Below are 41,978 nucleotides of genomic sequence, written 5' to 3'. Positions count from 1 at the left end.
CTGGCAGCGGTTCTCCCATACGCCTATCCTACCTCTCCTTTTTTCCTCGTCTATTCTTCGTCTGTCAGTGCTGGTGAGGTAAGGGGGATACTTTCAGCAAGCTGCAGACAGCTAATGTTTCCGCAGTATTTACGGTCAGTCTACCAAGGGCAGACACTGAAACGCGGGGCAGGGAGGGTTCGCCGCCCTCCGCATTCAGAACGTGGGTAGGAGGGAATACGGTCGGTCTACCGTTTACCAGCCATGACAGCACGAGCTCCTTAAGCATCCGGGTCTACGGTCAGTCTACCAAGAGCAGACACTGAAACGCGGGGCAGGGAGGGTTCCCCGCCCTCCACATTCAGAACGTGGGTAGGAAGGAATACGGTCGGTCTACCGTTTACCAGCCATGACAGCACGAGCTCCTTAAGCATCCGGGTCTACGGTCAGTCTACCAAGGGCAGACACTGAAACGCGGGGCAGGGAGGGTTCCCCGCCCTCCACATTCAGAACGTGGGTAGGAAGGAATACGGTCGGTCTACCGTTTACCAGCCATGACAGCACGAGCTCCTTAAGCATCCGGGTCTACGGTCAGTCTACCAAGGGCAGACACTGAAACGCGGGGGCAGGGAGGGTTCGCCGCCCTCCGCATTCAGAACGTGGGTAGGAGGGAATACGGTCGGTCTACCGTTTACCAGCCATGACAGCACGAGCTCCTTAAGCATCCGGGTCTACGGTCAGTCTACCAAGGGCAGACACTGAAACGCGGGGCAGGGAGGGTTCCCCGCCCTCCACATTCAGAACGTGGGTAGGAAGGAATACGGTCGGTCTACCGTTTACCAGCCATGACAGCACGAGCTCCTTAAGCATCCGGGTCTACGGTCAGTCTACCAAGGGCAGACACTGAAACGCGGGGCAGGGAGGGTTCGCCGCCCTCCGCATTCAGAACGTGGGTAGGAGGGAATACGGTCGGTCTACCGTTTACCAGCCATGACAGCACGAGCTCCTTAAGCATCCGGGTCTACGGTCAGTCTACCAAGGGCAGGCACTGAAACGCGGGGCAGGGAGGGTTCGCCGCCCTCCGCATTCAGAACGTGGGTAGGAGGGAATACGGTCGGTCTACCGTTTACCAGCCATGACAGCACGAGCTCCTTAAGCATCCGGGTCTACGGTCAGTCTACCAAGGGCAGGCACTGAAACGCGGGGCAGGGAGTGTTCCCCACCATCCACATTCAGGACGTCGGTAGAAAGGAATACGGTCGGTCTACCGTTTCATAGGGTAGGAAAAGGGAACTTCCCTATTTGAACAAGAATCCCTCGTTACGGGCATTCTCATTTGATCATGGACGATTGTCACGCTCCAGTGCCGCTATAGCTAACTCAAACGTCTCCGCAACTTTTAAACCTAATTTGTCTGCGAGCTCATAAAACCGTTCTGCGTGTTCATTTGTAGTCTTCACACTCACTACGCGATGTCGTCCAGTTCGATACGCTCTTGGTTTCCTCATGCCTTGATTAGATTGAGCCTTGCCTGCGGTGTTTTCGGGCTCGGATACACTTTCTCTACTGACAAATCGGGATCCTTCCGAGATCCGGTCAATCTCCTCAGGCGCGGGCCTTGTATCTTTGTTTTTCGGTGCGGGCTTGAATTTGGAAAGATCCATAGCTCCACCCTTTTGCGGATCCGAAAAGATGCTTGTGCGTGATTTCATCGATCTATGTCCTGTCCGCTGGATAGTAATTCTATCACTTCCCTAGCAAGGGCTTCGATATTCGCTGCGGCACTTGGGAGATTGCGCGCATTTTTGGGATCGAGAGTACGAATAGTACCTCCGAAAGAAAAAATCGCCCTGTATGCATCACGCTCATGAACTTGAACCGAGAACACAGGTACGCCGTTCTCCCGGAATTCCGCTTCAATAGCAGATAAAGTCCTCGGTCGTATTGCTGCGCTTGTGCAGGTAAATAAGATGGCACAGGGAATGTTGATTCTAAATGCCTCTTCCTGCTGCCTGACCTCTCTAACAGCAGAAACAGCTTCAACAGCGTCGAGGGCTGAACCTCTCGTAGGGATGATTACAAGATCCGCACGGCTCATTGCATAAGGTACCATTCTTGACGCGGTACCTTCGAGATCTACTATTACAAACGAACTTTCCTCTGCCTCGTGGTCAATCGTCTTTATAATAGTCCGTTCGGTGACGTCTTCAATCACCTTTAACGTCTCCGGTTTTCCAGGAAGTGATGCCCAACGAGCAACCGGCTTATTTGGATCAGCGTCAATTAGAGTTACGGAGGCACCGTTATGTGCGAACTCCGATGCCAAGAGAATAGCTGTCGTAGATTTCCCTGCTCCACCTTTCGGAGAAGCGAAGACGATAGTTGGCATTAAGGTTCTCCAAAATAGTATACTGCATGGAAACGGAAGACCTTCGGTATACCTATCATTCCGCTTGCAGACGAACATTACGCCTCCTCTTAGCTGCCTTGCTCGGGTAGGTCAACGGTATACCAATGGTAATTCCGTCTTTATGAGAGTGTTTTTGGCTTAACTGGGGGAGGGGAGGGAAACAAGGTTGCGCCTGTTCGGTCGACATCAACTTTCGCAGCAGGATAAACTGCTAATGCTAGTCCCAAATTATCTAAAAAGCCTGTGCGGAAATGGTCCATACGGGCAACGCCTGGTCCAAATTGTAATTTTAAGGCCGCCCAAGTAACGGGTGTCGGTTTTTTTAAGACGTGTAAGCGATACGCTAGCCAGCAATAAATATCCAAAGCTTGGGAATGACCATTTAGATGCCTAATGGCGGCCTCTTCTATCGGAACAGGGTGGCGTTTTAATTGCTGAAAAAAATTCTCGGACAATTTTACTGCGTCAAGGAATGACGTTGGTTTCCCTGTCGCATCGTCGTACTCAGTGATCATTCCTGAGTCGATGATATTTTGATTTAGGAATCCTGTGCTATCGGCAGTTTTTATATGAAAGCTTAGACGACAACGCGCAATCCGCTCGGCTTGATCACGAACGTCTGCCACTGCCTTTCCTCCGATGGGAATGCCCATGCGATTCAACCATGATCGGAGACTTTTCCCTATCTCGATTTCCCGGCTATTTGTCTTAAGTGCCTCGGTCTGAAGATAAAGCATAATCAAACGGGCTTTACTTCCATAGGGAACTCCTACGTATTCAGGCTCGGCATCTTTCCCGGGTCTCCGTCCCGGTTCAACGAGCAGCGTTACGTGATCGCTCTTTACTTGCCACGCAGCGCTCGACTTAAGTCTTCTATGCGGCAATGCAGCCTGGGCCCAACCAGAATACAAGAAGCCAATGCCAAGTTCTTCGCTCGACATATACCCACTCGCGATGTCGATCACGCGTCGATCTATATCGAGCTGAAGCGCGCCTTGGCGCCCTATCTGCTCTATAATTCGATGAACTTCAGCCATGCCTATCTCTCCGACGTGGAGAGTATGACTAAAGCTAGTTAATCTGTCTCCGTGAACTTTACCGGGGAACGGAAATGCTTTGGCGCGGCTGTGCACTTTAGAGGGAAAAAGCTTAGTAGAAGATATTAGTTTATATATTAGTTTGTCCCGTTAAAGTGCACAGGACAACACGGAAGAGTGCCGCTTTTAGCGTATCGCTCTCCGGAAAAGTGCACACTTCCGACGCTAAAGTGCACACCTTGCCCGCAAAAGTGCACGGGATAGCCAAGATATCTTACCAGTTCCGAGCGATTCTTCTGCCCTCGCGGACGACCCCGCTAAAGTTCACACTTGCGCGGCTTAAAAGAGGATCGAAAAGATCGGGGATCTCATCGCAAATCCCGGTAAAGTGCACATTTGGATTCATCCTTGGCCCAATCAGAACCGACTGCGCCCTGGATGCTTGGTCATGGCGTCCTCTACCTCGATATATTTTTCCACCACGCCGAAGGTCTGGTGCCTAGAGAAACGCTTGAGCGACACAAGATCGGTGCCATCCCGCGCTCCTGTGGTGATTGCTCCGCGTCGCAGGCTGTGCCCGCTGAAATCGCCTGTCAGTCCTGCATCCAGGCAGCGCTTCTGAATGATGCGAGCCACAGACCTGTCAGACAGCGCCTCTGAACCCATGGCGGGCAGGGCAGGGGGCTGACCGGCCTCGGCGGCAGGCGGAAGCCACACGCGTCGAAAAACCGGTCCCTTGGCCTCTTTCAGTCTGGCCGCGCGTAGCCAGGCCTCGTAAGCCCGGACCGGGCAGAGACCGGTAATCCCCCTCGGGATCGCCACCTCGACACCCTGACTGGTGCGATCGCCTTTGGACCGGTCCAGCCGGATACGCATCCCGTCATCATCGAGCGCCACATTCTCCAGGCACAGCGCCGCCACTTCGGACCGTCGGAGGGCGCCGGCAAAGCCGAGCAGAAGAATGGCCCTGTCGCGGACGCCCACGAGCTCGGTGCTATCGATCTGCTCAATGACCTCACTCAACAGATCCCAGGTCAGTCCCTTGACCTGACGGGACGCACTTCCCGTCGACGTCCTGCGAATACCCGCAACAGTTTCGGACACAAGGGCATGGGAAGTCGGGACGGGGACCTGAGCGATATGATGCAGATAGCGCAGTGCGGCACGGTGCAGATCCACCGTGGCGGGTCGCTTCTTCTGGAGCGCAAGATCAGCCAGATAGGAGGCGACGTCCTCGCTACGGGCGGGCAGGGCAGGGAGCCCATGTCCTGCCGCCCATGCGCACCAGGAGCGCACGGCCGAACGGTAGGTCCGCCGTGTGTTTACCGCCTTCGCGGCGCGGGAATAGGTCTTCGAGGCGCGCTCCGCCGTCACCAGCGTCCCATCATAGTCGGGCAGAGCCTCATCGGTCAGAGCATCGAACCACTGCAGGACCGCCGCAGACTGCTGACCCAGAGGAGAAGCCAGAGGGGCTAGTGTGATCTCCTGCGATCCTGCCTTGCGCCGCTTGATCGCTTTCGGTTTGAACCAGGCGACGAAGACGGGATCGGGTTCGAGATCCAGAGCGATTGCAAGGTCGTGCCCGGAGGGCAGGGTGGTTAGGTGGGCACTGGCGATGGCCAATGCCTCCTCGGCCGTCTCAATATTGGTGGACAGGACCGTGTCTTCTGCAAATTGGTTATGCCGGTATTCGATGCCGCGAATGACCAGAGACAGGTGAGGGGAGAAGCGACCGGTCGACAGGAGCGCGACAGAGTTTTCCAGACTGCCGGCAGGAAGCTGCTGTCGGGTCTTCTGGTCCAGCCGGTCCAGGAGGGCCTCACGGGCAGCCTTTGCCGAGCCTGCAATGTGAATATGGCTGAGCATAAAAACCTCCGTGAAACCTGAACCTACTCCTTCTGATAGCACAAAGCCCGGGTCAGAGCAGGGCGCCCGAAACGGCTTAGCGTGCGGGGGTGGACTTTTGCTGCAATGCGTATGCAAGCCGGTGAGGGAGCGCACCGCTGTCACCGAGGAAGAGAAAGTCTGCGCTGACGCCATGCGCCAATTTCAGACGATACAGCGCATAAGGCGAGGGGTAGCTGTCTCCTGCCATCCAGTTCCGAAGCACCTGCTTTGAAACCCCCATAGCGGTGGCGGCATCAACATAGGGCAGGGGAAGGGCATCAAGGACCTGCCGCAGACGCTGACCGACATGTCGTTGATGATCGGACTGAGGTTCCAGAGACGAGTTCATGGCCGCCAGCTTATGCTGTTCCGCCACTGCCAGCCAGTGGACACAGGAACAAACCCTGTCTAACGCAGACCGGAAATGTGTTAACGAAGACTGAATGCCGATCCGACCGGAACTGAAGCCACTTTACCCCTCAAACTGGCCCGAACTGAGCCGACAGGTGCGGTTCGAGCGGGCAGGAGGGATCTGTCAGCGCTGTGGTCGGCCGCATGGACATCGCCTTCAGGTGCTACCGGGTGGCCGATGGAAGCATCCGGACACGGGGCATTGGTTCAATGGTCGGGGCAGGCGGGTCTCACCTCCGGACCTGATCGAGCATCTGCAAATACGACAGACGAAAGTGGTTCTGGCGGCGGCTCATCTGAATCATGATCCCACCAGCAACCGGCTGCGCAATCTGCGCGCGCTCTGTCAGCGCTGCCACCTGCTGCACGACCGGATGTATCATCTGGCCCAACGACGCCTGACCTTGCGACGGCGCCTGGCGCTCGGGGATCTGTTCGAGGGGCTGTATCGGGCCGGGATCACACGCCTGGGGCTATAGAAACCCTGATCGGCGTATGATCCGGCGTTCTGAGCGTCAGATCAGGCAGCTGCCTCGAACGTGACGTTCGCGCTCGCGAGGCGAGGGTAGCGGCGGATCACGCCTTCTGGGCTTTCTGCATGCACCAGGATCGTGTCCCGTCCTTCCTGGAGGAACGTCTCCAGAGACGCGTCGTCACGAACACAGTGAACGAAACCCTGGTCTTCGGCACGGGCGAGGGCGCGGCTGTCACCATAAAGAACTCTGGTCATGTCTGCTTCTCCAGTCTGAGACCTTGATGATGCAGCGGAAGAAACCCGCTGCCAGACAACGATATCGCGGATGGTTGTGAGTGCAGTATGGGTGCTGCTCTCGCGCAAGACGCCGCATAAAGCCAATAAACGTCAAAAGCGGTTAGAAGACGACTGCAGCTTGTTCGCTTAATAGGCCTAAGAAAACTGGCAGCTTTGGGGGGATTGTGTTGAAAAAGTCATGTTGAGGTGTCTGCTCAGGATTTTGTATGCAATTGCGAATGAAAATTCTCCATGATTACAGTGCTCTATACGTTATGACATCGAACCTAAATGTCGAGTGCAAACTCCAGTGGGACTTTTTCAACACAATCGGGGGATAGTGTTGAAAAACTCATGGTGAAGAGTGGAAGTGTTGCCAAGCCACTTCGACATAAGTGCAGCTTTCTTGCCTCAGGTGGATAAGGCAGGCGCTCCGGGAGGTATCAGTTTCGCCATTTTGCGGAGATTTTGAGCAGCTGCGGCGAGATGGAACTCATCACGGGCACCGTTTGGTCCTCTGAGCCTCAACCGATCGATCTTCAAAATGCGCTTGAGGTGAGCAAACAGCATTTCGACCTTCTTTCGTTCTCGTCTGGAGATAATATAGGCGTCGGTTAAAGCAATGTCGCGGGCCAGATCACGAGCGCCTTCATGAATAGAGCGCAGAACCTTACGATTGGGCTGATTGGGGCAGCATTTTGGTTTGAGAGTGCATACGTCGCACGCCAGTTTCGACGAACGGTATCGAAGTAGGTTGTCGGGAGGGGCATTTGGTTGATCCGAGTTGATCTTGCGCCACTGCTGCTTCAGTTGCTGTCCTCCAGGACAGATGTAAAGATCGTGCACGTGGTCATATGTGAAATCTCGCCGTTCGAAAGTCCCGTCCTGCCGGGCAGATTTGTCGAAGACCGGAATGTGAGGTTCGATGCCACGCTCATGAACCAGCCACGCAAGATTTTCAGCGGATCCATAAGCTGTATCCGCAGCAAGCCTTTCGGGCCATATTCCAAATATTTCCTGCGTACGCTCTATCATTCTGCGTTGCGCCGTAACCTCGGCCTGTCGGATGGCTGTCGTGGTTTCTACATCCATGATGACAGCCGATTTAAGGTCGATCAGGTAATTTGTGCAGTAGGCATAATAAGCAAGGCCACCGCTTGCAGCGTTCCAACGTGCCGCAGGATCGACCGGAGAGATATATTTTGGTTGCACGGGCGTAGCAGACCCAAATGCAGCATCGTCCAGCACCGAGAAATACTCCCGCACAGCACGTTGGGCTGCCTCGATCGGCAGTTTATCTGGGCTCGGAACACTGCGCTGCCGATTAGCGTCGGCCTTGATCGTGCTGGCATCGACCGCAAAGCCTTCACCGCCCACCAGCCCCTTGGCGAAGCAGATCACTCTCCCGGAAGCGTCCGTGCCGGTTTTTCGAGAATGTCGAATGATCAGGCACAGGGCCGTTGAGACCAAGGCCACAGAACCACCGGTAGGCCAGGTTAAGATGGACTTCTTCACATAGCCGCCGCTCGGACCGAATACCCATCACGTAGCCAACGATTAACATCCTGATGATCAGCTCGGGATCGATTGAAGGCCGCCCCGTGCCGCTGTAAAATGGGCGAAGATGCTCACGCAGGCCGTTCAGATCGACAAAGCGATCAATTGAACGCAAAAGGTGGCCAGCTGGCACATGATCTTCAAGACGGAACTCGTAGAACAGTGCCTCCTGTATTTTCGTTCGATCACCCATCATTTGCAGGTTCCTCCTGCGAAGAGTGAATCAGTGCTTCACTCTCAAAGCAAGCGCGACTTTTTCAACACTATCCCCCCTGAACTGCCTGTCCGCTCACGGAATGTGAAGTGGACAGGCGGCAGACGCCCTCATGTCAGACAGGTCATCGGCGTGACAATGTCTTTCATAACAGACGCGGCTGATGGAATTAATCGGATGGCTTTAAAGGCCTCCGCAAGTCAACGGTGTAACATATTAGTTCGAGAAACTCGTGATGGTTTAGTGAGTTGCTTGACCAACCGTCTTAATCATAGTTATTCATCAAAGAGCTTGGGAGGCGTTGAGCCATAGTGGGTCAACTCTATTTGATTATTCACTGTCTGGGTACATGAATTGGAAACGTCGGCTCTTACAGTGGAGGAAGTTCGCATCATACAGGCGAAGGCTGACTTCCAAATGGCCCTCAGCGCGTTCGATTTTATTTCAGAGGTTGGTCCCGAAGAACCGATTTCGCGGATCGAACGTCGGCGCCTACGATGCTTTGAGGACGCGGCTGTCATCGCATACTGGCGACCATTCTCCGCCTCAAAAGGGCTGCCAACGATCAGCTTAAAGCGGCTGGGCATCACGGCTACCATTGAGCAGTTGGCCCTTCACGAGCGACTGAAGGAAAGGCGCAACAAGGTCATTGCTCACACGGATGTTGATCGTATGCGTCTTGCGTTCAGCACATTCAAAGTGTTTGAAGATTCGGAAATCATGCTGCCTCAATATGATTTCGACGATGCGTTAGAATTCTACCCGGACCTGGATGCATTAATCCTCTGGCTGCGTACCCTGCGTCAGGCCGCTGGGAGAGCGATTTTCAAGCGAGTGCAAGGGCGGCAAGAAATTCGTTTCAAGTATGACTATACCGACCAAGGTTAGGCGAAGGCCCCTCATTAGCCGCTTTTGCAGAGCGGCGGCTTTCCCGTAGCCGACCTTCCACTCCCCCTATAACCGCCGTCAGCTCTCCGGAATGTCCAACTGGAATGTTGGGAATTCCAGAGCCTCGATAACATTTTTCAGGTTCTGCACGTCGATGGAACTCGTGTAGTTCATGGTTCCTTGGCTGCGGTGTGAGGCTTCGTGTCCCAGCACCCGGTCAATCTAGAGCTCGCGGAAGCTGGCGTTCTGATTGCGCAGCTTCGTTGAGACGGTGTGCCGGAAGCTGTGGAACGTAATTTCCGCCGGAAGGTCGAGCTTCGTCTTCAGTTTTGAGAACGCCTGCCCAAACGCAGCACCCCTGACGCCTTCACTTGATGTAGGAAGGTCGGGAAACAGGAAATGTTGCTCCGGTTTCAAAAAGCTCATGATGCCCGCTTTGATAAGCTGGGAGTGGATGGGAACGAGCCTCGTGCCTGCAACAGACTTTGGAGACCATCCATCTTCCGGATGTGGGCGAACATGGAAGCACGCCATGCCTTGGATATTCTCAATGTCTTGGCTGCGCAGATTACAAATTTCTCCCAATCGTAAGCCTGTATAGAGAGCGACGTTGACCATCCCCGCATAAGTCCTGCGGGAGATGCCGCGATGCTCCCATTGTGCCTGTGTCAGCAATGACAGCTCTTCATCGGTCCAGCAGCGTCGTTCTGTCTTTTTGCTCGTATTGAAAGACCATTGCGACCACGGGTTCCTAGCAACGATTTCGCGTTGAACGAGTACGGACCAGAGAGACGATAGCCGAGAGAAGTGGTTCTTCACGGTCTTACCGCTGACCGTTTCAAGCCCTTGCTCTTTGGCCGCTTCAACTGCTTTTCGAATGGGTAAACGGTTTTTGGATTTCCCATGTGTCGTAGGGAGCCCAAGGAGCAAATCGTGAAAATCTCCTGCGGTCGTTCCCGTCACCTGATTAACGGGCAGGTCGCCAAAAGCCTCGATGAACAGGTCGAGCGTTGTTTTCGTTCCCTTTATCGTGTCTGCGCTTTTACTGGCATCACTGAGGACAAAGCGTTGAGCCATCGCGCTAATGGTCTGGGCTTTGGCCTTTTTACGGCTTTCTTTAGTCGGAGACGGCAAGGCTTGAAGCGGTTCGCTTTCCGGCCCCTCTTCGTCAGAGAGGGCTGGCACTGTCGTTAAAGCGCTGCCTGAAGCTTTGATATCGACGACCAGTTTGCGAAGCCCCGCAATTTCATCACGCAGCATCGCCTCACGAGTTTTGGTCACGGCTATATTCACAGCCTGTGTTTGCCTCAGGGCAGCGAGGAAGGTGTGGGTCTGTTCGAAATGCCCTGCAATGACGTCCAGAAAACTATCGACTTGCTGCGTGTAGGCTTTTGTCCGGAGCGCCTGTTGAGCCATTTCGACCTCATGTTTGGCCTCTTCTTCTTTCAGCCGGACGTTGTGATAGTTTTCCCAATCCTTCACGAATTGCTCGTAAAAACGGATGATATCGACAGCGGTCAGGGCTTTTTGTGTTGGCTCTGTCGTCATGCGCCGAATCTCCTGAAAACACTGGCCCGTTTTGGCGTACAGCAGAGCCGCTTTTTGCCGTGCGACAAGCTTACTGGAGGTTTTCAGGGGATGCGAGACTTCGCCTCGTCCCAGCCAAGAACGCAGGTCCAGAGGGACAGAACGCCTAAAATAGTATTGCGATCCGACGATTCGCAGCATGCGCCTACCTTTCCCATTCTGGGAAAGACTGTGGGATAAACGCCCACTTTAACGCCGAGGCGCGTTTTTCTCTGTATTTTCAATAAGTTAGTGGTGCGAGCTGCGGGACTCGAACCTGCTCCCCAAGATTTTTGGGGTGTTGGGAGGCTCTCAATTTCAGCAGAAAACTGCGGATATGACGCTCTTCTCAGTAAACATTATGGAGAACAAGTTTGGAGAAAAACTGAGGTCCGTCAAGGGTTCTGTTGTGATGGTCATACTGGCGTGAAGAGAGGCGCGTCTCATTTTGAAATCATTCCGGGGAGCTGCGGGTCGCTTCGGGTTTGTGTGCGGGATAATCCGTCATGTCGGGTGATGGATAGATTGTGCTTCTATCAATCATATTTTGTAGTTAAAGTGATTGATAGAAGGTTGGGGTATCGATCATGCGTTGGAATTGGCAGCGTCCGGACTGGCCGCAGTTTCAGTTTGAGACAGGTCTCTTGCGTGAGGCTGAAACGCAGTTCCTGAAAGGTTCGGGCGTTGTCGTGGGCGCGATGCAACATCTGGACAAAGATGCCAGTCAGCAGCTCATTGTTCAGCTGATCTCAAAAGAAATGGTCGAAAGCTCTGCCATTGAGGGTGAGGTTCTTGATCGGGCGAGTGTGCAATCTTCGATTGCCCGCCAGCTGGGCTTTGCTCCAGACAAGCGGCGCTCCACGCCAGCGGAGGCTGGGGCTGCGGAATTGATGGTCGATCTCTATCGACATTATGCGGCTCCTTTAACCGACCAAATTCTGTTCGACTGGCATGCCATGCTGATGAATGGTCGCCGTGATCTGGACGTCATCGGTGGATATCGGACGCATGCAGAAGCCATGCAGATTATCTCAGGCCCTCTCCACGCCCCACATATTCATTTTGAAGCGCCGCCGTCGAAAAATGTGCATTCTGAGATGGCGGGGTTTATTGAGTGGTTTAACAGAACGGCCCCAGCCGGAGCGGAGCCTCTCCCTGCTATCGAACGGGCGGCGGTTGCACATTTGTGGTTTGAGACCATCCATCCCTTCGAAGATGGGAATGGCCGTATCGGACGGGCTCTTGCTGAGAAAGCATTAGCGCAAAGCCTTGAGGCCCCGACTCTTACGGCACTGGCTGCAACCATCAATGCACACAAGAAAGCCTATTATCTCGAATTGCATCGTGCCAGCGAAACCAATCACATTGATGCGTGGATGGGGTGGTTTGGAAATGTCGTTCTGGAAGCCCAGTCTCGGACGCTTCAGAATATTCGTTTTTTAATTGAGAAAACGCGGTTTCTGGATCGCCTCCGTGACAAGCTGAACACGCGTCAGGAAAAGGCTCTGCTTCGGATGCTGGCAGAAGGGCCGGACGGCTTTCAAGGCGGTCTAAGCGCCCAGAACTATCGTTCGATCACAGGCGCCACATCTGCCACGGCAACGCGTGATCTGGCCGATCTGGTGTTTCTCGGGGCCCTTAATCGGACGGGAGAAAACCGCTATGCACGATATTCTCTTTGTCTCGGGTAAACAGGGTGTTTGCCGTTCCGCCGTAGAACAATAGTGGAGGTCATCGCATTTATGGACGCTGACAATCTGACAGGGCTTATCGGATATCTGAAGCAGGATCAGTGGCAATCCTGTTTTGAAGAAGTGTTGGGTGAGCATCTGGGACCGGCTTTAGAGGCGGCGGATATCAGCTTCGAAGACCTGGGAGATATCTTAGGGCAGGGTGCGGCAATGTCACTCTGGGGCTGTGCCTTCGAAGATTTCTTGGGACAGGACTGGGATAATGAAAATTTCGTTGAGGTCTATCTGAAACGCCGGGGCTGGAAAGAAGGTCCACGTAAAAGCGCTTATATGCGGGGCCTCAAAGAGGCCGTCATGAGCCTGTATGAGGTTTCGCAGATCGTGCCTGGTCAAAGCATGATGGTGCGTGACCTGTTGCGGGGTGGTGATCCTGTTCTGGTTCATGAACGCTCAGCCACACAGTCCTTGAAGCCTTGGGAGCGCATCGCGGCACGCCTTGTTCCCGAAGACGGTAAAATGGTTTTGGCAGGGAGTCTGTTGGCATATTCGCCGCAGGCCTGCGAAGATCTGGCTGAGAATTTGCGCGATGTTCTCAAGCGTAAGCGAGGTCAGGCTGAGTTTCCAAAGATCAAAACAGAGGTGCTCCGTGATCTGGCTCCGGTCTTTACGTTGACCTGGCTCTTTAGAACCATGGAAAACATGGTGAGCGCCTCCGAGCCACCCGTTCTGTTTAACGGCGATGGCGAAGACCTGGTCTTTCATGACGTATGTTTTCCTCTCAGCAAGGGAAGCACTCAGAAGAGCATTGCCGAGGTTTTGAATACGATCTCCTGTTTGCAACATGCGGGGCGCATGATCTGGAATTGGACGCGTCAGGCGGGTGACCATGTTCCTGAGGCCCATTCTAAGGCAGGAGACAGCAAAGCTCAGTTTTTGAGTACGACGTTGGATGATGGTGGTCTTGTTCTGGGGAGCTTGGAACTGAAAGGCCGTCAGCTGAGATTGCAGGTCAACTCAGAAACGCGGGCTGAGCAAGGCACGGCTTTACTCCGCAACGCCTTGGGCAGTCTGATTGGATCTCCTCTGACACAGATTATGACCGCTGAGCAGGCTTTAGAAGAGCAGCGGACCTCTGGCCGAGGGGACGTGCTTGAAGACGAGATCCCGCTTGAAGAAGAGGCGGAAGTTTTGGCTGCTGTTCTGGAGCAGCATTATCGCCGTGTTCTGGATGAGGTTGTTCCGGGGCTTGGGCATGTCACGCCGAGGCAGGCTGTTAAAACAGCGGCGGGGAAGAAGAAAGTCGCGGCATGGTTGAAGCAGATTGAAGCCACGACAGCAGGCTTGGGGCGTGAGGGGGCAGGAGCCTCTTTCAGCTTTGACTGGATGTGGGAAGAGCTGGGTATCAAGGGGCTGCGGAAGTGATAGGCGTTGCTAACATCGACGATTGTTTCAGATTATGGCACGTCTGGAGCCTCTATCGTTGACGTGCCTCACGTCGCTGCGTTCTTACATCTTTTCTACCCCGCGTGTTTACAGGCCCTGACTCATGAACCACCAAGAGCTTTCCTCATTTATTTGGTCCGTCGCAGACCTGCTCCGTGGGGATTACAAGCAGTCTGAATACGGGCGGGTTATTTTGCCCTTCACAGTGCTGCGCCGTTTGGATTGTGTCTTAGAGAAGACCAAGTCAGCTGTTGTCGATGAGTTCAAACTCCGAACCGCTGCTGGCATGAGCGATCCTTCACCCTTTTTGCTGCGCAAGTCAGGTCAGTCTTTCTACAATACCTCTCCGCTCGATCTTGAAAAACTGGTGGGCGACCAGGACCACATTCGGCAAAATCTGCTTGCTTACATTGAAGCTTTTTCACCAGAAGCGAACGATATTTTTGCACGGTTTGATTTTGCCAGTCAGATTGAACGCTTGGCCAAAGCGGACCTCCTGTATCTAGTAACGGAGAAGTTCACCGAAATCGATCTGCATCCTAATGTCGTTGATAACGCTCAGATGGGACTGGTCTTTGAGGAACTCATCCGAAAATTTGCGGAAATCTCAAACGAAACCGCTGGTGAGCACTTCACTCCGCGTGAGGTCATTCGCCTCATGGTCAACCTGATCTTCATTGAAGATGATGACGTTCTGACATCTGGAAAGGCTGTCGTCCGCACGGTTTACGATCCTACCGCAGGTACCGGTGGCATGCTGTCGGAAGCGGGGGAATTTCTCCATGAACATAACCCGGCTGCCCGTCTTACAATGTATGGGCAAGAGTTAAACGATGAGTCCTACGCCATCTGTAAGGCGGATATGCTCATTAAGGGCCAGAACGTCACCAATATCGTGGCAGGGAATACCCTGTCTGAAGATGGGCATGGCGGGCAGAAGTTTGACTACATGCTCTCCAACCCACCTTTTGGTGTGGAATGGAAGAAGGTCCAGAAGATCGTCACCACGGAGCATTTGGATAAAGGCTTTGATGGTCGCTTTGGACCGGGTCTTCCGCGTGTGTCTGATGGGTCTATGCTGTTTCTCATGCATCTCCTCAGCAAAATGCGACCGGCACAGGACGGCGGAAGCCGCTTCGGGATTGTTCTGAACGGTTCGCCCTTGTTCACAGGTGGGGCTGGCTCTGGGGAGTCAGAGATCCGTCGCTATGTTCTGGAGAATGATCTGGTCGAGGCGATTATCGGCCTCCCAACAGATATGTTCTACAATACTGGCATTGCGACCTATGTGTGGGTTCTTTCCAATAAGAAACCGGCACAACGCAAAGGATTTGTGCAACTCATCGACGCTTCCAGCTTCTGGCAGAAGATGCGCAAGAGCCTTGGCAGCAAACGCAAGGAAATGGGTGACGACCATATTGCGACTGTTACCAATTTGTTCGGGCATTTTGTTGAGGCCCAGCAGGCGACGGTTCTGGATGCTGCGGGCAAAGAGGTCAGCCGTTCCATCTTGCGTGATGGCGAGATTGCACCGGAGGCGCCAACGGGAGGCAAGGTAAAGCTGGCCCCTATTTCTCGTATCTTCCGCAACGAGGATTTTGGCTACACGACAATCACAGTTGAGCGGCCGCTTCGTGATGAGCAGGGCAAGATCGTGCTCGGTGTCAAAGGAAAACAGAAAGGCAAGAAGCAGCCTGATAGTGCCTTGCGTGATACGGAGAACGTCTCGCTCTCGGACGATATTGGGGCGTATTTCACCCGTGAAGTTCTGCCTCATGCGCCAGATGCGTGGATTGATGATGCGAAAAGCAAAATCGGCTATGAAATCCCATTCAACCGACATTTTTATGTGTTTGAACCGCCGCGTGATCTGCGTGAGATTGATGCGGACCTGAAGGCTGTTTCTGCCAATATTATGAAGATGCTTGGGGAGTTGGCAGAATGAGTTTTCCTGCTTATTCCGAATATAAAAATATTGGCATTGAGTGGCTTGGACGTGTGCCTAAGCATTGGCAGGTTGCTCCGTTGAAACGTGGCTATAACGTACGCCTTGGTAAAATGCTTCAGACAGAACTAAAAGGCGTAGATGACGTTCAAGGCAATTATCTTCGGGCCGCAAATATTCAATGGTCTGGGGTTGATATATCCGACATTAGATCTATGTGGCTTTCTCCTTGGGAGCGAAATCAACTTCGTCTTCAAAAAGGAGACTTATTGGTCAGTGAAGGTGGCGACGTTGGACGCTCTGCAATTTGGGAAGATGAGTTACACGAGTGTTATTTTCAAAATTCAATTAATAGAGTTAGATCAAAAGAGAATAACTATACAAGATTTTTATACTACTGCATTTTAACAATAAAATCAAAAGGCTATATAGATATTATATGCAATAAATCGACCATTTCTCATTTTACGGCAGAAAAATTAGCCGAAATTCCCGTAGTATTCCCCCCCCTCGAAGAACAAACCGCCATCGCGGCGTTTCTTGACCGCGAGACTGGGAAGATTGATGCGCTGATTGGGGAGCAGGAAAAGCTTCTCACGTTGCTGGCGGAGAAGCGTCAGGCCACCATCTCACACGCCGTCACCCGTGGCCTCAACCCCAACGCCCCAATGAAAGATTCCGGTGTGGCATGGCTCGGCGAAGTACCGGAGCATTGGGATATCCAAAGAATAAAAGATCTTACATCAGTAATTTCTAAAGGAACCACCCCCACAACTATTGGACGATCATTTTCTGAGAGTGGAGTACGATTTCTAAAAGCTGAAAATATTTTCGATTCAAAAATTCAAACAACCCCTGAAAACTTTATCGACGAAGACACGCACCTGCTGTTGAGTAGAAGTAATCTGTTATCTGGCGACGTTCTGATTGTAATTGCAGGTGCAACAACGGGAAAGTCGGCCATTGTCAATGATAGTATAGTCCCATGCAATACAAATCAGGCAATCTGTTTTATTAGGCCTAAAAAAAATAAATATACTGAAGTAATGCAATATTGGATTCAATCTAGAGGAGTGCAAAATTTTATAAAAGATATGGCGGTTCAATCCGCTCAGCCAAATCTTTCTATGGAAGATTTGGGTAACATTCATATTGCATTTAGCTCGGACTCCAAGGAGCGATTAAACATCAAAAAATATATTGAAAATCATGATATTCACATATCAAAAATTTCTAAATTAATAGAACAATCTATTGCTCTTCTCAAAGAACGCCGCAGCGCGCTCATAGCCGCAGCCGTTACGGGTAAAATTGACGTCCGCAATGCAGTTCCTCAAGGAGAAGCTGCATGACCGGTATTCAGCTTTTTCGCCTCTCCAACGGCACGGCAACCGAATTATCCAGTCAGGCTGTCAAACTGGAACGAGACCTCCAAACCCTCATCGAAGCCAATATGGCGACCTGCCTTGGCGTGCGTTTTCTCGCTAGTGAATACAAAACCGGAAAGACCCATCGGGGGCGTATCGACTCTCTTGGTCTGGATGAAAATGGCTGCCCGGTTATTATTGAATACAAACGGCACAGCAATGAGAATGTCATCAATCAAGGGCTCTTCTATTTAGACTGGCTTCTGGACCATCAGGCTGAGTTTCGCTGGCTGGTGATGGAGACACTCGGCAAAGACGCTGCCGATCAGATTGAATGGACTGGCACACGTTTGCTCTGTATCGCCGCTGATTTCACGCGATATGACGAATATGCGGTCCAGCAAATCCCAAGAAATATCGAATTGCTGCGCTACAAGCTGTTTGGAGATGATCTGCTGCTTCTGGAACTCGTCAACTCCCAGAGCGTGCCAGATGCAACGGCGGTAAAAGTTGTAACGTCTGATGTTGTGACGGCTACGCCGCAGCCGAGGTCTGCGAATGGTAAAGACAAGTCTGTCACAGAATGGCTCGATATGGGCTCCGAGGACTTCCGGGCGCTTTACGACCAAACCGTGAGTTATTTGAACAGTCTCGGCGACGACGTTCAGGAAAAACGCCTTAAGCTCTATACGGCGTTTAGACGTTTGAAGAATTTTGCCTGTATTGTCGTGCAGGCTAATCGTCTTTTGGTAACGCTCGCGATTGATCCAGCAACCGTCACGCTGGAAGAAGGCTTTAGCCGCGACATGACGAGTGTCGGTCATTGGGGCACTGGCGATTTAGAGCTTGCCATCCGTACGCTGGAAGATCTGGAACGGGCCAAACCCCTCCTCGAGCGTAGTTACCGCGAGAGCTAAGTATTTCCAATTTTTCCGGGCTTTATTGAACGAACAGGGCGATTGATGAGCACGCTGCATCAGGAACATCACTTCGAGACCGAAATCTGCCAGAGCCTTGTCAAGAAAGGCTGGCTCTACGCCGAGGGAGATGCTGCGCAGTATGACCGGAAAAATGCCCTGTTCATGCCTGACCTCCTGGCATGGATTGAAGATACTCAACCCGAGAACTGGGAACGCTTAAATAAAACGCATGGTGCTTTGCTGAAGGAGCGTTTGGCAGAACGCGTCAGAAAAAGCCTCAACGAACGTGGAACGCTCGATGTGTTGCGGCGGGGCGTGGAAATGCTCGGCCTTAAAGAGCCGTTGATGCTGGTGCAGTTCAAACCTGCTTTGGCGATCAATCCCACAACCCAAAAGCATTATGAGGCTAATCGCCTGCGTGTTGTTCGGCAGGTGCGTCATTCAGTGAATAACCCGCAAGACGCGGTCGATTTGGTTTTGTTCGTCAACGGCATCCCTGTCTCAACAGCAGAACTGAAATCCGACTTCACGCAAAGCGTTGGGGATGCGGTAGACCAGTATCGCTTTGATCGTAACCCATATCCCAAGGGTAAGCAGAGCGAACCGCTCCTGAGTTTTCCGGGTGGGGCATTGGTCCACTTTGCCGTCAGTCAGACCGAAGTCATGATGACCACCCGCTTGGCGGGGCCTGCAACATATTTCCTGCCATTCAATCGGGGCAATCATGGGGGAGCAGGGAATGAACCTAACCCCGAGGGTTTTGCGACCTCATATTTGTGGGAAGATGTCTGGGCACGGGAAAGCTGGCTCGACATCTTGCACCGTTATCTCATCGGCAAGCGTAATGAGAAAAAACAGCTCAAAAGTGTGATTTTCCCTCGATATCATCAGCTTGATGCCACGCGCAAACTTGTGGCCGATGTGTTGGAAAAAGGCGCTGGCGAGCGCTATCTCATTCAGCATTCTGCTGGGTCGGGTAAGACCAACTCGATCGCGTGGACGGCCCATTTTCTAGCAGATTTGCATAACGCAGATCACAAGAAGATTTTCGATAGCGTGTTGGTCGTCTCAGATCGCACCGTGCTGGACGCCCAGCTTCAGGAAGCCATTTTCGACTTTGAACGCACGCATGGTGTTGTAGAAAGCATTACTAATGAGCAGGGCAGCAAAAGTACCCAGCTGGGACAGGCGCTTAAAAGCGGCAAAAAAATCATCGTCTGCACGATCCAGACTTTTCCCTTCGCCTTGAAAGCCGTGCAGGAACTCGCTGCGACCGAAGGCAAGCGCTTCGCTGTGATCGCGGATGAAGCCCATAGTTCGCAAACCGGCGAAGCTGCTTCCAAGCTCAAACAGCTTCTCTCCGCCGAGAAGTGGGCGGAATATCAAGATGGTGGCGAGGTTGATACGGAAGCCCTTCTGGCTGCCCAGATGAAATCACGCACAGACTCAAGCGGGCTGACCTATATCGCGTTTACAGCCACTCCGAAGCAGAAGACGCTGGAGTTGTTCGGTCGCCCTGGCCCGGACGGAAAGCCTTTACCATTCCATGTGTATTCGATGCGACAGGCAATCGAGGAAGGCTTCATTCTTGATGTTCTGAAGAACTACACGACCTATAAAATGGCCTTCAAACTGGCGCATAACGGGCAAGAGTTTGATCAAGTCGAGGTCGAACAAAGTGCGGCGGTGAAAGGGCTGATGCAGTGGGTTCGCCTGCATCCCTATAATATCAGCCAGAAAGTTCAGGTGGTGGTTGAACATTACCGAGAAAATGTTCAGCCCCTTCTTGATGGCAAAGCCAAAGCTATGGTGGTGGTTGCCAGCCGAAAAGAGGCCGTACGCTGGCAGAAGGCTATTCGGGCTTACATCACCAAGCAGAATTATCCGCTTGGGGTGTTGGTGGCGTTTTCTGGTGAGGTTGCAGACCCAGACAGCTATCCCGATCCAGTGACGGAGAACAGCAAAGACCTTAATCCGGGCCTCAAGGGACGAAATATTCGGGATGCCTTTGCAGAACCGAATTATCATCTCCTGCTCGTTGCCAATAAATTTCAGACGGGCTTTGATCAGCCTCTTCTGTGCGGCATGTATGTTGATAAAAAGCTTGGTGGCATTCAGGCGGTTCAGACGCTTTCCCGCCTGAACCGTTCTTATCCGGGTAAGGATACAACGTATATTCTGGATTTCGTGAATGAGGCTGGGGACATCCTCAATGCGTTCAAGACCTACTACGAAACAGCCGAACTTGAGGCCACGACAAACCCTGATTTGGTCTTCGACCTACGCTCGAAACGACCTACGCTCGAAACTGGATGCCGCCGGATGCTATGATGATTTTGAGGTCGAACGCGTTACGAATGTAGAACTCGACCCGAAAGGAACCCAGGCCCAACTTCAAGCGGCCATAGCCCCCGTCGCTGATCGCCTGTTAAAACGCTACAAAGCAGCGCAGACTGCGAAATTAGAGGCCAGCGCACAAAAAGATGCCGTTGCGATTCAAGCAGCACAGGACACTTTAGACGCGCTTATTCTCTTCAAAGGGGATATGGGAGCGTTCATTCGACTGTATGCGTTCTTGTCGCAAATTTTCGATTATCAAAATACCGATATTGAGAAACGCTTCATTTTCTATAAGCGCCTCATTCCTCTTTTGGATTTTGGGCGTGAGCGTGAACAGGTCGATCTTTCCAAGGTGACACTCACGCACCACAGTTTGCGCAATACAGGGACGCAGCCGCTCAATCTCAATCATGGGGACACGCCTAAACTCCCTCCAATGGACGGCGTTGGTAGCGGTTCCGTTCAAGACAAACAGAAGGCGCTCTTGGAGGAGATCATCCAAAATGTGAACGGCCTCTTTGACGGCGAACTCACAGATAATGATCAGCTTGTTTATGTGAATGGCGTTATCAAAGGAAAGTTGCTCGAAAATACGATGCTCATGGAGCAGGCTATGAATAATAGCAAAGAGCAGTTTGCCAATTCACCAGATCTAAAAATGGCCCTTTTAGACGCTATCATGGATGCGCTAGACGCTCATCAAGTCATGAGCAATCAGGCCCTTGAATCTGAAAGGGTGCGCGATGGCCTCAAAGACGTTCTGCTTGGTCCTGCACAGTTGTATGAGGCATTGCGGGAGCGTTCCGATGCACAGCGGGCGAGCTTCCATCCGTAGAATAGCTCTGCCTATGGGGAGAGCGAACCAGAGAGCCTTTGAGAGTATGGCAGCGGATGGGGCACCATCTCCTGTCGGCTTCGATCCTGCTCCAGCGCTTTGAGTGCTGCTGGCAAGTCGCCTCTCCGTTTATACGCTGTGATGGAGGCTTTGGTCGCCTTTGATACTGAAGCAGGTGGTTGCCACACATCGCGCAGTCTCTCCATCCGCTGCTCTGCCTCCTGTCGTACGGGTTGATGGTCTGCAACCAGTCCAAGATAATTTTACGCCGCTTTTGTTCTGCTTCTCGTGCGTATTTCTTCAGAAGATCCCGACATTTGTGCTTATCGACCAAGATAGCCAGCATGTCATGACGGGCATGAAGAACAGCACGTTTTGCCTGCTCCCGCTCATCGGGAACAGGCAGCTCCAGTGCAGCTGGTGGGTGCGTCGTTAAGCCAAGACGGTAGAGAATATATTCGAAGAGATAGCGCAGGATTTCCCCCAGATTAGCTGCGGCCTGCCGTAGTCGTTCTTCATCTTGTGAGAGACGTTTTCTCTGGAAGACCTGCCATCGCAGGGCGCGTGCCTCATTCAGGCGTTCTCGGGCTGCTACAAATTCTTGGCCTGCTGCATTTAGTTTGCGCCGTAACGTGGCGATATCTTGCATCAAAAGATCGGCCTGCTCGTCGACCGATAGAAACCTCTTGTCTTCCAGCGGATGCTTTTTCTTCAAGATTGCCTGAGAAGCTCTGAAGTCTTTCTGCCACGCCTCGAGATAACGACAGAAGCCGTCGGGCAAACGATCCGGCTCAGCCCAGGACAAAATTTTAGGCGTGTGACCTTTACGCTTCAGCGGGACGATCTGTGCATCCCCTGGGGGAGAGGAGGGTTCAGGCGTTTTTGCCGCTTTGGATGGAGACGAGAGCTTTAAGAGTTTTCTTCTATTCTTTGCCGTTGAGCCCTCTTTCTCCAAAAACTCCCGAAAGTCCTTCATCCTGACTTTCGTCAGCCGTGTGAAGGAACCGATCAGCATTCCATTCTGAGTTTCGATGATATGAGTATCCCGACGCCCGTCTGTGCGATCCCCTGATTTCATACGCCAGTTCTTCGTCGCCAAAAGCTGTCGAAAGACTGTCAGGTCATTGTCTGAGGCTTGCCAGAAGCTTAGAATTTCCTGTCTTGCTGTCGGGAGGTCAAAATCTTGCCGCTCCGTTATCCTGCAGGCTTGCGATGTATAGGCTGCAACAGGGCGGGCAGACCTGTCTTCAGGCGCAAGGGCTGCAATTCTGTCCGCAGCGTCGTGGTGATCTTCTGCTCTCAACGCCTTTGCAATAGCGTGATCATGCCGTCCGGCGACCAAAGCATGCCCTAGCCGGATTTCCTCAAGTCGAGCGATTTTCTCAAGCCGTTGCCAGGAAAACCGGCTGCTCAGCACATGATCTTCCTGCCATTCGGGCAAGAGGAGATGGCCGTGTGTGCTGCCATCTTTCTTATGGATCACAAGAGTTATACGGCTGGGATCAGCAGATAGCTCTGTACAGATGCGTTCCGCAAAAGACGCCAGCTGTTCATCAGTCATGGAGACTGCGGGATTGAAGGCAATATGCCGCAGACCATAGCGGATATCTTCACGTCGTGCCTCTTTCATCCAGTCTCTCAGGAGGTAATCGCTACCGGACAGAATGCGGATGGCTTCATTCTTCTGACCAGACAGGACATGCCTTGAGACAGCCTGATGTCCGCTCCTGGTTTTGATTCGGCTTTCCTGAACAATCATGGCGTCGCACCTGCGAAGACCTGATCCCCGGCTCAGTGCATGAGAGGGGCGGAAGCAGGCCGAACCCTCTGGACACGAACCGGACGCAAACCTCGTAACAGGTGATCGGTCCGGTCTTTCAGGCGGTCGATATGTGCCGTTGCCAATCGTATTGTGAACCGGATCTTCAGCGTTCTCAAACGAGGAAAGCCTTATGAAGTGCGCGACAGGGAGGGGAAACAGCATCACCCTCTGTGAAGCAAAAGCCATCATTCTGGAGCGCTATACTGTCGGAGAAAACATCAGAGCAGGACGTCGTTCCAATCGGATCGAAAAGAACTCCTGAAACCGGAAAAATTGCTTGCGCTCTCGGTACAAGACCACATCTCCATCGACCGGAAGTTTCGGCTGATCCGAAAATGGAAGACGACGGACGCCGCCGCCAGTGACGGCGCACGATTAAGAGAGGGCTTGCTTGATAAAACCAATACAGCCTCAACGGTCTGGGCAGACACAGCCTACCGCTCAAAAGCCAATGAGGACTTCATGGAAAAGCAGGGCTTTGTCTCCAAGGTTCACAGGAAAAAGCCTCATCTCAAACCCATGCCCCGCCATATCCAGAGATCCAACGCAGGGAGGTCGGTGATCAGATCTCGCGTCGAGCATGTCTTTGCCGATCAGAAATCACAGACGGGACTGTTCATCCGAACTGTCGGCATCACCCGGGCCACCATGAGGATCGGACTGGCCAATATCGTTTATAATATGCGCCGCTTCCTCTTCCTCGAGAGGTTGAATGCGGGCGCGTAGCCGCCCTGGTGGCGATACTCCCCGGTCTGCTCAAATCGCAGAGCGAAAATCAGGATAAGGAACCTGAAATCACGCACAAGAGCACTCACTCAAAGGTTTTTCGAACCCTCCAAATTCGCTAGAAAACGAAATTCGGCCGTCTACTGATTTAAGTTAAACTCGTTTAAAGCCGCTGGGAGATTATGGTTTTCGTGGCCGGAACGGCAAAGTTTCACAAGAGTAAAGCGTTGTAGCGGCGTTAAGGATGCCCATTTTTGCGTGGGCAGAGGAGAGAGTTCTTTCGCTATAATCTGCTCTTGAAGGCATAATGGGACCGATTGCTCATCCTGCCATTCGACAGATTGGGGTCGATCCAGAAAAACAGGCTCTTCATTGGCGCGCGCACGAATCAAGTCCTTCAGAAATTGGCGGTAACGCTGTCTGTCGACCTCTGAAGCGGTTGAGAGGTAACAGAGTTCGTAGCGATTCTCATAGTTGAAACGGCTCCACTGACGGAGACTGAGTTTTATTCCACATTCATCGAGTTTCATCCGTACACTCATTGGAATACAGCGTAGTGTATCGGCAAAGTCGCGCTCAAATCCAAATATCTGTAAATCTGTGCTCATGATTTTATCTCTGGAAGATTTGTGTTGCTCAGGCGACGGATGCTGGAGTGAGCCAGCCTAATTCGTGAAGCCGCTTCATATTGGTAGAAGTTAACCAACGCTGTGCCTGCATGGCCTGAATCATCCAGTTGATTGAAAAATCGACGTCTAAGACTGAAAAATTGAATTGCATGGCGTTGGGATTGTTCTGGTCAGGCATGATCTGTTTTGTGGCTTCTGGGGGGAGGGCCAGGCCGTCATTCGTAGTAGAGTTCGAAAGTTGACGAACGATCTCTGGAAAATTGCAGGGATTCATACAAAAGCAACTCGCTTCGTCCATGGCGGCTTGCAAAGCTTGCGAGAGCGCAGGTGAACTCTCACCCCATCGTTGAGTAGTCACGAGAGTTTTCTCCAAATGACCGGCATGAATATCGGCGGACCCGGCTACAATGGAACCGAGACCACGCAGGTCCGCTTGGGTTCCCCATGGTGGCCCAGCACAAAAGCCGTCGATTTCCTCGTCGGCCAGAGCATCGATCATGCGGTCAGGTGGCATGATGACTATTTCCACGTCCTGTTCTGGATTGGCGCGAACGCGTTTGAGGAAGTCCATCAGAATGAGGAAGTGGGTCGAGTATAGATGCACAACGGCCAGTTTTGGGCGGCGGCTTAGGCCTGTACGCCAGATTTCAAAGTTTTGGTGTCTCGTTATGTCATCCGTATCAAGAGAGGAGGGGATGTGCTGTCTACGAAGAACAATTGTATTACCGCCGCGGCTGACCGGAATGCCTGGTCCGAGATTAATCTCTCGGCCGCGATGACCCAGAGCCGTCATGATTGCCAGAGGCGGAAAAATCACAGCCGCGTCCAGCCCGTTCCAGACGAGACCATCCGCAATATTGGCCCAGGATGGCGATACGATAAGTTCTGCATCCAGCCCATGTTTCTCAAATATCCCCAGATTACGGGCGATAATCAGAGGGGCGCTATCTGCCAGCCTTAGCAAGCCTATTCTGATGGCGGAACTCATGATGCATCATCCTTAGTCTGAACCCGGAGGTAATCGGCGGCAACATCCGCCATTTTGCGGGCCTGCTGCATGGCGCGGCGTCTGAGCCAACGGTAGGCTTCAGCCTCACCGCAGCGTTCGTTGCGCATGAAGATTTTCTTCGCTGTATCGACAGTTTCCCGATCCGAAAGAACCTGCCGAGCAGCTTTCAGTTCAGCCGTTGTTTCCTGAAAACGGCGATACAAGGCTATGGCGGATCGAAGCAAGGGTTTGACGTTCCGAGGGGGTGCATCCATTACGTTGTAAGAGCAGACACCTGCTGCAAAAGCATCTTCCATGAGAGCTTCATCATCTTCGTCCACAAACAGGGCGATTGGGCGTTCAAGACCCGAAGAAGACAACGCGCGGACGCTATCCAGCCCATCACGATCAGCACGGCAGATGTCCACGAGTACAATGTCAGGAACGTGAGTTCTGACGGCTGAAATCAAACTTTCGTACCCCTCAAGTCGGATAACCTCCAGTGAAGGGTCCGCTTTCAAAATCTCTGACAAGGCCCCGGCACGTTGGGAGTTTTCGTCTGCGAGAAGAATTTTCATTGTCATGGAACTGTATCAGTACACATCACGGACATAGCGGCCATTCCGGGTGAGGTGGCTGACATAGTCATCAGCCTGCTCCGAAGACATGTTGCCGTGACGCGCCACGATGCGACGCAAGGCACTGTCGACGTCCCGAGCCATACGGGCGGCATCTCCACAGACGTAGAAATATGCCCCTTCACAGAGCCAGTTCCAAAACTCTTCCCCGTTTTCTTCCATTCGGTCCTGCACATAAATACGCTGACCTTGGTCACGGGAGAAGGCCGTGTGCAAATGCGTCAGGCAGCCTTGCGCCATGAAGCCTTCCAGTTCCTCGCGATAGTAGAACGCGCTTTCTGCATGGCGCTCTCCGAAGAAAAGCCAGTTTCGGCCAGGACTGCTACAGGCGGCACGCTCTTGGAGAAAGGCGCGGAAGGGGGCAATTCCTGTGCCCGGCCCCACCATGATGACAGGTTTTGCATCGTCTTCCGGTAGGCGGAATTGGGACGTTGCCTGCAGGAAAACCGGGACCTCGGACCCGTCGTGTAAATTTGCCAGCCAGTTTGAGCATAGACCCGGGTATGGCTCATTATTGATGCCTACAGTGATGTGGACGCTGCCAGGGCAGGCTTTCAGGGACGACGCAATTGAATAAAGGCGCGGTTGCATCCGGCGGAAAAGGGTGGGGATCTCCTGGGCCTGCACGTCGAGCCTGGTAGTCGCTACCAACTCCGGCAGGTAGCCGGCAGACTGTGCTCCCAGTTTTTCCAGAAGTGCAGGCGAGGGCCGGGACAGATCGAAATGTCTGGTCAGGGCGTCTTCCAGAGAGACGATCCCATGGCCCCGAACGGAAACGGTTGTATCGGGAGACAGCTTCAGAGCGTTCAGAACTGTCTCAACAGTCGATCTGGCATTGCAGGGCCAGATCCCCAGTGCATCTCCTGGTTCATAGTGCAATCCTGTCCCTGAGAGATCCAGAACGATCTGTCGGGTTTCCTTGTCGCTCTTACTTCCTGTCAGACAGTGATTATGACGGACACGTGCAATCGCTGGGCTGGCCCGTGTAATGACTGGTGCGTCCGGTAGTGGAACGTCTGGTACGGAATCTGCTTTTGTGCCGAGTGCCGCCAGAAACCTATGCTGCCACGCTTCAACGGTTTCTTCGTAATCGGGCTCACAATCCTGTCGTGGCATAAGCGGGGTTGCGCCGAGCGCGATCAGGCGGTCATCAAGAGCCCGACCAAACCCGCAGAAACTGGCGTATGAAGAATCCCCAAGAGCTATCATGGCGTAACGGATATCTTCGCGCAGTTCCTGGGTATTGCGAAGCTCATCCCAGAAAGCACTGGCGCTATCAGGGGCATCTCCGTCGCCGAAGGTGGAAACGACGAAGAGGACCGTTCCGCAAAGATCGGCGGGTTTGCTGGTATCCAGACTCATGGCATCGACACCGTAGCCGCTTTCTTTCAGCCAGACAGCGAGTTCTTCAGCCAGACCTTCTGCCCGACCTGTCTGGGACGCCCACCGAAGAAGAAGCCTTGGTTGGGTACCGGTCGGACTTTCCGAAACAGCAGGATTCTTCGACACAGGGCTGCGGGCATACAGACCAGCCAGAAGGCCATTAATTCTGGCTTTCTGCTCTGTCGGCAAAGGAGCCGTCGGGGGAACAAAGGGAAGCTCGTTTTCCGGCGGCGCAAGCTTCAGGCCCTCCATGAAGCCTGTTAGCCAATGACGATTTTCTACGGACAGAACCAGCGGTTCTGAAGGAACGAGGCCGAGATGCTGTGTCAGATGGTCGAGAGGCATGATAGCAGCGTTCTCCTCTGCCGGCGCAGAAACAGGTTCGATGCGCGTGAGGGACACCGCGCAGTGTTTGATTCCCGGCTGAAGCGAGACAGGATCTGTGAAATCGGCCGTGACGGCATTGATTGTCAGATTTTCGCCAAAGCGGTCGTTCCAGTGAAAGGGCGCAAAGCATGTTCCCGGCGCAACACGGTCAGTCGGGCGCGTCGGAAGGATTGCGGTGCCTCGGCGCGACCGAAGCTCGATAGGATCGTCCTTGCGCAGGCCCAGCCGTTCGGCATCTGCGAGCGCGATTTCCACAAAGGGCCCGGAGTTAAGCCTGTTGAGTCCATCGACCCGGCCGGTTTTGGTGAGCGTGTGCCATTGATGCTGGACACGGCCAGTGTTGAGCAGGAAAGGGAAGTCCTCATCCGGCTGCTCTTCGAAGGGGAGATAAGGCCGGGCATGAAAAGCCGCTTTTCCGTCGTTAGTGGCGAAAACAGGCGGTTTATTCGGGTCAGGCCGGTAGCGGATCGGATGACGGGGCAGGGCGTCTCCCGTCTGGCTGGGCCACTGAACGGGACCGGATTTCAGACGGTGATGGCTGACTCCTGAAATATCGTAGCCTGTCTTTGGGTTGGCGAAACGACTGGCCTCCGCAAAGACTTCGGCGGCAGAAGAGAAGGTGAAGGCTCCCTCAAAGCCCATCTCACAGGCAACGCGTGCAATGATGTCCCAGTCAGCCATGGCATCACCGGGCGGGGAGACAGCCTGCTGGGCCAGCGTCATGGTGCGGTCTGAGTTCACCAGAACGCCGTCTCCTTCGGCCCATAATGCACCCGGCAGAAGAATATCCGCATAAGCCGCCGTTTCCGTATCGGCGTAGGCATCCTGAACAATGACCAGATCAGCGGCTTCAAGAGCCGCGGTAACGTTGGCGCGACGGGGAACAGTCACGACAGGGTTGGTGCAGATGATCCAGCAGGCACGGATTTCACCGCGGGTCATGGCCTCGAACATTGCTATCGCGCCATTGCCGCCCGCCTTGCGAATGGTTCCTGCGGGGAGCTTCCATTGCTGCTCTACAAAGGCGCGGTCATCATCGACCAATGCCGAGCGCTGCCCGGGGAGGCCGGAGCCCATATAGCCCATTTCCCGGCCACCCATGGCGTTGGGCTGTCCTGTGAGGGAAAATGGTCCTGCACCAGGGCGGCAGATGGCGCCAGTCGCAAGATGAAGGTTGCAGATCGCGTTGGTATTCCAGGCCCCTGACGTGCTCTGGTTCAGTCCCATGGTCCACAGCGTCAGCCACGCGTTGGCTTCCGCAATCCATCTGGCGGCTGTTTCGATATCCTCTTGCGACAAGCCGGTAATCTGGGCAACGCGTTCGGGAGAATAGTCTGCCAGAAAGGCCGGCATGTCGCTCCAACCGTTCGTGGCACCAGCGATAAAGTCCGGATCTATTGCATCGTCCCGAAGCAGAATGTGAAGAATGCCGTTCAACAGGGCGAGATCGGTGCCGGGACGGATCTGAAGAAACAGGTCAGCCTTGTCGGCTGTAGCAGTCCGTCGTGGATCAACGACGATGAGTTTTGCGCTCTGACGTTTACGGTCCATCAGGCGCAGGAACAGGATCGGGTGGCAGTCGGCCATATTGGCGCCGATCACGAAGAACAGGTCCGTGCAGTCGAAGTCCTCGTAGCTTCCCGGAGGGGCATCTGCGCCCAGGGAGAGTTTATAGCCAGCACCTGCCGCCGCCATGCACAGGCGGGAGTTGGACTCGATATGCTGGGTTCTCAGGTATCCCTTGACGAGTTTGTTCGCCAGATACTGCGCTTCCAGAGACATCTGGCCGGAGACGTAAAGGGAGATTGCATCCGGCCCATGTTCTTCCAGAATCTGTTTCAGGCGACGGGCTGTTTCCCTGATGGCTGCGTCCATTCTGGTAGGAACGGGCAGGGACGTCCTGTCTGGCCGGATCTGCGCGATATCCAGCCGTGCGGACGACGAAACAGGTTTGTCGCAGGAGCTTCCTTTGGTGCACAGGCGACCACCATTCGTCGGGTGCTCGGTATCTCCGCGCACCTTGACGATCTGATGGTTCTCAACCTCTAGCACGATGCCGCAGCCGACACCGCAATAGGGGCAGACAGAACGGATGTCTTCCCGTGTCATGGACAGTTAAGCAGACAGGCGTTCTGCGATGGTCTCCATAACCCTGGCGCGGATTTCAACCTTGCCTTCGGGGGTCAGACGCCCCTCCCAGGTCCGCAGGGATTTGCTGGAATCTTCAAGACAGATCCCGTTTTCCAGATTGAAATGCTGCTTGTAAAGCGGGGAGGCGACAACGAGCTGCCCTCGCAGATCCCCCATAATGCCGCGTCCGATGATATTGGCTTTCGAGAACGGGTCATGGTTGTCCACGGCAAAAACACGGGCTGTCGTTGTTTCCGTTTCCGGCAGGTAAAACAGGGCAATCTGTGCACCTTCATACCAGGCAACCACCCCTGATTTCGGTACCAGATCGCTGGTGTTGCAGAGGGCTGTCCACTCCACAGGGCCGGACTCTTCAGGAACGGCTGCCTGATTTGGGGCTGGTTTGACCTGATCGCGCTCAGGAACAAGCTGAACATTTGGATCCGGACGGCTGTCATTGACGAAGGTGCGGAAGCGTTTGAGCTTCTCGCCGTCCGTCAGAGCGTCTTTCCATTCGCAGTGGTATGTTTCGACCACGTGTTGCATCTGGCGTTCCAGCTCTTCGGCAATGCCAAGACTGTCCTTGATGATGACGTCCTTGAGGTAATCGAGACCACCCTCTAGTCCTTCACGCCAGACAGACGTTCGCTGGAGCTTGTCTGCGGTACGGATGTAGAACATCAGAAACCGGTCGATGTATTTCACGAGCGTTTCTGAATCGAGATCAGTTGCGAAAAGCTCTGCATGGCGAGGACGCATCCCACCATTGCCACAGACATACAGGTTCCAGCCATTTTCCGTGGCGATGATACCCACATCCTTGCTCTGTGCCTCGGCGCATTCCCGGGTACAGCCGGACACGGCGAATTTGAGCTTGTGTGGAGAGCGCAGCCCCTTGTAGCGGTTCTCCAGATCCAACGCCTTACCGACGCTGTCCTGCACGCCATAACGGCACCATGTGCTGCCAACACAGGATTTTACCGTCCGGGTAGACTTTCCGTAGGCATGGCCTGTCTCAAATCCTGCTTCGAGAAGCTCCCCCCAGATTTCGGGAAGCTGGTGCAGTTGCGCTCCAAACAGATCGACACGTTGGCCACCGGTGATCTTTGTGTAAAGGCCATATTTCTTTGCAACCTGGCCGAGGACAATCAGTCTGTCCGGGGTAATTTCGCCACCAGCAATGCGAGGAACTACCGAGTAGGTGCCGTTCTTCTGCATATTGGCCATGAACGTGTCGTTCGTGTCCTGCAAAGGAATATAGAGAGGATCGGTGATGGGTTTGTTCCACGCTGAGGCCAGGATCGAGCCAACGGTTGGCTTACAGATATCGCAGCCAAGTCCCCCGTTACCATGACGCGCCATCAGCTCTTCAAAGCTTCGGAGTCCATGGACACGAACCAGGGAGTAGAGCTCCTGACGCGTATGGGAAAAATGCTCGCAGAGGCTGTGATCGACCTCAATGCCTCTGGCCGCAAGTTCCGTTTCGAACACGCTCTTGAGCAGGGCTGCGCAGCCACCGCAGCCTGTACTAGCTTTTGTGCCTTGTTTGAGCGCAGCAAGGTCAGCGCATCCCGCGTCGATAGCGTTACAGATTGAGCCTTTTGTGACGTTGTGGCAGGAGCAGATCATGGCCGTATCGGGCAGGGCGTCCGCACCCAGGAGTTCTGCTCCTTCACCACGCGGCAGGATCAGTGCGGCCGGGTCAGCCGGTGGTTTGATGCCGTTCTGAACATACTGGAAGATCGTGTCGTAATAGGAGTTGTCCCCGACGAGGATCGCCCCTGTTACGCGCTGGCCATCTGCGGATAGAACAAGGCGCCTATAGGAACCGTCTGCTTCTCCAATGAAGCGGTAGCTCGTCGCACCGGGCTCACGTCCATGCGCATCGCCGATCGAACCGACATCCACGCCCTGAAGCTTGAGCTTGGTAGACATGTCCGCCCCCGTGAAGGCCGCATCATCTCCGGCCAGCAGGGAGGCAACTGTGCGTGCCATGGTGTATCCCGGCCCAACCAAACCAAAGACCTGATCCTGCCAGAGGGCGCATTCGCCTATGGCAAAAATGTCCGGATCGGACGTTCGGCACTGATTGTCGATAACAATGCCACCACGCGCGCCCACACCTAACCCGCAAGCTCTTCCAAGCTGGTCTGTAGGGCGGATGCCTGCGGAAAAGATCACCATATCGGTTTCGAATGACGGACTGTCTGCGAATATCAGGCGATGACGGTATTGGTCTCCTGCAACGATTTCCTTTGTCGCATGTGATGTTCTCACATCGATACCCAGCGCCTCGATGCGGCTACGGAGCGCGCGGCCACCGTCTTCATCGAGCTGGGCTGACATCAGATGTGTTCCAAGCTGAACGACACTGACCTCCAGCCCCAGAAGTTTCAGGGCATGAGCGGCTTCCAGACCCAACAGGCCTCCACCAATGACAGTCCCATGCCGAACACCCTGAGCCGCGGCACGGATGACGTCCAGATCTTCAAGGGTGCGGTAGACCAGCCCCGCAGTGCCGGTATTGCCTGGGACTGATGGAACGAAAGGTGTAGAGCCTGTCGCTAGTATCAGGGTGCTGTAGGGCAGAAGACCATCTTCACTTTCCACTGTCCTGGCGTCACGGTCGACCCGCATGACTGGAACACCCAGATGCATGGTGATGCCGTGAGCCGAGTGAAAATCTTCCTCATGCAGACGCAGGGCCAGCGCATCCTGACCCGTCATATATTCCGTCAGATGAACGCGGTCATAGGCATGGTGGCGCTCAGAGCCAAAGACATGGATCTGATGCGTTTCATGCAGTCCGTGCATGACGAGCTGCTCGGCGCAGTAATGTCCAACCATTCCATTGCCGATGATGATGATGTTTTCTTTCATGGTCATCCGTCCGTTCTGTGGGGCAGTCATGGTCAGAACTTGAATTCGAGGGTCTGCATGTAGAATGCGTCGCTCTTTGCGCCTGCTGCGCGCATGCTCCGGGATGTGATGAAGCCAGCAATGTCGTGCGTCCAGGTCCAGTGTGGGGCAAAGTTCCAGGCAAGCTGCGTCTGGGGAGTGACCCCGATAAAGCCGCCGGATAACCCATTGCGCCAGGAATAGATCTTGCCTGTGCCATACACCGCATCCTGTGTACTTTCCCGCCAGAAGAAAGGTACATGCAGCTTGAAGTGAAGGTTTTTCCGCAGGGCGAATGTTGCCAGCGGCCCCACACCAATCAAATTCTGGGACGTCACGGATAACGTGACGTCATTATAATACGGCAGGGGGAAATAAGGGGACGCAAATGTTCCGACTGACCCATCTTTGCTCTTGTAGGAGCCGCCGGAGAACAGATCGGCCTGAAGGCCAGCGTTCGGCTTTGTCGGAAGATCGGGGCGGTTATACAGCAGGGATGCATTGACGGCATAAGCCCGTACGGCTCGGGTTGGCTGGGTTTCCTGTGCTGGCCGAAACTGGCCTCCCTGAAACACACCGCTCAGGCTCGTTGAGAAAGGGCCGACATTTCCCCATAGTCGCATGCCGACATTGTCCCGACGGCTGGAACCGGCCTCTGTACCCGTTGTCGTGGGGATAGATGCTGTGGAGCCACTGTAGAGATAGCCGATGTAAAAGACGTCTGCGAAAAGCTGGCTCTTCTTTCCCATGGCTCTGAACGCAGGAAGCGCCGTGGACGTCATAGCGCCGTACATCCGGGCACTGTAGTTCGTGCCGTCCCCGAAAACAGCGTCAGGTAATTTATTGGTCTGCATGAAATCAAACAGATCCACCCGGAAGCGTTTCCAGATGGCATAGCCACGGAAACCATCCCAGGTTTGCTGGGCATTGGTCAGGTCTCCGGCAGACTGCATGAAGACTGGCGTATCAAGAAATACTTGGCGACCGCCAATAACACCTGCCTTGGCGCCCAGAATATTACCCTTGATTTCCAGAATGCCCTGCTGCAGATCCAGTCGCTCTCTTTGAACGCCTGTCTGATAACCATACGTATTAGAGCCCCCTGCAATGCCATACAGAAACTCGGCATAGGCGCGGACATGCTCCCCCAGGTGGAGATCCGCACCATACAGATTGCGAAGAAGAATACGGTTGGCGTTGGTTTTGCCTGCCGTTCCCATCAGGGGTTGATTTTCATAGATGTAACGGAAGCGTTCCTCCGCGTTCAGAGACAGCCAGATACTTCCGCTCTCATTCAGGCGAATGTATTTCAGGCGATTGAACCAGTCATTTCTGCGCTGTTCTGGCGGCGTGTTAACAATATCGCTCCAGTCTTCCGCCCAACGAACCTGACCAAAGCCGGCCATTGACCCGAAACCGGAAGCGGCTCCGTTCCCCGCATTGAAAACGCCCCAGTCCGGGGAGTGGAGAGGCCGGGTCTGCTGAGAATAAACCGTCTGGCTGACTACTTTTACTTTTGATGTTCCGGCCGGGTGAATTCTCGTGCTGGAGCGAGGGCTATCGTCAGCTTTCAAAGAACTGGAGAATGCCAGCGCTCCCAAAGCGAGACCTGCCAGAACTGGGGCATAGGGATGGGGAGCAAAAATGGAGAGGCCAGCCATCATGCTTTCTCCATCCAGCGACGATGACACAGACCAGCGGAGATGCAGGCAATCAGGCAAATCCCGGCAAAGGCAAGAAATCCAGGCCCGTAGGAATTGACAATCTGCCGTGCTTCGCCGAGTGACAGGGCCAGATAAAACCCGCCAACACCGCCAGCCATTCCAACCAAGCCTGTCAGAATGCCGACCTGACGTGGGAAACGGGTTGGCACAAGCTGGAAGACGGCTCCATTTCCCAGGCCGAGTGTCAGCATCCCGAAGAAGAATGCCGGGAAAGCGAGATAGATCGTCGGAAGCCCGAGAGAGATGATGCCAAAGCAGAACGCTGCGATTGCATACAGAACGGTCAAAGCCTTTGTACCCCCCACGCGATCGGCAAAGAATCCGCCAACCGGCCGCACAAAAGAGCCGACGAAAACGACAAACGCCGTGCATGCACCGGCAACCGCGGGTGAAAGGCTGTATTGGTCATTGAAATAGATGGTTAGGAACGACGCAAGACCAACGAACCCGCCAAAGGTCACGCTGTAAAAAAACATCAGCAACCAGCTATCGACTGACCCCAGAACGGGCCCCCATGCACGCAGGCCGGGGGATGGTGGTCGATTGGCAGGTTCTTTGGCCAGAACAAGAAAAAGCAGCAGAACACAGATGAGCGGAAGCGTCGCAAGCCCTATGACATTTCGCCATCCGACCAGAACCGCAAGTCCAGGCGCAAAGAGGGAAGCCAGAGCAGTCCCTGAGTTGCCTGCGCCAGCAATACCGAGCGCGGTGCCCTGATAGTGTGGGGGATACCAGACAGAGGCGAGGGGGAGAGCAATTGCGAAAGACGCGCCTGCAACACCAAGAATACCCGCCAGCCCAAACATCTGGGCGTAGGTATGCGGCGCAAGGTACCAGGTTAAGGCAAGGCCTATAATGACTGTAAGCTGTGCGGCAATCGCAACACGGCGAGGGCCGAACATGTCTACAAGTCCACCTGCCAGCACGCGAAACCCGGCCCCAGCCAGGACTGGAGTAGCAACAAGCAGGCCTTTCTGCCCGGCATTCAGATGCAGGTCATGCGCAATGGCAATGCCGAGAGGGCCCAGCAACACCCAGATCATGAATGAGACGTCGAAATACAGAAAAGCGGCCAGCAGGGTTGGTGCGTGCCCGGCTTTCAGGAAGCCCCTATCCACAATACGTTTCCAGATGAAGCATCGAATAAAGCTAAAGCTGCTTCATCGCCCCCTCCGGGGCCAGTGGACCGCCATTGATCCACCCCATGTGTCTCTGTCCTGACCGGACAAACCCGTCTCTCTGCCGACACTGACAGAGAATCATCATACTAAGACACATTTTACTATCACGGAATGGTCCGATTTCGGAATAGAAAATTATTTAATCGGGATGAGTACAAACATTACAATCGCTACTGACTGTGGGTTTCGTTGCAGACTAAAAGTGTCGAATAAACGGACGTGGAGGGTTCGAAAAACCCTCTGGTTTTGAGCCTCTCTCTGTGATTCCATTTCTCCTGCATTGATTGGGGATGATGGCAGATGAAGCAGCCGGGTTTCTTTGATGTTGAAGAGCGGCTTGCCCGGTTGAGCGGGCTCGGTGATCAGCTCGAAGCATTCTCCCGGATTGTGGATTTTGAAGTGTTCCGCCCTGATCTGGAGCAGGCATTGGCCTATTCAGATGGGAGTAAAGGCGGGCGACCGCCATTTGATCCGGTGCTGATGTTCAAGATCCTGGTCATCCAGACGCTGAACAATCTGGAGGGATCGAAGAACCGTTGATTGATGTGCTTGGCCAGTAATTTCTGGGTTTTGGCGATTTGATTGACGGTTTTCGGGAGAGCTTTTGATCTGCGTTTTGAGCAGATCAGGGGCTGCCCCCCGCTGGATTGCTATGCTGCGGTACTGATCCGCTCCAGGAAGAGGAAGCGGCGCATATTGTAGACGATATTGGCCAGACCGATCCTCATGGTGGCCCGGGTGATACCGACAGTTCGGATGAATAGACCCATTTGCGATTTCTGATCGGCAAAGACATGCTCGACACGGGATCGGATCACCGACTTCCCGGCGTTGGACCGCTGCATATGCCGGGGCATGGGTTTGAGATGAGGCTTCTTCCTGTGAACCTTGGAGACAAAGCCCTGCTTTTCCATGAAGTCCTCATTGGCTTTTGAACGATAGGCTGTGTCAGCCCATACCGTTGAGGCCGTATTGGTTGTATCCAGCAGCCCCTCTCTCAATCGCGCGCCGTCACTGGCGGCGGCATCTGTCGTCTTCCATTTGCGGATCAGCCGAAATTTCCGATCGATGGAGATGTGCGATTTATAGCCAAAGAACGGGATAGCGAGATCCGTTGCGGGGATTGTTCCGTCATCCTGCCGTTTTGCCTTCGTGAACTTCAGTGTCCAGCGCGCATGACGATCCTTGTGCGACAGCTTTGCGGGTTTGTCCTGCCAGTCTTCGGGGATACGTCCTGCCCGGAGATCGGCTTTCTCGACGTTCGTATTGCGTTGCTTTGGAGCAGCCACCAGTGTGGCATCCAGGATCTGGCCTGACATCGGCAGATAACCAGCGCTGCGCAGGGTTGTATCAAAGCGATTGAACAGACCCTCGATCGCTCCCGCCTGGGTCAGACGCTCGCGAAACAGCCAGACCGTTTTGGCATCAGGCACACGGTCCGACAGCCCCAAGCCAAGGAAACGCATGAAGGATAGGCGGTCGTTGATGAGATATTCTGTCCGCTCATCAGACAGATTGTTGAGCGTCTGGATCACCAGAATTTTGAACATCAGCACCGGATCAAATGGCGGTCGTCCGCCTTTACTCCCGTCTGAATAGGCCAGAGCCTTCCCCAGGTCAGGGCGGAACACTTCAAAATCCACAGTCCGGGAAAACGCTTCGAGCTGATCACCAAGCCCGCTCAGCCGGGCAAGCCTCTCTTCAACGTCAAAAAATCCCGCCTGTTTCATGATCCATTCCCCAATCAACTCGGGGGAAATGGAATCACAAAGGCACCCTCAAAACCACAGGGTTTTTCGAACCCTCCAACTAACTGGTCAAACGGCGTCAAAATGTGACTTTTTTAATTTTAGGCCCACTCGTCATGTGACAGGATGTTGCTGATACGAAATCTTGTGGGATCATACATGATCCGCGCCCCTAGTTTTGACGGAGTAACCTGTGGCCATGAAAAAGGCTCGATGGACGACATCGCTCATGGGAGCAACTGCACTTGCGACTGTGCTTCAATTGCCACAAAGCGCGCATGCTGCCTCTCTTAGTGATACGGCAACGTCCAAATTAAAAAAGACTGAAACGTCAAGCGTAACAATAAAAAATCATAATCCAGAATCAATATCTGCTGCAAAGCGAAATGCTTTAAAGCAGAGCGTCGAAGCTCCAAAATCTCGTAGTGAAAATGTTGTCGTAACGGGTACATTGTTTCGCGACCCCAATACGACAAGCTCATCCGAAATTACTCATATCACACGCAAAGACATGCAGCAGCGTGGTCTCAAAACGGTGAATGATCTCGTTCAACAACTTTCCTCAAACGGGGCAGGAAATTTAACGAGCCAGTGGGCTTCTGGAGGAGGGTTTGCTCCAGGCGGATCAGCTCCGTCGTTGCGTGGGCTCAGTACTGACTCTACTCTTGTGCTCATCGACGGACAGAGAGGTTCTTATTATCCGCTTGCGGACGATGGAGAACGTGATTTTGTCGACACGACCTGGATCCCAATGTCTATCCTTGAAGGTATGGATGTCCTGCAAGACGGAGGTTCTGCAACATACGGTGCAGATGCAGTTGCAGGCGTAATTAACTTCAGAACCCGAAACGAGATTAAGGGTTTTGAAGGCAATGCCGAGGGTGGTCTGACCCAGCGTGGAGACCAAGGTCATCAGCGCTTATATGCTACATTCGGGCATGGTGATCTTGCTAACGACGGCTACAATTTCTACATCAATTCCGAATACCAACAGGATGATTCTTTATATTATCGCCAACTTCAATCGCCATATAATAGTGGGGATCTGACATCATTGGGCGGTTCCAACGGAAACACAAATACTCTTCTTCCGGGGACAAATCAGTTTAATACAAACTTTACTGGTGCAACGACTACAGCTCTTGTTCGCCCTGCTGTCAATGGAAGTGGTGTTGGTGGATATAATCTTCTGAATTCTTCTGCTGGATGCGGTAGTAATCAGACAGGCATCTCAGGTTACGGCTTTTCCACAAATTATCCCAATTCTTTTACAAATGCATGCTCACAGAACGCAATGCGTTACAAGCAAGTCGCCCCTGATTTGCGTCGTATTAGCGCTACAGCACATTTGACGGCGAATGTCACAGATCAGTCGCAGTTGATTGCGATGTTTAACTGGTCTCAGGCGCGTACAATTACGACCGGGACGCCAGCATCCTATGGTTCGTATACACAGGATGAGTTGGCTGGTAATTCTCCCACCATTCTGCCGTGGGAGCTTTCGAATGGACAATTGAACCCGAACGATCCATACGCCGCACAACATCAAGATGCGCAAGTGGTTGGCTTGTTCAATCAAATTCCAGTAACTACCGATACCTCTAATAATTTCAGGGGATCAGTTCGTTATACTGGTTGGTCTCATTCGAATTGGGGATCCGACTGGAATTATAATGCTGATTTCGTCGGCATGAATACGCTTCTTAATCAGGTGCAAACAGGACAGCCATACATCAGTCATTTAACAGCAGCGATCGCGGATGGGTCGTATAATTTTGTTGACCCGTCAAAAAACTCGCGTTCTGAAATGAATTATGTTTTGCCTGCGAACACTATTAACGCCCGTTCACAGGAATATTCAGGGCAGGTTGGTCTCAGTAAAGGGCTTTTCAAGCTTCCGGGCGGTATGGCTAAGCTCGCGATTGGAGCAAACTGGCGTTATGAATCCGTGAACGACCCAAACGCCAATCCAATTGACACAAGCAACTACGCGAATCAGTGGGCGAGTTACAATCCGGTCTCGCAGATCGGTCATCGTTGGGTTGAATCTGGTTTTTACGAGGCAAATTTGCCTGTTGTAAAACAGTTTGTTGTTGATACGTCAGGTCGTTACGATCACTATTCAGAAGGCTTCAGCCATTTCTCTCCGAAAGTTGGCTTCCAGTTCAAACCAGTCAAACAGTTCACGTTACGTGGCACATTTAATCGTGGCTTTCGTGTGCCTAGTTTTGCGGAGACGGGCGGCCAGACAGAAGGTTTTACTCCGGTGACCTACGACACGTCCAATCCTGCTGTGCAAGCATGGATGGCGTCTCATGGAAATAGTGCTTATGTTCAATCAGGTAATTATCTTGGGCTAATGAGTGTAGGAAATCCGCATCTTCGACCCGAGATATCGACAAGCTACACCGTCGGTCCCGTCATAAAGCCTACGAATTGGATGACACTGTCTTTTGAATACTATTACATTAAGAAGAACCACTATATTACGACAGGGATTCTTAATCCTAATCAGTATTTCAATTCTTGGATTGAGAATGGAGGATCAAATTCCGGGGAGCCTTCTGGAATTACAGTTGTTCCAGGGCCAAAAGACCCTAACTATCCCAACGCATTAGCCGCGCCGGGTTATGTTGAGGGCGAATATATTAATGCCAAAAGTATGATGACTGATGGCTTTGATATGTCCATTGATGCGCACGCACGTCTTCCCGGCTTTCTGCACAACATTATGTGGTATAGTAAAGGGCAAGCAACGTTTGTTAGACGCTTTAATCAGGTTAATCCTGACGGTACTACGTATCGCTATGCTGGGACGCTTGGTCCCTATCAGAGCGTTTCTTCTTCTGGTACACCTCGTTGGAGAGCGAACTGGGCCAACACTTTTTCGTATAGAGGTTTAGCAGTTACCCCAACTGTTTATTATACGAGCGGTTATAAAACGGTCGCAGATGATAGCGGTATTGCATCGGCGGGCAGTAATGGACTGTATAGTCATAGCTGCGCATACTCCTTGGGTATGAATCAGGCTAATGGACCTAATTATCCTACACAGTGCCGGGTTAAGGGCTTCTGGGATGTTGATCTGACTGTTAATTATCAGATGAATAAACGTTGGTCTGTTTATGCGAACGTTTATAATCTACTTGGCTTCCGCGCTCCTTTGGATTATGCAACTTACGGTGGTTATTTGTATAACTCGTCATGGTCTCAGAAGGGTGTTATTATGCGTTCCTTTCAGTTTGGCGTGAACGTTTCTCTTTAAGGTGGAGGGCTCGAAGAGCCCTTGATTGATGCGCTTGGCCCGTATTTCTGGTTTTTGGCGTATTGATTGACGGTTCTTTGGGGTGCTTTTGATCTGCGTTTTGAGCAGATTAGGGGCTGTCCCCCGCTGGATAGCTATGCGTTCGCGTTCAATCTTTCGAGGAAGATGAAGCGGCGCATGTTGTAGACGATATTGGCTAGCCCGATCCTCATGGTGGTTTAGCTGATGCCGACAGTCCGGATGAAGAGCCCCGTCTGCGATTTCTGATCGGCAAAGACGTGCTCAACACGAGATCGGATCACAGACTTTTCTGCACTGGATGGAGGGATCGAAGAACCCTTGATTGATGTGCTTGGCCCGTAATTTCTGGCTTTTGGCGATTTGATAGACGGTTCTTTGAGTTGTTTTCGATCTGCGTTTTCAGCAGATCGAGGGCTGTTACCCGCTGATAGCTACGCGCTCGCACTCAATCTTTCCAGGAAGAGGAAGCGGCGCATGTTGTAGACGATATTGGCCAGGCCGATCCTCATGGTGGCTCGGGTGATACCGACAGTCCGGACAAACAGCCCCGTCTGTGACTTCTGATCGGCAAAGACATGCTCGACACGCAAGCGGATGACCGACTTTCCAGCATTTGATTTCTGGATATGCCGGGGCATAGGCTTGAGATGCGGCTTTTTGCGATGAACCTTGGAAACAAATCCCTGCTTTTCCATGAAGTCTTCGTTGGCTTTTGAGCAATAGGCCGTGTCAGCCCAGACACTTGAGGCCATATTGGTTTTATCCAGCAGCCCCTCTCTCAATCTCGCGCCAACACTGGCGGCGGCATGCGTTGTTTTCCATTTCCGAATGATACCAACGGCTATTTCCTCTGACTTATCTGTGAAGTGACGAGAAGAGACTGTTCTGATTCAGTCCTGGGACGGAGGATCGGGTATGGCTGGTGCGATTGCTTTACGGACGGATTATACGGCTGATGCGCTTCGGCGTCTGGCCTTGGGTACACGGGATGCGAATGTTGCACGGCGCCTTTTGTCGCTGGCTGCCGTGCGCGAAGGTGCCAGTCGAGGTGATGCGGCACGGATCGGGGGCATGGACCGGCAGACCCTGCGCGATTGGGTGCACAGGTTCAATGCTGCGGGGCCAGATGGTTTGCGGGACCAATGGCGCAATGGCTCTGTCTGCCGCCTGACGGCCGATCAACAGAGGGAACTCTCG

Annotated in this window: 28 protein-coding genes and 6 pseudogenes (1 of these 34 cut by a window edge); 14 read left to right on the top strand and 20 right to left on the bottom strand. The window is 53.2% G+C overall.

Going from position 1 to position 41,978, the window contains the following annotated elements:
• Positions 1-1,319: 1,319 nt before the first annotated feature.
• The 5 genes from AC3B6F_RS12315 to AC3B6F_RS12295 all read right to left on the bottom strand — a co-directional run bounded on the left by AC3B6F_RS12315 (position 1,320) and on the right by AC3B6F_RS12295 (position 5,662).
• Entirely contained in the window at positions 1,320-1,691 is a 372-nt protein-coding gene (locus AC3B6F_RS12315; protein WP_141354685.1) for a hypothetical protein, read from the bottom strand.
• Positions 1,688-2,368 carry a division plane positioning ATPase MipZ gene (locus AC3B6F_RS12310; protein ID WP_489824579.1) on the bottom strand — a complete coding sequence of 227 codons (681 nt, stop codon included), beginning with the start codon at positions 2,366-2,368 and terminating at the stop codon, positions 1,688-1,690. The genes AC3B6F_RS12315 and AC3B6F_RS12310 overlap by 4 nt, the downstream gene beginning before the upstream one ends.
• A 140-nt stretch (positions 2,369-2,508) precedes the next feature.
• Complete coding sequence (locus AC3B6F_RS12305) at positions 2,509-3,426, bottom strand: replication protein RepA (RefSeq protein ID WP_194263241.1); 918 nt, start codon at positions 3,424-3,426, stop codon at positions 2,509-2,511.
• Positions 3,427-3,843: 417 nt separating this feature from the next.
• Complete coding sequence (locus AC3B6F_RS12300) at positions 3,844-5,292, bottom strand: site-specific integrase (protein ID WP_489824578.1); 1,449 nt, start codon at positions 5,290-5,292, stop codon at positions 3,844-3,846.
• A 76-nt stretch (positions 5,293-5,368) separates the two neighbouring features.
• Complete coding sequence (locus AC3B6F_RS12295; RefSeq protein WP_489824577.1) at positions 5,369-5,662, bottom strand: helix-turn-helix domain-containing protein; 294 nt, start codon at positions 5,660-5,662, stop codon at positions 5,369-5,371.
• 94 nt (positions 5,663-5,756) lie between these two features.
• On the opposite strand from AC3B6F_RS12295, the gene AC3B6F_RS12290 reads away from it, so the two are divergent.
• Positions 5,757-6,203 (top strand): hypothetical protein, encoded by a 447-nt coding sequence (locus AC3B6F_RS12290; protein ID WP_489824576.1) that lies wholly within the window; start codon positions 5,757-5,759, stop codon positions 6,201-6,203.
• A gap of 41 nt (positions 6,204-6,244) precedes the next feature.
• On the opposite strand, the gene AC3B6F_RS12285 is transcribed toward AC3B6F_RS12290, so the two are convergent.
• On the bottom strand, positions 6,245-6,454 hold the full coding sequence (locus tag AC3B6F_RS12285) for a hypothetical protein (protein WP_489824575.1): 210 nt from the start codon (positions 6,452-6,454) through the stop codon (positions 6,245-6,247).
• 432 nt (positions 6,455-6,886) lie between these two features.
• Positions 6,887-8,228 (bottom strand): annotated as a pseudogene (locus AC3B6F_RS12280) (transposase).
• A 435-nt stretch (positions 8,229-8,663) separates the two neighbouring features.
• Between AC3B6F_RS12280 and AC3B6F_RS12275 the strand changes: the two are divergent.
• Entirely contained in the window at positions 8,664-9,134 is a 471-nt protein-coding gene (locus AC3B6F_RS12275; RefSeq protein WP_489824574.1) for a hypothetical protein, read from the top strand.
• A gap of 222 nt (positions 9,135-9,356) precedes the next feature.
• Here the strand turns inward: AC3B6F_RS12275 and AC3B6F_RS12270 are convergent, their stop codons facing one another.
• On the bottom strand, positions 9,357-10,682 hold the full coding sequence (locus AC3B6F_RS12270; RefSeq protein ID WP_489824586.1) for a tyrosine-type recombinase/integrase: 1,326 nt from the start codon (positions 10,680-10,682) through the stop codon (positions 9,357-9,359).
• A gap of 12 nt (positions 10,683-10,694) precedes the next feature.
• Positions 10,695-10,862 (bottom strand): annotated as a pseudogene (locus AC3B6F_RS12265) (DUF6538 domain-containing protein); the annotation flags it as partial.
• Positions 10,863-11,287: 425 nt separating this feature from the next.
• On the opposite strand from AC3B6F_RS12265, the gene AC3B6F_RS12260 reads away from it, so the two are divergent.
• The 7 genes from AC3B6F_RS12260 to AC3B6F_RS12230 all read left to right on the top strand — a co-directional run bounded on the left by AC3B6F_RS12260 (position 11,288) and on the right by AC3B6F_RS12230 (position 21,241).
• Positions 11,288-12,391: a Fic family protein gene (locus tag AC3B6F_RS12260; protein WP_489824573.1), complete on the top strand. Its 1,104-nt coding sequence runs from the start codon at positions 11,288-11,290 to the stop codon at positions 12,389-12,391.
• A 51-nt stretch (positions 12,392-12,442) separates the two neighbouring features.
• Complete coding sequence (locus tag AC3B6F_RS12255) at positions 12,443-13,813, top strand: DUF7986 domain-containing protein (protein WP_489824572.1); 1,371 nt, start codon at positions 12,443-12,445, stop codon at positions 13,811-13,813.
• A 124-nt stretch (positions 13,814-13,937) separates the two neighbouring features.
• On the top strand, positions 13,938-15,779 hold the full coding sequence (locus tag AC3B6F_RS12250; RefSeq protein WP_489824571.1) for a type I restriction-modification system subunit M: 1,842 nt from the start codon (positions 13,938-13,940) through the stop codon (positions 15,777-15,779).
• A complete protein-coding gene (locus tag AC3B6F_RS12245; RefSeq protein WP_489824570.1) occupies positions 15,776-17,131 on the top strand; it encodes a restriction endonuclease subunit S in 1,356 nt (451 codons plus the stop codon). Before AC3B6F_RS12250 ends, AC3B6F_RS12245 begins: the two co-directional genes overlap by 4 nt.
• On the top strand, positions 17,128-18,063 hold the full coding sequence (locus AC3B6F_RS12240) for a DUF5655 domain-containing protein (protein ID WP_489824569.1): 936 nt from the start codon (positions 17,128-17,130) through the stop codon (positions 18,061-18,063). Before AC3B6F_RS12245 ends, AC3B6F_RS12240 begins: the two co-directional genes overlap by 4 nt.
• 45 nt (positions 18,064-18,108) lie before the next feature.
• A complete protein-coding gene (locus AC3B6F_RS12235; protein ID WP_489824568.1) occupies positions 18,109-20,397 on the top strand; it encodes a type I restriction endonuclease subunit R in 2,289 nt (762 codons plus the stop codon).
• Positions 20,312-21,241: a hypothetical protein gene (locus AC3B6F_RS12230; protein ID WP_489824567.1), complete on the top strand. Its 930-nt coding sequence runs from the start codon at positions 20,312-20,314 to the stop codon at positions 21,239-21,241. The genes AC3B6F_RS12235 and AC3B6F_RS12230 overlap by 86 nt, the downstream gene beginning before the upstream one ends.
• On the opposite strand, the gene AC3B6F_RS12225 is transcribed toward AC3B6F_RS12230, so the two are convergent.
• Positions 21,156-23,000: a hypothetical protein gene (locus AC3B6F_RS12225; RefSeq protein ID WP_489824566.1), complete on the bottom strand. Its 1,845-nt coding sequence runs from the start codon at positions 22,998-23,000 to the stop codon at positions 21,156-21,158. The genes AC3B6F_RS12230 and AC3B6F_RS12225 overlap by 86 nt on opposite strands.
• 193 nt (positions 23,001-23,193) lie before the next feature.
• Between AC3B6F_RS12225 and AC3B6F_RS12220 the strand changes: the two genes are divergently transcribed.
• Together AC3B6F_RS12220 and AC3B6F_RS12215 are read left to right on the top strand one after the other, a co-directional pair.
• A complete protein-coding gene (locus AC3B6F_RS12220; protein ID WP_489824565.1) occupies positions 23,194-23,325 on the top strand; it encodes a hypothetical protein in 132 nt (43 codons plus the stop codon).
• A gap of 29 nt (positions 23,326-23,354) precedes the next feature.
• A pseudogene (locus AC3B6F_RS12215) lies at positions 23,355-23,789 on the top strand (transposase); the annotation flags it as partial.
• A gap of 140 nt (positions 23,790-23,929) precedes the next feature.
• Here AC3B6F_RS12215 and AC3B6F_RS12210 read toward each other — a convergent pair.
• From AC3B6F_RS12210 to AC3B6F_RS12180, 7 genes are read right to left on the bottom strand one after another with little or no spacing between them, the layout of a single operon-like run.
• Positions 23,930-24,397 (bottom strand): nitrate reductase associated protein, encoded by a 468-nt coding sequence (locus tag AC3B6F_RS12210; RefSeq protein ID WP_489824564.1) that lies wholly within the window; start codon positions 24,395-24,397, stop codon positions 23,930-23,932.
• 28 nt (positions 24,398-24,425) lie between these two features.
• Complete coding sequence (locus AC3B6F_RS12205; RefSeq protein WP_489824563.1) at positions 24,426-25,406, bottom strand: ABC transporter substrate-binding protein; 981 nt, start codon at positions 25,404-25,406, stop codon at positions 24,426-24,428.
• Positions 25,403-25,984, bottom strand: a complete 582-nt coding sequence (locus tag AC3B6F_RS12200) for an ANTAR domain-containing response regulator (RefSeq protein WP_489824585.1) — start codon at positions 25,982-25,984, stop codon at positions 25,403-25,405. The genes AC3B6F_RS12205 and AC3B6F_RS12200 overlap by 4 nt, the downstream gene beginning before the upstream one ends.
• A 15-nt stretch (positions 25,985-25,999) precedes the next feature.
• On the bottom strand, positions 26,000-29,923 hold the full coding sequence (locus AC3B6F_RS12195; protein ID WP_489824561.1) for a bifunctional nitrate reductase/sulfite reductase flavoprotein subunit alpha: 3,924 nt from the start codon (positions 29,921-29,923) through the stop codon (positions 26,000-26,002).
• 6 nt (positions 29,924-29,929) lie between these two features.
• Entirely contained in the window at positions 29,930-32,830 is a 2,901-nt protein-coding gene (nirB, locus tag AC3B6F_RS12190; RefSeq protein ID WP_489824584.1) for a nitrite reductase large subunit NirB, read from the bottom strand.
• Positions 32,831-32,856: 26 nt separating this feature from the next.
• The gene (locus AC3B6F_RS12185; protein ID WP_489824583.1) at positions 32,857-34,503 is read right to left on the bottom strand and encodes an alginate export family protein; all 1,647 of its coding nucleotides are present in this window, start codon (positions 34,501-34,503) and stop codon (positions 32,857-32,859) included.
• Entirely contained in the window at positions 34,503-35,684 is a 1,182-nt protein-coding gene (locus AC3B6F_RS12180; protein ID WP_489824560.1) for a nitrate/nitrite transporter, read from the bottom strand. Before AC3B6F_RS12180 ends, AC3B6F_RS12185 begins: the two co-directional genes overlap by 1 nt.
• 363 nt (positions 35,685-36,047) lie before the next feature.
• Here AC3B6F_RS12180 and AC3B6F_RS12175 point away from each other — a divergent pair.
• A pseudogene (locus tag AC3B6F_RS12175) lies at positions 36,048-36,278 on the top strand (transposase); the annotation flags it as partial.
• Between the two features lie 119 nt (positions 36,279-36,397).
• Here AC3B6F_RS12175 and AC3B6F_RS12170 read toward each other — a convergent pair.
• Complete coding sequence (locus tag AC3B6F_RS12170; RefSeq protein WP_489824582.1) at positions 36,398-37,480, bottom strand: IS5 family transposase; 1,083 nt, start codon at positions 37,478-37,480, stop codon at positions 36,398-36,400.
• A 214-nt stretch (positions 37,481-37,694) separates the two neighbouring features.
• Between AC3B6F_RS12170 and AC3B6F_RS12165 the strand changes: the two genes are divergently transcribed.
• Positions 37,695-40,760, top strand: a complete 3,066-nt coding sequence (locus tag AC3B6F_RS12165) for a TonB-dependent receptor plug domain-containing protein (protein WP_489824559.1) — start codon at positions 37,695-37,697, stop codon at positions 40,758-40,760.
• A 134-nt stretch (positions 40,761-40,894) separates the two neighbouring features.
• On the opposite strand, the pseudogene AC3B6F_RS12160 reads toward AC3B6F_RS12165, so the two are convergent.
• Both AC3B6F_RS12160 and AC3B6F_RS12155 read right to left on the bottom strand, forming a co-directional pair.
• A pseudogene (locus tag AC3B6F_RS12160) lies at positions 40,895-41,089 on the bottom strand (IS5/IS1182 family transposase); the annotation flags it as partial.
• Positions 41,090-41,212: 123 nt separating this feature from the next.
• A pseudogene (locus tag AC3B6F_RS12155) lies at positions 41,213-41,611 on the bottom strand (transposase); the annotation flags it as partial.
• Between the two features lie 85 nt (positions 41,612-41,696).
• Between AC3B6F_RS12155 and AC3B6F_RS12150 the strand changes: the two are divergent.
• Positions 41,697-41,978, top strand: a protein-coding gene (locus AC3B6F_RS12150) for an IS630 family transposase (RefSeq protein WP_489824558.1) (it continues 785 nt past the right edge of the window). Within the gene, positions 41,697-41,978 belong to an annotated coding region that runs on past the window's edge; the region does not span the whole gene.

Source organism: Gluconobacter sp. ESL1110 (assembly GCF_058107395.1).
This window is presented reverse-complemented; position numbering and strand designations above follow the sequence as displayed.

Bases quoted from the DNA above. Each gene is read 5' to 3' on its own strand.
- AC3B6F_RS12210 (WP_489824564.1), bottom strand. From the start codon at position 24,397: ATGAGCACAGATTTACAGATATTTGGATTTGAGCGCGACTTTGCCGAT.
- AC3B6F_RS12225 (WP_489824566.1), bottom strand. From the start codon at position 23,000: ATGATTGTTCAGGAAAGCCGAATCAAAACCAGGAGCGGACATCAGGCT.
- AC3B6F_RS12315 (WP_141354685.1), bottom strand. From the start codon at position 1,691: ATGAAATCACGCACAAGCATCTTTTCGGATCCGCAAAAGGGTGGAGCT.
- AC3B6F_RS12255 (WP_489824572.1), top strand. From the start codon at position 12,443: ATGGACGCTGACAATCTGACAGGGCTTATCGGATATCTGAAGCAGGAT.
- nirB (WP_489824584.1), bottom strand. From the start codon at position 32,830: ATGACCATGAAAGAAAACATCATCATCATCGGCAATGGAATGGTTGGA.
- AC3B6F_RS12165 (WP_489824559.1), top strand. From the start codon at position 37,695: ATGAAAAAGGCTCGATGGACGACATCGCTCATGGGAGCAACTGCACTT.
- AC3B6F_RS12310 (WP_489824579.1), bottom strand. From the start codon at position 2,368: ATGCCAACTATCGTCTTCGCTTCTCCGAAAGGTGGAGCAGGGAAATCT.
- AC3B6F_RS12195 (WP_489824561.1), bottom strand. From the start codon at position 29,923: ATGACACGGGAAGACATCCGTTCTGTCTGCCCCTATTGCGGTGTCGGC.
- AC3B6F_RS12200 (WP_489824585.1), bottom strand. From the start codon at position 25,984: ATGAAAATTCTTCTCGCAGACGAAAACTCCCAACGTGCCGGGGCCTTG.
- AC3B6F_RS12275 (WP_489824574.1), top strand. From the start codon at position 8,664: ATGGCCCTCAGCGCGTTCGATTTTATTTCAGAGGTTGGTCCCGAAGAA.
- AC3B6F_RS12300 (WP_489824578.1), bottom strand. From the start codon at position 5,292: ATGCTCAGCCATATTCACATTGCAGGCTCGGCAAAGGCTGCCCGTGAG.
- AC3B6F_RS12290 (WP_489824576.1), top strand. From the start codon at position 5,757: ATGCCGATCCGACCGGAACTGAAGCCACTTTACCCCTCAAACTGGCCC.
- AC3B6F_RS12285 (WP_489824575.1), bottom strand. From the start codon at position 6,454: ATGACCAGAGTTCTTTATGGTGACAGCCGCGCCCTCGCCCGTGCCGAA.
- AC3B6F_RS12260 (WP_489824573.1), top strand. From the start codon at position 11,288: ATGCGTTGGAATTGGCAGCGTCCGGACTGGCCGCAGTTTCAGTTTGAG.
- AC3B6F_RS12220 (WP_489824565.1), top strand. From the start codon at position 23,194: ATGAAGTGCGCGACAGGGAGGGGAAACAGCATCACCCTCTGTGAAGCA.
- AC3B6F_RS12245 (WP_489824570.1), top strand. From the start codon at position 15,776: ATGAGTTTTCCTGCTTATTCCGAATATAAAAATATTGGCATTGAGTGG.
- AC3B6F_RS12185 (WP_489824583.1), bottom strand. From the start codon at position 34,503: ATGGCTGGCCTCTCCATTTTTGCTCCCCATCCCTATGCCCCAGTTCTG.
- AC3B6F_RS12270 (WP_489824586.1), bottom strand. From the start codon at position 10,682: ATGACGACAGAGCCAACACAAAAAGCCCTGACCGCTGTCGATATCATC.
- AC3B6F_RS12205 (WP_489824563.1), bottom strand. From the start codon at position 25,406: ATGAGTTCCGCCATCAGAATAGGCTTGCTAAGGCTGGCAGATAGCGCC.
- AC3B6F_RS12295 (WP_489824577.1), bottom strand. From the start codon at position 5,662: ATGAACTCGTCTCTGGAACCTCAGTCCGATCATCAACGACATGTCGGT.
- AC3B6F_RS12250 (WP_489824571.1), top strand. From the start codon at position 13,938: ATGAACCACCAAGAGCTTTCCTCATTTATTTGGTCCGTCGCAGACCTG.
- AC3B6F_RS12235 (WP_489824568.1), top strand. From the start codon at position 18,109: ATGAGCACGCTGCATCAGGAACATCACTTCGAGACCGAAATCTGCCAG.
- AC3B6F_RS12240 (WP_489824569.1), top strand. From the start codon at position 17,128: ATGACCGGTATTCAGCTTTTTCGCCTCTCCAACGGCACGGCAACCGAA.
- AC3B6F_RS12305 (WP_194263241.1), bottom strand. From the start codon at position 3,426: ATGGCTGAAGTTCATCGAATTATAGAGCAGATAGGGCGCCAAGGCGCG.